The sequence below is a fragment of the Nitrosomonas marina genome (assembly GCF_900110145.1).
Taxonomy (GTDB): Bacteria; Pseudomonadota; Gammaproteobacteria; order Burkholderiales; family Nitrosomonadaceae; genus Nitrosomonas; species Nitrosomonas marina.
The window spans coordinates 172,346-230,016 of the sequence record NZ_FOCP01000001.1; the positions used below are offsets into that span (position 1 = coordinate 172,346).

At 49.3% G+C, this 57,671-nt stretch carries 40 protein-coding genes (1 of these 40 cut by a window edge); 14 read left to right on the top strand and 26 right to left on the bottom strand.

Annotation, left to right across the window (positions count from 1 at the left end; genetic code table 11):
• Positions 1-489 precede the first annotated feature (489 nt).
• Positions 490-1,698 (top strand): succinylglutamate desuccinylase/aspartoacylase family protein, encoded by a 1,209-nt coding sequence (locus tag BMX44_RS00835; protein ID WP_090627056.1) that lies wholly within the window; start codon positions 490-492, stop codon positions 1,696-1,698.
• A 139-nt stretch (positions 1,699-1,837) separates the two neighbouring features.
• On the opposite strand, the gene BMX44_RS00840 is transcribed toward BMX44_RS00835, so the two are convergent.
• The 8 genes from BMX44_RS00840 to BMX44_RS00875 form a co-directional block, all read right to left on the bottom strand.
• A complete protein-coding gene (locus tag BMX44_RS00840) occupies positions 1,838-2,518 on the bottom strand; it encodes a transglycosylase SLT domain-containing protein (RefSeq protein WP_218143890.1) in 681 nt (226 codons plus the stop codon).
• Positions 2,519-2,594: 76 nt separating this feature from the next.
• Positions 2,595-2,936 carry a DUF4156 domain-containing protein gene (locus BMX44_RS00845; protein WP_090627058.1) on the bottom strand — a complete coding sequence of 114 codons (342 nt, stop codon included), beginning with the start codon at positions 2,934-2,936 and terminating at the stop codon, positions 2,595-2,597.
• Positions 2,937-3,337: 401 nt separating this feature from the next.
• Entirely contained in the window at positions 3,338-4,930 is a 1,593-nt protein-coding gene (locus BMX44_RS00850; protein WP_177167625.1) for a hypothetical protein, read from the bottom strand.
• 391 nt (positions 4,931-5,321) lie between these two features.
• Complete coding sequence (locus BMX44_RS00855) at positions 5,322-8,591, bottom strand: efflux RND transporter permease subunit (RefSeq protein WP_218143891.1); 3,270 nt, start codon at positions 8,589-8,591, stop codon at positions 5,322-5,324.
• Positions 8,592-8,611: 20 nt separating this feature from the next.
• Complete coding sequence (locus tag BMX44_RS00860; RefSeq protein WP_090627062.1) at positions 8,612-9,700, bottom strand: efflux RND transporter periplasmic adaptor subunit; 1,089 nt, start codon at positions 9,698-9,700, stop codon at positions 8,612-8,614.
• Between the two features lie 10 nt (positions 9,701-9,710).
• Positions 9,711-11,105, bottom strand: coding sequence for a TolC family protein (locus BMX44_RS00865; protein ID WP_090627064.1), 1,395 nt, complete (start codon positions 11,103-11,105; stop codon positions 9,711-9,713).
• A 205-nt stretch (positions 11,106-11,310) separates the two neighbouring features.
• Positions 11,311-11,511 (bottom strand): YgaP family membrane protein, encoded by a 201-nt coding sequence (locus tag BMX44_RS00870; RefSeq protein ID WP_090627066.1) that lies wholly within the window; start codon positions 11,509-11,511, stop codon positions 11,311-11,313.
• A gap of 1 nt (position 11,512) precedes the next feature.
• On the bottom strand, positions 11,513-12,799 hold the full coding sequence (locus BMX44_RS00875; RefSeq protein WP_090627250.1) for an NAD(P)/FAD-dependent oxidoreductase: 1,287 nt from the start codon (positions 12,797-12,799) through the stop codon (positions 11,513-11,515).
• A 497-nt stretch (positions 12,800-13,296) separates the two neighbouring features.
• Here BMX44_RS00875 and BMX44_RS00880 point away from each other — a divergent pair, with 497 nt between their 5' ends.
• The 3 genes from BMX44_RS00880 (at position 13,297) to BMX44_RS00890 (ending at position 15,884) form a co-directional block, all read left to right on the top strand.
• Positions 13,297-14,631, top strand: a complete 1,335-nt coding sequence (locus tag BMX44_RS00880; RefSeq protein WP_090627067.1) for a hypothetical protein — start codon at positions 13,297-13,299, stop codon at positions 14,629-14,631.
• A gap of 51 nt (positions 14,632-14,682) precedes the next feature.
• On the top strand, positions 14,683-15,105 hold the full coding sequence (locus BMX44_RS00885; protein WP_090627069.1) for a ferritin-like domain-containing protein: 423 nt from the start codon (positions 14,683-14,685) through the stop codon (positions 15,103-15,105).
• 269 nt (positions 15,106-15,374) lie between these two features.
• Complete coding sequence (locus BMX44_RS00890) at positions 15,375-15,884, top strand: DUF1269 domain-containing protein (RefSeq protein ID WP_090627070.1); 510 nt, start codon at positions 15,375-15,377, stop codon at positions 15,882-15,884.
• 263 nt (positions 15,885-16,147) lie between these two features.
• On the opposite strand, the gene BMX44_RS00895 is transcribed toward BMX44_RS00890, so the two are convergent.
• Together BMX44_RS00895 and BMX44_RS00900 are read right to left on the bottom strand one after the other, a co-directional pair.
• Positions 16,148-16,711 (bottom strand): NADPH-dependent FMN reductase, encoded by a 564-nt coding sequence (locus tag BMX44_RS00895; protein WP_090627072.1) that lies wholly within the window; start codon positions 16,709-16,711, stop codon positions 16,148-16,150.
• A gap of 93 nt (positions 16,712-16,804) precedes the next feature.
• Positions 16,805-17,068 (bottom strand): hypothetical protein, encoded by a 264-nt coding sequence (locus tag BMX44_RS00900; protein WP_090627073.1) that lies wholly within the window; start codon positions 17,066-17,068, stop codon positions 16,805-16,807.
• A 433-nt stretch (positions 17,069-17,501) separates the two neighbouring features.
• On the opposite strand from BMX44_RS00900, the gene rlmD reads away from it, so the two are divergent.
• Positions 17,502-18,812: a 23S rRNA (uracil(1939)-C(5))-methyltransferase RlmD gene (rlmD, locus tag BMX44_RS00905; protein ID WP_090627075.1), complete on the top strand. Its 1,311-nt coding sequence runs from the start codon at positions 17,502-17,504 to the stop codon at positions 18,810-18,812.
• A gap of 225 nt (positions 18,813-19,037) precedes the next feature.
• Here rlmD and BMX44_RS00910 read toward each other — a convergent pair whose 3' ends face one another.
• Positions 19,038-19,403: a hypothetical protein gene (locus tag BMX44_RS00910; protein ID WP_090627076.1), complete on the bottom strand. Its 366-nt coding sequence runs from the start codon at positions 19,401-19,403 to the stop codon at positions 19,038-19,040.
• Positions 19,404-19,434: 31 nt separating this feature from the next.
• Complete coding sequence (locus tag BMX44_RS00915) at positions 19,435-21,294, bottom strand: sigma 54-interacting transcriptional regulator (protein ID WP_090627078.1); 1,860 nt, start codon at positions 21,292-21,294, stop codon at positions 19,435-19,437.
• A 225-nt stretch (positions 21,295-21,519) separates the two neighbouring features.
• On the opposite strand from BMX44_RS00915, the gene BMX44_RS00920 reads away from it, so the two are divergent.
• From BMX44_RS00920 to BMX44_RS00930, 3 genes are read left to right on the top strand one after another with little or no spacing between them, the layout of a single operon-like run.
• On the top strand, positions 21,520-23,148 hold the full coding sequence (locus BMX44_RS00920; protein ID WP_090627252.1) for an alginate export family protein: 1,629 nt from the start codon (positions 21,520-21,522) through the stop codon (positions 23,146-23,148).
• Positions 23,149-23,164: 16 nt separating this feature from the next.
• Complete coding sequence (locus BMX44_RS00925; protein WP_090627254.1) at positions 23,165-23,869, top strand: c-type cytochrome; 705 nt, start codon at positions 23,165-23,167, stop codon at positions 23,867-23,869.
• Positions 23,866-25,164 carry a cytochrome c gene (locus tag BMX44_RS00930; RefSeq protein ID WP_090627080.1) on the top strand — a complete coding sequence of 433 codons (1,299 nt, stop codon included), beginning with the start codon at positions 23,866-23,868 and terminating at the stop codon, positions 25,162-25,164. The genes BMX44_RS00925 and BMX44_RS00930 overlap by 4 nt, the downstream gene beginning before the upstream one ends.
• A gap of 121 nt (positions 25,165-25,285) precedes the next feature.
• Here BMX44_RS00930 and BMX44_RS00935 read toward each other — a convergent pair whose 3' ends face one another.
• Entirely contained in the window at positions 25,286-25,741 is a 456-nt protein-coding gene (locus BMX44_RS00935) for a metallophosphoesterase family protein (protein ID WP_090627081.1), read from the bottom strand.
• 358 nt (positions 25,742-26,099) lie between these two features.
• On the opposite strand from BMX44_RS00935, the gene BMX44_RS00940 reads away from it, so the two are divergent.
• Complete coding sequence (locus tag BMX44_RS00940) at positions 26,100-26,906, top strand: formate/nitrite transporter family protein (protein ID WP_090627083.1); 807 nt, start codon at positions 26,100-26,102, stop codon at positions 26,904-26,906.
• Between the two features lie 163 nt (positions 26,907-27,069).
• On the opposite strand, the gene BMX44_RS00945 is transcribed toward BMX44_RS00940, so the two are convergent.
• A complete protein-coding gene (locus tag BMX44_RS00945) occupies positions 27,070-27,867 on the bottom strand; it encodes a DODA-type extradiol aromatic ring-opening family dioxygenase (RefSeq protein WP_218143892.1) in 798 nt (265 codons plus the stop codon).
• A gap of 12 nt (positions 27,868-27,879) precedes the next feature.
• Positions 27,880-28,842 carry a transposase gene (locus BMX44_RS00950; protein ID WP_090627084.1) on the bottom strand — a complete coding sequence of 321 codons (963 nt, stop codon included), beginning with the start codon at positions 28,840-28,842 and terminating at the stop codon, positions 27,880-27,882.
• Between the two features lie 163 nt (positions 28,843-29,005).
• Between BMX44_RS00950 and BMX44_RS00955 the strand changes: the two genes are divergently transcribed.
• Complete coding sequence (locus BMX44_RS00955) at positions 29,006-29,392, top strand: SPW repeat domain-containing protein (protein ID WP_090627086.1); 387 nt, start codon at positions 29,006-29,008, stop codon at positions 29,390-29,392.
• 883 nt (positions 29,393-30,275) lie between these two features.
• On the opposite strand, the gene BMX44_RS00960 is transcribed toward BMX44_RS00955, so the two are convergent.
• From BMX44_RS00960 to BMX44_RS00975, 3 genes are all read right to left on the bottom strand, one after another.
• Complete coding sequence (locus BMX44_RS00960) at positions 30,276-31,730, bottom strand: eCIS core domain-containing protein (RefSeq protein ID WP_143056859.1); 1,455 nt, start codon at positions 31,728-31,730, stop codon at positions 30,276-30,278.
• A 250-nt stretch (positions 31,731-31,980) separates the two neighbouring features.
• A complete protein-coding gene (locus tag BMX44_RS00965) occupies positions 31,981-33,516 on the bottom strand; it encodes a SulP family inorganic anion transporter (RefSeq protein WP_090627090.1) in 1,536 nt (511 codons plus the stop codon).
• 511 nt (positions 33,517-34,027) lie between these two features.
• Positions 34,028-34,924: a hypothetical protein gene (locus BMX44_RS00975; RefSeq protein ID WP_090627093.1), complete on the bottom strand. Its 897-nt coding sequence runs from the start codon at positions 34,922-34,924 to the stop codon at positions 34,028-34,030.
• Positions 34,925-35,922: 998 nt separating this feature from the next.
• Between BMX44_RS00975 and BMX44_RS00980 the strand changes: the two genes are divergently transcribed.
• Complete coding sequence (locus tag BMX44_RS00980; RefSeq protein WP_090627095.1) at positions 35,923-38,631, top strand: cation-transporting P-type ATPase; 2,709 nt, start codon at positions 35,923-35,925, stop codon at positions 38,629-38,631.
• A 209-nt stretch (positions 38,632-38,840) separates the two neighbouring features.
• On the opposite strand, the gene BMX44_RS00985 is transcribed toward BMX44_RS00980, so the two are convergent.
• The 3 genes from BMX44_RS00985 to BMX44_RS00995 form a co-directional block, all read right to left on the bottom strand.
• Entirely contained in the window at positions 38,841-39,533 is a 693-nt protein-coding gene (locus BMX44_RS00985; RefSeq protein ID WP_090627096.1) for an NAD(P)-dependent oxidoreductase, read from the bottom strand.
• Positions 39,534-39,606: 73 nt separating this feature from the next.
• Positions 39,607-42,267, bottom strand: coding sequence for a calcium-translocating P-type ATPase, PMCA-type (locus tag BMX44_RS00990; protein ID WP_090627098.1), 2,661 nt, complete (start codon positions 42,265-42,267; stop codon positions 39,607-39,609).
• Positions 42,268-42,316: 49 nt separating this feature from the next.
• A complete protein-coding gene (locus tag BMX44_RS00995) occupies positions 42,317-43,414 on the bottom strand; it encodes a glutaredoxin family protein (RefSeq protein WP_245738775.1) in 1,098 nt (365 codons plus the stop codon).
• A gap of 201 nt (positions 43,415-43,615) precedes the next feature.
• On the opposite strand from BMX44_RS00995, the gene BMX44_RS01000 reads away from it, so the two are divergent.
• From BMX44_RS01000 to BMX44_RS01010, 3 genes are all read left to right on the top strand, one after another.
• A complete protein-coding gene (locus BMX44_RS01000; protein WP_177167627.1) occupies positions 43,616-44,272 on the top strand; it encodes a Spy/CpxP family protein refolding chaperone in 657 nt (218 codons plus the stop codon).
• A gap of 240 nt (positions 44,273-44,512) precedes the next feature.
• The gene (locus BMX44_RS01005; RefSeq protein WP_090627259.1) at positions 44,513-45,022 is read left to right on the top strand and encodes a protein tyrosine phosphatase family protein; all 510 of its coding nucleotides are present in this window, start codon (positions 44,513-44,515) and stop codon (positions 45,020-45,022) included.
• Positions 45,023-45,539: 517 nt separating this feature from the next.
• Complete coding sequence (locus BMX44_RS01010; RefSeq protein WP_090627101.1) at positions 45,540-46,952, top strand: sigma-54 interaction domain-containing protein; 1,413 nt, start codon at positions 45,540-45,542, stop codon at positions 46,950-46,952.
• A 61-nt stretch (positions 46,953-47,013) separates the two neighbouring features.
• Here the strand turns inward: BMX44_RS01010 and BMX44_RS01015 are convergent, their stop codons facing one another.
• From BMX44_RS01015 to BMX44_RS01035, 5 genes are all read right to left on the bottom strand, one after another.
• Entirely contained in the window at positions 47,014-48,288 is a 1,275-nt protein-coding gene (locus BMX44_RS01015; protein ID WP_143056860.1) for an eCIS core domain-containing protein, read from the bottom strand.
• 38 nt (positions 48,289-48,326) lie between these two features.
• The gene (locus tag BMX44_RS01020) at positions 48,327-52,025 is read right to left on the bottom strand and encodes an eCIS core domain-containing protein (RefSeq protein WP_177167628.1); all 3,699 of its coding nucleotides are present in this window, start codon (positions 52,023-52,025) and stop codon (positions 48,327-48,329) included.
• Between the two features lie 46 nt (positions 52,026-52,071).
• Positions 52,072-52,845: a hypothetical protein gene (locus tag BMX44_RS01025; RefSeq protein ID WP_090627106.1), complete on the bottom strand. Its 774-nt coding sequence runs from the start codon at positions 52,843-52,845 to the stop codon at positions 52,072-52,074.
• 444 nt (positions 52,846-53,289) lie between these two features.
• Positions 53,290-56,313 carry a DUF6519 domain-containing protein gene (locus BMX44_RS01030; protein ID WP_090627108.1) on the bottom strand — a complete coding sequence of 1,008 codons (3,024 nt, stop codon included), beginning with the start codon at positions 56,311-56,313 and terminating at the stop codon, positions 53,290-53,292.
• 69 nt (positions 56,314-56,382) lie between these two features.
• Positions 56,383-57,671 carry the 3' portion of a phage tail protein gene (locus BMX44_RS01035; RefSeq protein ID WP_090627109.1) on the bottom strand. Its footprint extends 283 nt past the window's final position, so the window shows 1,289 of its 1,572 coding nt (coding positions 284-1,572); the start codon falls outside the window, past its right edge; it ends in the stop codon at positions 56,383-56,385.

Below are 57,671 nucleotides of genomic sequence, written 5' to 3' on the forward strand. Positions count from 1 at the left end.
GCCGGTTCAAATATCGCAAGGATTTAAAATTGAAAACCCATGTAACACAATGCATATCTATTATCGTTACCCGCCCTGTTTTACTCAGAAATTTGCAGCAAATCCGGACGACATCCAGAAGCGGAGCACCCTGTTCTCAATGTGATATGTTCGCCACTCTCAAGTAAAAACAGTATAAAAACTGATATCTCGTATCCAGGTTACTTTCTTCTGAATTTCAAGCGACCAAACAGATTTTGCCTCTTCTCTGCTGATAGACTCATACGTGTCAGTTTTTTTCAATACTCACAAGAAAACAACACTTTCATGATGTTTTTTGGTATTCATGAGGTAAATTATCATTTATACCCGACAACCAATTGTAAAAGATAAATAAAAGTGCTATAAGCCAATCAAAAGGATCAGGGCTGCGGAATTATCGTTGAAATATATATAAACAATAATCACCGCCCGGGTCTTCGTGTAAACGTCTGTGTGGGTTGTACTGTTATGCAGAAAATAATAGCTGGATCAATATTGCTATTGACCGTATTGAACGGTTTTGCACATCAACCGCACACCGGTGACAGTCATCATGAACCGGCTGACCTGGACGGCACCGCGGCCATTGTTATGCAGCCGCATGAAAATAATTATGACGAAATTCCCGACACCGGAATCGCAAAACAACCGCAACAGTTCCTGAACATTCTTTCAACCGAAGTTCCTCCCGCACGCGCCATGCGTCTTTCCTGGCAACAGCAGCAATCCCTGGACGGATTGCACTTGCCCACACCCGTGCTTGTCGTCAACGGCGCCTATACAGGGCCAGCAGTATGTCTGACCGCGGCAATCCATGGCGATGAATTGAATGGCATCGAAATTGTTCGTCGCATCCTTCATGATCTGAACCCTGAAAACTTATCAGGAACGGTAATCGGCGTCCCAATCGTTAATATGCAGGGCTTTCACCGAACATCACGTTACCTGCCCGACCGCCGCGATCTGAATCGCTATTTTCCGGGCAACCCTGATGGCAGTTCGGCTGCACGCATTGCACATTCCTTTTTTCAGGAAATCATTCAGCACTGCCATTTTCTTGTCGATTTGCATACCGGCTCCGCCTATCGTACGAATATGCCGCAGATCAGGGGAAATCTGAATGTTCCCGAGGTTGCCGCTTTTGCACATCTGTTTGGCATACCTGTCATTCTGCATAGCGAGGGAACAGAGGGCATGCTGCGCCATGCCGCAGTCAAAGCAGGCATTCCCTCGGTCACGCTGGAAGCGGGAAAATCCCAGACGCTTCAGGAATCCGCAATTCGCTATGGCGTCAAAAGCATACTGACATTACTCAACAAACTGAATATGATTGATGTCGATAACGATCCGGTCATGCTTGAATCAGTTTTCTATCAGTCCGCCTGGATTCGCGTCAACCAGGGCGGCATTCTATTCAGTCATGTCCGGCTTGGCGAGCAGGTAATGAAAAACAGCGTGCTGGGTGTCGTGACCGACCCGATCACCAATGCGCGCAGCCAAATTGTTTCTCCTTATGACGGCCGAATCATTGGCATGGCGGTTGACCAGGTGGTGATGCCGGGTTTTGCGGGTTTTCATATTGGCATTCAGCAAGCGGAAGAAAAAATGTCAACAATAAGCAGAATACCCGATTTACCGTCTTTCCCGCTTTCAGGCCGCACCCCTGAATCGGAATAAGACATTCACACATTGGGTTGCTGCAAGCCTGTGCCTGCCATTATCATGTCAGAAACGGCTGTTATTGAATCGCCGTTTGCCCGATTCAGGCAGCGCATGCAAAACCGTTATCCGCATTATTAGTAGCCAGAACACTCCATTAACTGCAAAATGGCCAGAACTGGTACCAGCGCCTGCAGCGGAACTGTTCCTCGCAACGGCGCAGCTGGGCACCATATTCGCGTGCTGTATGATCGACGCGTTCGGCTGTCCGCAGCAGCCATTGTTTGTTGCGATAGGTGCCACGGCGGTAGCCGCCATGCCCTTCATGATATGCCAGATACAGGTTTTTCGGGTCCCACTTGGAAATACCAAGCTGTTGATTGCTTTTATGGTTATACCAGCCGACAAAATCCAGTGCATCCGCCATATCTGAACGGCTTTTGAACAAACCGCCGGTCGCCTCCTTGTAGTCCTTCCATGCCGGGTCCTGTACCTGGGCATAGCCACTGGCCGAAGAGGCCCTGCCCAGTGGAATAAACAGGAACCATTCGAACGGCGGTTTGGCATTGTGCCGATAACTGGATTCATGCCGCACAAAAGCCATCAGTATATGTGCCGGAACGCCCCATTTGTCCTCTGAAGCTCTCGCATAATCGTACCAGCCAGGTTGCTGTTCAAATACAGCACACAAATCATGCTGCTGTCGTGGCGGGCTGGCGGCGCAACCGGCCAGCCCGGCTAACAGCAGCAGGACAACAACCGGTTTGAAACCCGGTCCGGTTGAACGCATTGAATGAAACAGTCTGGAAAAAAAGACGCGCATTGCTTTGTGTAACATATTGAGTATTGATCGCTACCAGCGTATCGTCACAACATTCAGTTATTCCACATCCTGACTTCACTGCAAGGCAGGGTCAAGGAGCGGGTGCCCGGTCTGCACCGGATTTGAAGCACTGATAGACGCCGAACCTGCGCCTGCCGTCATGAATTTCGGTAATCGGCACAATAGTATCGCCACCTAACAGCGCGGCTTCGTTGCGTGCAAGATTGGCCAGTTCTGCGGCAACTTTCTCGGCGTCGCGATCAAAAACGACTTTGCTGACCACCTTGGCGTTGACATTTCCCAGTCTTTTGCACGACTGGACCGCCCTTGTCGATTGAACCAGCCGAACACCTTCACCCAACGGACTCACCTTGACCCACGCACAGGAAAACAACATCAGACAGCAGCAAACAACAACCGCAATATTTCTCATCGCGCACCTTGATTCAAAAAGCACTGATAAATTAATAACATGATGAATATACGAATCGAACACACGAACTACAGGACGTGTTTCAAACGCTTGACCGGATTCCGGAAATATTGAATAAACACGAAAAAGTAAAAGCGGTCATAATCGTAATCATGCACATCGCCTCAATTCTGTATGCCGTTACTATATTTTAGCATCGACAGTTCAAACCAGACATAACCTGTTTCGCCCTGGCAAAACTAACATTCACATGGGATTGATTTCAATCGTATTATAAAACAGCAACGTACCGACACCGGCGGTGCCGATACGTTACCGATTGCAGTGGTCAGGCAGTAAATTATCAAGCCGTTTTGACTGACACAGGGTCAATGACTCAATTATTTATCACAATTCGCAGACTACTTGCGCCACAGTCCCGCGTATCTGTGTTTTGAAGCAGCGCCGTCAAATGCAGTCAGCATCATGGTATTAAAACCGCTGTCCATGGCACTTTTCCATTCCTTCTGCAAAACGGATGCACTCATGCTGTGCCTGGCTTTTAGACTGCCGCCGCCGTTATGTGCAAAAATCGCAGAAAAATAAGTAGTGCCTTTGTGTTTATAGGCGTTGAGATACACGGGTGTTTTGCCTTTCTTCCTGAAGTCACGAAACACGTTTTGGTAATCGCTCTCTTTGATCCGGGATTTTATGTTCCAGCCACCATAGTTCCTGTTTCTGTAAAGTACCGTATATTTCAGCGTATTCCCGGCTGAAGCAACGGAAACGTTCACCGGTTCGAGGTTTCTTTTTTTGGCCGCTTCCATGACCTTCATGTGCTGGTCATAAGTCAATCCATGACGAGCCAAATAGTCCCCCGGAACTGCTTTCATAATTACGTTGTAACGAAGATTTCCCCCTATTGTGTAGCTGTCAACAAAAATGGGAGCCAGATGCTTGTTGGTGTTAAATCGCTTTTGATACGCTGTGCCGCTCAAACCGAAATATGCCTTCCATTTTTTTCCTGAAGCCGGTTTCCAGCTAAAATTGAGATACCCTTGATTTTTCACACTGTATCCATCGATCCACTCCAGTTCATAACCCGAATCAACCAGATGATCAAACAACCGCTGAAAATCGTCATCTTTATAACCAAACCGCGTGTACTCATTGAAAACTGTCCGCGGCGGCCAGATTAGAATCTTTCCATCAGGGATTTCTTTTTTGGCAAAACTTTTCCATCCGTTCAGATCAGCGTCGGTGCTGCTTTTGTATAAACCGCGCTCAAAAAACATTTTTGCTGCTTTTCCGTTCTGTACCATATGAAGATGCAAATGCGGCCCTGAAGAACTTCCTGAATTACCCGCTTTCCCCAAAAACTGGCCTTTTTTAATCGTTACCGTTTTATTGGCCGGTAACATCACATAATTTTTCTCAGGATTGGCATCGGATTTTGGCTTGGGAAACAGCTCTGCATTGTTAGCGCATAATTTACCGGGAATCGAGCCCGGAATCATATGAGCATACAGTGCTCTGGTTCCATCAGCATGATCCACCCAGAGCATGTTACCGCCACCCGGAATTTTATCTTTCTGGGCATGCCGCTTTCCGGGGCTCGGGTTTTCTGGTGCATTACGCCAGCAGCCGACTATCGTGCCATCCCCGATAGCATAGACCGGTTTGCCATATATCAGATAATCTGAATTTTTCTTGCCGTCAGCGCCCTTTTTGACAAAACTCCACTTTCTGTCGCCCAGATAACGCTTTACGTTAAAATCTTCCCCTTCGCCCTGTACCCCGCTGGCATGATCACCGGTGAAGATCCGCTCACCCGGTTTCAGATCTTCAGCTTTGAAAGGCAGTGCATAGTATGTCACTGATTTTGCATTGCTGTAAGCATCCTGCATATACCCGATAAACAAACCGATGCCAATGATCATCGTCCAACAGAACCTGAATGATCGTTTCCAAAATATATCGTGGATTCCATACGTAGTGGTTTTATAGCTGTTCATTGATCTATCCTCCAATCCAGTCATTAATGAGTCACTGTCACCGCAAACCGATTGATCCAGCACAACTGTTTATTACGAACCGAATTCAGACAGCGCTGAAAGCGTTCTAGGCAGGCTCATCAAATCCAGAGATAATCAAAAACAAAGAAAAAACGGACAGTTTTTTCTTGTCAGGAGTAAAACACTTTAACGGTGATACACAAGACAGGCAGTGGCAAATACCACATTTACATCACATATCGGACAATTTTTTGAATTAAATGCAAACGGCTTCGGCAAGTCAGAAATTTTCTTAAAAACCAAATGGCATTTAACCTGGCAGGATCATACTGTCCGGTTAAATCCTGCTCAACCATGTCAAAGACACATCATAGGTACTTTAACGCTGGTCTCAGTTTATTCTTGCCCGCGACTCCAGTCGGGACGACTTTTCATCATCCCTTCCATGAATCAGAAAATACACCACCGGAATCACCAGCAGGGAAAATAGTGTTGAGGCGAAAATGCCGAAAATGAAACTCCAGGCCAGCCCGGAGAATATCGGATCGAGAATGATCACGAAGGCACCGAGCATGGCAGCGCCGGCGGTCAGAAAAATGGGGCGCAGACGGATCGCACCGGCTTCGATCAGGGCTTCCGCCAGCGTCACATCGCCACGGGCACGGATACGCTCGATAAAATCGACCAGGATGATTGAATTGCGCACCACGATACCGGCCAGCGCAATCATGCCAATCATGGCGGTTGCTGTAAAATAGACTGGATTGGAATAACCCCCGATGGGCGAGGCTGCAACCAGATTGAGCAGCCAGAAGCCGGGCATGATACCGATTATCGTCAAAGGAATGGCGATCATCATGACCAGCGGCATGGTCAGCGAACCGGTTTGACCGACCAGCAGAATATAAATCATCACCAGCGCGGCCGCAAACGCCAGTCCCAGATCACGAAACACATCAACCGTGATTTTCCATTCTCCCTCACCAGCCAGCTCCACGGTGTACCCTTCCGGCAGTGGACGTTCGGCAAGTATGCCCTGCAGATCAAAAACCGCCTCAACAGGGCTGCGTCCCGCCATTTCAGCGATAACAAAATGCACCCGGCGCAGATTCTTGTGATAAACCGGCTGATCCGCATTCAACACGACAGCAGTCGCCAGCTCACTCAAAGCAATCAGGTCGCCTTGCGCATTTTTCACCCGCAACGCCAGTAAATCGGCAACCGATGAGCGCGACGCACGCGGCAGTTGCAGCAGGATTTCAAGCGGCTGACGCTCGTTACCGGCATGCACAATGCCGACAGTATGGCCTGCGGCAGCCATACGCAGCGTTTGTGCAACCTGCGTTGCATTGACGCCGGCCAGCGCGGCTTTTTCACGGTTCAACTGAAAATGAATCTTGTCATGCACCGCTTCGGAAAAATCATCGACATCCACCACGCCGTCTATCGTTTCGAGATCGGCGCGCACCCGTTTGGTGACAGTCACCAAATCACCAATACTGGCCTCGGGCGGACCGTAGATTTCCGCGACCAGGCTGGCAAGCACGGGCGGGCCGGGCGGGATTTCAACGATTTTCAGATTGGCACCGAATTGTTTTCCAATCCGCTCTATTTCAGGCCGGATTCGTAATGCGATTTCATGCGATTGATGCCTGCGCATGTCCTTGGGTAGCAGATTTATTCGAACATCACCCATATAACCGCCATTGCGCAGATAATACCGGCGTACCATGCCATTGAAATCCATCGGTGATGCCACGCCGGTATAGGTCTGATAATCGGTCACCTCATTGACGGTAGCAATATATTGTCCCAGGGCGCGTGCGACTTCGTCTGTCTGCTCCAGCGTTGAGCCGCGGGGCATGTCGATGACAATCTGCAATTCGTTTTTGTTATCGAAAGGCAGCAGTTTCAACGGAACTGCACGGGTAACCGCCAGCATCACGGAAACCAGAAAAGCGACCAGAATAATCAGCAAGAAAACCCATGCCCGTGCGGACGTTGCCAGCAACGGCTGCAGCGTGGCGCGATAAATGCGGTAAACCGGCGTGTGCTCGAGTTCGTCAGACGCTGCATGCCTCGGCTTGTGATAGTCATTTTGCAGCAGTTTATAACTTGCCCAGGGGGTAACGGTAAAGGCAACAATTAACGAGATGAGCATGGCTACAGGAACATTGAAAGCCATCGGCGCCATGTAAGGTCCCATCATCCCGGTAATAGAAAACATTGGCAGAAATGACACGACGACGGTAAACGTCGCCAGTATCGTCGGCGGCCTGACCTCGTCAACGGCTGTCAGCAGGGCGTCCAGCGGCGGTTCCTTGCGCAGCTGATAATGCCGGTGAATATTTTCGACATCAACGATCGGATCATCTACCAGCAACCCCAACGACAGAATCAACGCAAACAGCGTGACCCGGTTGATGGTATAGCCGGTAAGATAATCCAGCAACAGCGTCAGCGCCAGCGTCATCGGCACTGCAATCGAAACAATAAACGCTTCTTTTGGCCCCAGCGAGAATGCCAGCAGCGCCATGATTACCACAATCGCAAAGCACAGATGCTTGACCAGCTCGTTGACTTTGTGATTAGCGGTCTCCCCGTAATCCCGCGTCACGCTCAGCAAAATATCCTGTGGAATCAGCGTGCCATGCAGCTCCGCAGCCATCGCAAGGATGTCCTCGGCCACGGTGACCGCATTACTGCCCTTGCGCTTGGCGATGGCAACCGTCACCATCTGGCGTTCCTGTCCGGCTTGCGGCTGCTCACCCGCTGCCTGGCCGATCGTGACCATATTCTCAACCGCGGTCCCGAAACCGATGCGCGTATAATGTCCGACATCGGCAGGGCCATCGACAATGCGCGCTACATCACGCAGATAAACCGGTCGATTGTCCACACTTTTGACAACGACGCCTCCCACCTCAACTGCAGAACCGAAATGCGGTCCGGCTTCCAGCAGAATTTCACGATTACTGCGCTCAAAACTGCCGGCCTGCACATTGACATTGGTTTCCGTCAGCGCGCGCGCAACCTCAATCAAAGTCACACTGTGCGCTGCCAGTCGCGCAGGGTCGGCGTAAACCGACACGCGCCGCTGTTCGCCGCCTACCACCCAGCTTTTACCGACGTCGTCGATACTCCTGAGCACGGTAATCAATTCATCTGCGATACGGCGCAACGCCATGGAATCATAGCGATTGTGTTGCGATGACAACGCCAGTAATACGACAGGCACATCATCAATCTCGACCGGATTGACTCTCCAGCCGGTGACGCCCGGCGGAACCAGATGCTGATTGGACAGGAGCTTGTTCCAGGTTTTGATCAGACTGTCCTCATAACTCTGGCCGACATAATAACGGACGGTCACCACTGCAGCGCCTGGTCTGGAAACGGAATAGACATACTCCACTCCCTCAATCTGCTTCAGTAATACTTCCAGTGGCGTTGCGGCCAGCTTTTCCACCTCTTCACTCGACGCGCCGGGATACTCAAGCAGCACATCCATAACCGGCACGACGATCTGAGGGTCTTCTTCACGGGGTGTCAGTGTGAGCGCGACAGCGCCCGCCAGCAAAGAGATAATCAGAAACAATATCGACAGCTGCGAGGTTGTAAATACTTTGACGATTCTTGTCGTCAAACCATACTTTTTCACTTGTTTGTTTTCGCTGCCCATCACTGCGGTTGAATGGAACCGGTCATGACTATTTCACCTGCGCGCAAACCGGAAATCACTTCGATCCGGTCACCGATGGTTTTTCCTGTTCTGATGTGACGCATGGACTGACGCCCGTCCGACAATACCCGGACAATTTCCAGCTGCCCCAGATACTGCACGGCACTGACCGGTATCAATAGTGCCACGTGCTGACCGCAGGCCTGTTCCAGCCAGCCGAAATGGCCCGGCTTCAACCCTTCGATGGCCGGCAATCCAATTTTGATCAACTGCGAGTGCGTCTGCGCATCCATTTCGGGAATAATTTCATCAACTGGCGCACTGAAAGTCTGGTTCAGCGTATCAATCCGTACCGTGACTTTCTCACCGACACCGAATTCGCCGGCACAGGCAGCCGGAATTTCAATCTCTAGCCTGAGCCCGTGAGGTATCTGCAGCGTAACCACGGGCACGCCCGGCAATCCCATGTCCCCCGGTTGTTTGAGTCGCTTGACAACGATACCGTCAAAAGGCGCCCGCAACAGCGTGTCCGTCAGTCTCGTCCTGATTTCATGCAACGTGCCGGCAGCCTGGTCGGCCCGCGCGCGCGCTTCTTTTGCCTGCGCAACTGCGGCGTCATAACTTTCGCGGGTTGCCGCTTCTTTTTCAAACAGGCTGCTGATCCGCTGCTTGTCTGCGCTGGCACGGACAGCATGCGCATCGGCACCGGCCAGTGCAGCAAGCGCCGCTTTTTCCCGGGCCCTGAGATCACGTTCATCCAGACGCGCTATCACATCACCTTTCTTAACAGCGTCCCCCGCATTAACGTAGATCTCTGTAATCAGGGCTGTCAATCTGGGAGCAATACCTGCAACGGTTCTCGACTTGACGGTTCCGGGCCAGGCAAGCATATCGCCAACCAGTTCCTGTGCGACGACCGCCGTATGACTGGCTTGTGTTCTTGTTTCACCTGTCAATGAATTTGTCCCCGGGGCTACTTTGCTGACGAAGCCCCCCTGCATATAAACCAGCAAAAAAACCAGAGCCAGTGTCACTGCGACAATCGACGCATATTTTTTGATAGTGTTCTGTCCACTTGCCCAAGACATCAGTATTCCTTTATTTCCAGTCGCCAATTGCTTTTTTTAGTGAAATTTCAGCGCTGAGTGCATCGTAATGCGCTGCGATGGAATTGGACTGCGCATTATTCCGCGCGACTTCAGATTCAATATAGCGTGTAACGGTCGCCATGCCGGCGCGCCGCTCTTCGTGCACCAGTCTAAACGCCTCCTCCGCTGCGACAACCGAAACCTCTGAAACCTGCAACCGCGCCAGCGCCTCTTTCAACCTTAAAAAAGCCGTTTTAACCTCCTGCTCTATCGCCAGCCTGGTTTTCCGCTCCATCTCGCGCATTTCTTTCACTTTTCGTTGCGCGGCGCTGACACGCTGCCTGGTGCTGAATCCTGAAAACAGATTCATTTCAACGGCGACGCCGACAGAGACATTGTCCTGCTGACCGGAAAAACCGGGCGACTGGCTGTTTTGACCGTAACTGACAAACGCGTCCGCCTTAGGCAGATAAGCGCCCAACTCGACTTTCAATTCACGCTCGCTGATCTCAACCTGTCTGGCAGCGGCCATGATTTCCGGGCGTTCAGTCAGAGCCCGTTCAAGCAGTTCGTTAAACGATGCGCGTATACCGGGTCTGTTCAGTCTGGATGTTGTCGCGACAGCAAACGCTCCGGGGTTTTCCAGACCGAGTAAATTGGCAATACTGGTTTTGGACAGCTCTATACCGTTGGCCGCACGGATTTCCGCCTCCTTCGCCTCTGCCAGCTTGACGTCCAGCGACAGCACCTCGGACTTCAGCGTGGTTCCCGCTTCGTACCGCAGTTTTGTCTGATTGAGTTCGCTGGAAATGGCATAAATGGAATCTCGCGCCACCTTCACCGCTTCCCGCGCGGACAGATAGGCATAATAAGAAACCGTTACCGCCTCGACCAGCGCATTTCTTACCGACGAACGTTCGAATTCGGCTGCATCGACGCCGAGTTCAGCTGCCCTGCTTTTTTGATAATCCTGCCCTCCTCGAAACAACGATAATGAACCAATGATTTCTGGACGGAAGTTTTGCCGGTAACCGGGGCTGTTAATGTTCTGCATTGCACTGGCATCAAAATCACGCTGCGCCACTATCATTGCAAAAACCTGCGCCGGATTGTTGGAATGTTCGTAACTTGCCCTGGCTGAAATCTGTGGATAAAAAGCAGCCAACGCCACACCCAATCGGGCCTCGGCCTGTTTGATGCGTTCGATGGCGATTTGCAGATCGGGATTGTTTGACAGAGCATAGTCAATGGCCTGATCCAGCGTAAACATCTGGGCAGTAGATTCTCTGGCTGCCGCTTCACCGGCATCAGGTGCAAACACGGCACTTTCGTCTGCCGACAATTGTGACGATATGACAGTTAATATCAGAATTAATACCAGCTTGTTTTGAATTATTCTTGGCATATCTCCACGCATGAACAACGATTAGCGGTGACGTCCATGAAACCCGGACAAACTGTCGCTACACACGCTCGGCTGAGATTCAGGATTAATGTCATACCTCCTTTTACAGTCGTTCCATTCGCAGTCCTTACAAAACAGATCGATGATACATAAATCGAACGTTTACCGCTTGCCGACCAGCCATAGGTTCGACCTTGACAGGCCTTCAAAAGGCGCTGCCGGGTTTGATGCCCAGTTTTTTAAGAAACATGGCCATAGGGCAGAACCCGGTAAATGCCGATTGCAACAGGTTTGCACCGACAAAAGCGGTAAACCACAACCAGTTTACTGAATGAAAATGTGCCAGCAGCAGGCTGATTAAAATAAAGCTGCCGGCAACAGCCATTACCGCCCTGTCAATCGTCATTTCATTCACCTTTTTCCTTTAACCGGGTCAGCCCCATGAATTTAAGAACTAATTTTTCATAGTAAGGCTCGGTGATGCCTTTGCGTATTTTACGCATAAAGTATTTCTCGAAACCGATTTTGGCAAGATGCACCCATTTGCCTTCAGAAGACCATGTCGTATTGCGCGGAGGAATTTGCGGCTGCGCCAGAAAAGCCACGCCGGTATCGCCGAAATCGGCCAGGCATAATGCATTCCATGTCGCCTTGTGTGACGGTTCTTTGCCAGCCAATTCTTCGGCAATGTTATGCGCGACTGTCGTTACCATGGATTCAATCATGTAACCGGTTTTTGGCGCCCCAACCGGCAATGGTGTTTTTTCAATCGGTGGTATGGCGATGCAGACACCAACGGAATAAATATTTTTAAAAGCCGTGTTACGCTGAAATTCATCCACAAGCACAAAACCGCGCGGATTTACAAGACCTTCCGCCTTGACATGACGCACCGCATCGACACCTGTAAAGGCGGGCAGCATCATGGAATGCTTAAATGGCAGCTCGTGCTGCTTTTTGTCTTTTCCGTCGTCGTCGACTTCGGTCACAAAAACCATTCCAGGCTCGATCTTGTCGACCCGGGCATTTGTTATCCATTTAATCGTTTTGTCGCGCAGCGCGCTTTCCAGCAGCCCTTTGGTATCGCCCACGCCACCCAGACCAAGATGACCGATATAGGGTTCTGAAGTGACAAACGTCATCGGCACCTTGTGACGCATTTTGCGTTTACGCAGTTCCGTTTCAAGAATCATCAGGTATTCATAAGCGGGGCCAAAACAGGAAGCACCCTGCACTGCGCCCACAACAATCGGGCCGGGGTCTTCGATAAATCTGCGCCAGTCTTCCGCAGCGGTGGCAGCGTGATCGACGTGACAGACCGAAGACGTATAACCTTCCGGCCCCAGACCGGGAATTTCGTCAAAAGCCAGGCGCGGCCCCGTCGCTATGACCAGGTAATCATAAACCACAGTCGACTGATTATCGAGCAGCACCTGATTGTTGTCCGGGTCGATGGATGCCGCCGCTTTCTGAATAAACTCAATACCCTTTTTGTTCATGACCGGCGCAAGCTCGATCTTCAAGGCTTCTGCCGTCCGCCATCCGGACGGGACCCATACATTTGACGGTACAAAATGAAACGTCGGTGTGTCGGAAATCACGGTCACTTCATGATGCTTGCCAACGACCTCCTTCATTTCATAAGCCATCGGTACACCGCCAATACCCGCACCCAATATTACAATACGCGCCATGCCTGCCCCCATTGACTGATACCAAACACATACCCAGCCGTTCAGAAATCTGACCGGGATCCCGTCCCGCCCGAATCCCCGCAAATCATGTTTCAACCAAGCATAAAACAAAACACCCAAAAAAGGAACAGTATTCAAGCGGAACCAATTTTGCTGCTGCAATCAACGATATACGAATGCCAACCACAAAACGATTATCACATGACTGTCTACATCTGAAAATTATGTTCCGCTGATTACAAAATCCTTGTCGACAACACAGCCGCAGGGCGTTTTCAGGACTGAGAAAAGGTCAGAAACGGCTAAACCCCGTTTAGTATCCTGCTGTTATGTTTTACTTTTTTTGATAGCACCGCTGCTACAATTGATTGCCGGGCCAGCTTCGATAAAGAAAAATCTGCGACGGTTTAAAGTACCCGCCAAAGAAACAGTCGATAAACCGGTTGTAATTTGTGTACTATGCAAGCTGGCATTTACACAAACATCGTGCATATTCAATGAAACCAACCAAGCTGATATCCTTCCTGTTTATTATTTTCTTACTCAGCGGATGCTTATCGCCGCTCACGCTGAACAGAGCGGTCATAGTTTATGATGACGCGGTTACCAAGGCAGAATCCGAACAGCTATTGATCAATATTGCCCGGGCCCAGCATCATGAACCGATTCATTTCACCAGAGTGCCAAACATTGCGGCCACGTTCGATTTTCGCATGAATGCAGGTGGAACACCTGCGCTGACAGGTGACTCAGGCGGGTTACTCATGCCATTATTCGGCGGCAGCATCGCCGAGAATCCCACGTTTACCATTATTCCGATCGAAGGCGAGGAATTTACCAAGCGATTGCTGACGCCGTTTCACCAGAGTAAACTGACCCTGCTGCTGCGTCAGCACTTTGATGTCGATCTGCTGCTGCGCATGATGGCACAGGAAGTACATCTGCATCCTCATCATTCACATGACATGGAAAACAGCGCACCGGTCCATTTCGAGCGGCATTTTCGTTTCAAACGCAGGCATCGGAACGCCCTCGACAGGGCTACGATAGAACTGACGAAGGAGCAGGCAAGTCGGGTGCGCACGCGTAGCCAAAGACATCAGAAACGGGTCACTTATCACAACAATCCATCCGATAAGTCCGGATACGAAATTTTCCGCAAGGTGGCATTGCATCTTTCTGCCATTCAGGACCAAAAACAGCTTTACGTTGAGCCGCTGACCTTTGAACGAAGCTGGACCATTCCAGCCGCGTCTGTGTCAGCGGAGGGATTTCAGGCTCTGGAGAAGGAATTTACCGTGCGTTACAACGCGGAAGACAGCACCTATACACTCAGCAAACAGTCGCTGGGGCCAATTCTCATTACCAATTATGATCCCGATATCGTCTGCTGCGAGGAACGCGCGGAGCTGTTCGAAATGACCAGTCCGTGGATCACACATGATGTCGCCTTTGATATCCACCCCGATTATGCAGGGGGAGACTGGCCCATTCAAGGATCTTTCCGGCTCAGAAGTTTTCATTCAATACTTAATTTTCTGGGTCACGCACTCGGCGAAAACCCGGAATACGACATTGAAAAAGATGCACGGACACCACCCATCGCCCACGATGAAAACCCCAGAATGACACTGGACCTTAAGGTATCGGACACACCGCTGTCAGGCGCCGGACTGACCATCAAATCACACGACAAATACTATGCGATTAACACCGCGGAACCTGACGCGCACTGGAACCGGAACGCCTTTCAATTACTGTATATTCTTTTTCGCATGACAATTACGGACGCGCCGCTCTTTGGCGCGCCCAGTATTACCATTGCCAAATAGCTAGCCCCCGACTCAGGCGCTATTGGAATATTTCATTCAGGAGGCTTAGTTATGCACAATCTGACCGAGATTGAAATCAGCGCACTGAACGAGGCGCTGGATGATGAATACATGGCCTGGTCTGTCTATGATCAGGTAATCGCCGATTTTGGAACGATACAGCCTTTTAGCAATATTCGCGCAGCGGAAGAAAGGCATATCGCAGCGCTGCACACGCTGTTTACACAATACAATCTGCCAATTCCCGATAATTCGTGGCCCGGCAAAGTGGAGCGCTTCGCCAGCATACAAACCGCCTGCGAAGCCGCTGTGGCTGGCGAAATCGCCAATAGCAAAATGTATGACCGGTTAATGAAAGCAACAGAACGGCCGGACATCCTGGCAGTATTGCAGAACCTTCAGGAAGCATCACAGCAACGTCATTTGCCGGCCTTTCAGCGATGCCTTGAGCGCCACGTCCGGCAAAAGAAGTAATCCCAGCCGGAAAATATCCCATGATTTACAAAAAAGCAGCGAGCGATAAGCGGCCAGCGAGCTTCAAAACGTGTATCAAACCATATACGTATTAACACGTATATATTTGCCTAATCTGTTTTGATACACTGAAATACATAGTCTGGTGTTTATACCATTACAATAATGGATAATCAGCAAATGCTCTTACGAACGGCAAGGCAAAACGAGAAAAGTATCTTAATTGTTTTTTTGAGTTCCAGCTTGCCTAATTTCTAAGGAGAAACATCATGCGCAGAATTTATTTTCTTGTTCCGAATCTTTCCGTCACCAGAAAAATTGTCGAGGAATTGCTACTGGCCAAGGTCGAGGAAAAGCATATTCATGTCATCGCAAAACGCGGCACCCCGCTGGAAGATCTCCCCGAGGCCAACCTGCTACAAAAAAGCGACTTTGTTCCTGCCGTTGAGCAGGGTGCTGCTTTGGGCGGTGCGACCGGCCTGCTTGCAGGACTGGTTGCCGTGGCATTGCCACCCGCATCAACCGTTATTGCCGGCGGCGTTTTACTCGCCACTACGCTTGTGGGCGCTGGCGTTGGATCATGGGCGGGCGGCATGGTCGGCATGAGTGTCGGCAATCGCCGCATTAAGGAATTTGAAGATGCTATTGAAGCAGGAGAATTTCTGGTATTGGCGGATGTTGCATCTGAACGCGTTGATCAGATAGAAGCATTAATCAAGCAACATATACCGCAGGTCGAAGTCGAGCAGACCGAGCCGAGAATACCCGCGTTTCCATAAGTCATGCTGCTTTGACAGTGCCCGATAGACGGCAGGTCGTTCGCTCCCGCTACTCACTGCAATTGTGAAGCGAGGGCGAACAGTATACCATCAGCATGTTTTTTGATCTTTCTGACAGATGCCTAGACATCTGCCATCTTGTTGATCTTATTCGGTCAAAGGCTTGCGTACCTGCTGCCAGCTCTGGCCAGATTCTACGAATCAAGGTTGCATTTGCTACGTACGCGCTCAATTGCGGTCATTAGGAAGGCGGCACCGACGTTTTACCGTTGATTACCGGATTGAATAAAACTTACAAATCCATCAAGGAACGCTTCAAGCTGATCCCGTACAGTTTCATCGGTTAATTCACCGGCTTCATCGAAAACCTGCTGCGCTCTTGAGACCATTAGCTGCCCACCAAACCAGGGACGCGTGCCCAGTCTCTTGAGCACAGGAAGCCAGGCATTCTGTGAAAAAGCTGTACCGAAACCGCCCGGCGTTGCCCCAATAACAGCAACCGGACGCCCGCCGAATACTTTTGCAATTGTTTCTGGCGGCCGCGACAACCAGTCGATGGTATTTTTAAAAACACCCGGTATCGAATGATTGTACTCAGGTGTGGCCAGCAAAATACCATCGGATTTGGCGATTTTATCCTGCAACATGACAACAGCGCGCGGAACTCCTTTCTCAGCCTCGAGATCACCGTCATACAGCGGAATATTTGCGGGCGTGACAACTTCAAGCTCAACATCCGCTGGTGTCAGCTTTGCTGCTGCCCGCAGCAAGGCAGTATTCAGCGAACCTTTACGCAGACTACCCGAAATACCGACGATTCTGTTCACAAGTCCTCTCTGGTTAACCTACACCCGTTTTCAGCAAATTGCTGCTTGATCTGTAGCAATACTGTCTCAGTACTCCCGCATGTCCGGCCACAATCAACGCTGCATATCCCTATATCCCTTTATGGCGTTACGGTCACCTTCCCCCAGTCCAGTTGGCCAGACAAGATCGCTTGAAGCGGGCGCCACCAAGGCTACCGAGGCGGATTCCGGACCTTCATAAAATACCCGAAACACTCTGACTTCTGCCCGGTCGGCACCAAGATTCGGTGGCAACAGCACGCGCAGCGGCATACCATCTGTATTGAGTTGCTGAATCATATTTTGCTCGAGAAATACTGCGGCTTCAGTCGCAAGCACAGCTCTTATCTTGAACCTCTCAATTCAAGATGCAGAGGCAGAAAAAATAGCTATGAAATACAGCAGATTCCACAACATACTAAAGGAAAAATACGCTTGAGAACAGGCAATGTCAAGAAAATTGACAGCCTGTTCATTGGTGCAGAAACTCGAGAAAGCAGGATCTTCCACATTACAGAGACCGGCAGCAAACAACAACATTGGCCTTTTCGGACAAAGCAGATAAAATTTCAGGTATGTCGAATATATGTTCTACATCTCGTCCTTTTGCTTATAGCTTCTTTACCACCAACACGCCGTGTAACATCAGAATCAAACACAAAAAAACAGATATTCAGCATGCATTAGAACGCACGAATAAACCGCAGATACGTCAACGATAAGCGCAGCCGACTCACAGGCAATTCGGCAGATCAATATTTGGCACAATTCTATGAAGAAACAGAATGAAATCACCGTAGAGTCACTGGATCAGGAAGGTCGTGGCGTCGCACGACAAAACGGCAAGGTCATTTTCATCGAAGGCGCATTAACCGGCGAAACAGTGACATATCAAACGTTTAAGCGCAGGCAATCCTACGAAATGGCGCAGGTTGACCAGATAGGGCATGAATCACCGATGCGTGTTAAACCCAGATGCCGGAATTATGGTGTTTGCGGCGGTTGTTCCATGCAGCATATGGATGCAGTGACCCAGGTAGCCGTTAAACAGCGTATTCTGGAAGACACCCTCGCGCATATCGGCAAAGTCAAGCCGGATGTGATTCTGCCGCCAGTTTACGGCAGCAGCTGGGGCTACAGGCAACGCGCGCGTATTTCGGTACGTTATGTCCAGCGCAAGGACAGAACGCTGATCGGTTTCCATGAAAGACACAGCAGTTTTGTCACTGATATGCAGCACTGCGAGATTCTGACACCCAGAGTAGCCAGCCTGCTGCCCGACCTCGCAGCCGCCATTGATCAGCTGTCGATTCGCGACCGGCTGCCGCAGATCGAAGTCGCATCGGGTGATGATATTGACGTTCTGGTCCTGCGCATTATGCAACCGTTAGCCGATACCGACAAGCAACTGCTGCGCGATTTCGCGGATGAGCACCGGATTCAGTTCTGGCTGCAACCCAAAGGCCCGGACAGCATTTATCCGTTTCACCCGCTGGAAGCAGCACAGTTGTCATACAGCCTGCCGGAGTTCAATGTGATCATACCATTTGCACCCACCGAATTTACCCAGGTCAACGGCGCGATAAACCGGGTCATGGTCGGTCGCGCGGTACGTCTACTCGAACCGCAACCAGGCGAACACATTGGCGATTTTTTCTGTGGCCTCGGCAATTTTTCCCTACCGATCGCACGCAGCGGCGCAACAGTCACTGGTATCGAAGGCAATGACGCACTGGTAGAACGCGCACAGCAGAATGCGGCGATTAACGGCCTGTCCGCCAGCACCCGTTTTGTAGCAATGAATCTGTTTGAAATGACACCGGAGAGCTATACCAGCCTGGAATATTTCGATAAGCTGTTGATCGATCCGCCGCGCGATGGCGCAGTCGCGCTGGTCAAATCGCTGGCAGGCAATCATGCACCGCGACGTATCGTGTATGTATCGTGCAAGCCTTCCACGCTGGCGCGCGACGCGCAGATACTGGTCCATGATCAAGGTTACCAGCTCAGAGCAGCGGGCGTCATGAACATGTTTCCGCATACATCACATATAGAATCAATTGCGGTGTTTGAACGCCCATAAAACGATTTCTGCATTCATCTCGTTTACCGCAAACTTCGGCCATCGATCAGTATTGAAAACATGTGCGCGAATATGCCTCGCCCAAAACGTGTAAACCATTCATGCTTTGGCATGTCGCACGCCACCCGGCACGTACAGAACTGATTAAGATAGAATATTCTATTCCTGCCTTGCTCCATAACACCACGGCAACGCTGTACCTGGCAATATCATATTGATAGAGTACTAGAATGTATTTTCAGACAAATAATGAATCGCTTCGTTGTATCTCCCCAGCGATTTGAGATTATCGAATATTTTTTGCTCTTCCTGATCGAGAACCGATTTGAACATCAACGCAACCACGCGCATCGAGCGGTTAATGGCGAATACATAGTAAATGGTTAGTCCGGTTGTTTCCGAAGAAACGTGATACACGTCCACGTCAATCGTCCTGGCCCCGTCACATGCGCGATCATCGCGCACGATGCGCAACAACTCACCCGAGATTATCTGCACAGGCCTTAATTGCCGTTCCAACGCTATTTTTTCCAGTACATCATAAAGCGGTTCGAATGCGTCGGGTTCAGGCAGTTCGAATCTCGTTTTCATCCTGTTCTCCTCAGCTGTCTATCAGCAACACTCACGGATAATCGGCTTTATTGATACGATATATCTTCATTCTGTAGGCCAGCGTGGACGGCTTGACACCAAGCAGTTCTGCGGCGCCATCCGTACCGGAAATACGCCAGTTTGTACTTTTGAGTACGGCGATCATGTTCATTTTCTCCTGCTCACGAAAATCCGCATCGGTTAGAAGTTTTGTTTTTTCTCCCGGCCTGGCAGATAATTGGCCGATCGGCCTGTTCCGTCGAATATGATCAGGCATTGCAAGATCCAGCCTGAGCCTTTGATTCTTTGTAAGAATAACTGCCCGTTCAATAATATTTTTAAGTTCCCGGATATTGCCCGGCCAGTCGTAGCTGTTTAGCTGGTCAAGCTGCTGGCGAGTCAGTTTGAGCGGCTCGCGGCCGAATTCCTGACAGATATTTTTCAGAAACTGCATGGCCAGCGGTCCGATATCATCGATTCGTTCGCGCAATGGCGGCACTTCGACAGGAAAAATACTCAACCGGTAATATAAATCCATACGAAAGCGCCCGGCTTCGACTTCCGCTTTCAAATCACGATTTGTCGCCGCAACAATGCGAACATCCACTTTAATCGTTTTGTCGTCGCCCACACGTTCGAACTCCTGTTCCTGTAAAGCCCGCAGCAGCTTTCCCTGCAGATCCACCGGAATCTCGCCCACCTCGTCCAGAAACAGCGTTCCACCATCAGCCAGATGCAACCGGCCTACCCGGTCACGATGCGCACCTGTGAACGAACCGCGCACATGTCCGAAAAATTCGCTTTCAAAAAGCTCTTTGGGAACAGAAGCGCAGTTAACCTTAACAAGCGGTTTATCGGCCCGGGAACTGTTGGCATGGATCGCGCGTGCAATCATTTCCTTGCCGACACCCGATTCGCCCAATATCAGAACGCTGGTCGAGGTTTTGGCAACGGCCTCTATCTGGGCCAGCGTGCGCATCAAAGCCTGGCTTTTACCGATAATCTCACCAAAATTAGCCGTGATATTGATTTCATCGCGCAAGTAATCACGTTCCCGTTCCAGCAGTTCCTTCAGTTTTTTTATCTCCAGATAGGCTGCTTCACGCTGCTGCTCGTTTTTTCTTCGCTCTGTAATGTCCCGATAGACAACAACCGCCCCTTTCAGTTCACCATTCTCGCGAATAGGTGTGCTGGTATATTCAACGGGAACCGGCGTACCGTCTGTGCGCCAGAAAAATTCGTCATCTCCGCGGTGTATTTCGCCATCTGTAAATGCGCGATAAATCGGGCATTCGCTGCTTGGGTACGGCCTGCCGTCCGGATAGGAATGATGGTGAATATCGTGCAGCGACTTTCCGATAACATCTTCGGCACGCCATCCCAGAATCTGGGTCGCCGCCTCATTGACAAAGGTTGTATTACCCCGCGCATCGACACCGTAAATCCCTTCCCCTACCGCGTTGAGAATCAGCTCATGCGTTTTTTGCAACTGCTTGAGCTTGGCGACCGCACGACTGTATTCTGATGTCTCGGCAAACACCAGCAACGCGTAATATCGCTCGCCGCCGGCCTGTTCTACGCGCCAGGCCGACAGCATACCCTGAAGCCCCGTAGTAGCGGCATCACACTGTTCCCTTTGCTGCCGGCAAAGTGATACCGGCCTGCCGTTTATTGCAGCGCCGTTCTGTATAACATGCATAATCTGCCGGGCAAGCACGGTATCGTTCTGCCGGTTGAATAATGCCTCGAATGGGTATGATACGACATCATCGGTAGCCGGCAACCCCAGATATTCTCGCCAGACTGTATTGATATCGCAACAAACGCATGTTTCATCGACAATCGCTGCAAACAACGGTGAATGCCGGAAGCACAAATCAAAATTAACCATCACCAAATCACAAATTTTTGCGAATCTTATCACAAAAATTTGTGATTCATAACTTTTTGATACTGTTATTTTAATTAAACTTATTATTAATCAATGAATTAATAGTTGGCACGATTATTGATAGATCTATTGCATGAAAAAAATTTTCACCCTTTGCAGTTTTTTATCAAACACGCGATCACCAATGGCTTCTATTGTCATCATCATTCAAAGGAAATATTTTTTATGCAAACAACTGAAGGACGCATTACACGATCGACCGGCGCTGCATTCGCGCATTATTCACTGCTATGTTGGCTGACCGGTATCGCAATCCTGGCCTCGCAACCGAATTTCGCGAACACCGCACCAGGTACTGAAACAGAACAGAATAAAACTAACACCGACTGGAGCAATGTTCCTCCCGTCACTTCACCGCCCAAACCGGGTATGTTTTCGCGCCCGGCGACGCCCCAGGCAGGATATTATTCAATTCTTGATTTGCTGACCGGAAACAAACAGTCACAACCGCCAGTGTCTCCCTACCCTCGATTTGGTTTAATGACAACGCCCCAGTTCGATATCGATTTCCGTTATCTCGAGAAACCGGGGCACGAAACAGATATCTTCGATCCAGTCAAGCGGATCCCGATCGCGGACGACTGGCTTTTGTCATTTGGCGGCAGCTTCTGGTATCGGTATATGCATGAAACCGATTCCCGTCTGAACGAAAACGGACTGAATAATGATTACCACCTGATCAGGACGCGCCTTCATGCCGATTTGTGGTATCGGGACCGCGTGCGCCTGTTCGCCGAATTTATCGATGCGCGATCATTTGATCCCGAACTCGCACCATCGGGAATTGACAGAAATCATACAGACATGCTGAATCTGTTTGCAGACATCAAGGTAGCCGATGTCAATGGGCCGGTTTATGTACGGGTTGGCCGCCAGGAACTGCTCTACGGTTCCCAGCGTTTGATTTCCACGCTGGACTGGGCAAATACGCGGCGCACATTCCAGGGTGTCAAGACTTTCTGGCGCAGTGACACGATTGATCTGGATGCATTCTGGGTCCGTCCCATGCGCACCGAAAAGGGGGACTTCGATAACTGGGATACAAAACAGAATTTCTGGGGCCTCTGGGGGACCATCAAACCACGACCGGATCATTTGATCGATTTGTATTATTTAGGACTGGATAACAGGCATACCGTGTCCGACGCAAATATAGCAGCGGGTAACATCACGCGGGGCGATACAATTGTCCATACGCTGGGTGGAAGGCTGGCGGGAAATTTCGATCGCATTCTGTATGAGCTGGAGGGCATGTATCAATTTGGCGAGCGGTCCGGGCTGGACGTGTCGGCATTTGCCGTGGCGACAGGCGTTGGCTATCAGCTGCCACTCCCGATGAACCCGAATATCTGGATTCGTTACGACTTCGCATCCGGAGACAGTAACCCGCAGGATGGCAGAAGCAACACATTCAACCATTTGTTCCCATTCGGCCACTACTATCTCGGCTATATCGATCTGGTCGGCAGGCAGAATGTCCACGATATCAATGCGCAGGTCACCTTAAAACCGCAGCCCTGGTTTACATTCATCGGACAATATCATCGCTATTACCTGGCAAACGAACGCGATTTCCTGTACAACGCAGGCGGCGTTCCGCTGCTGCGAGACCCGACGGGGCAGTCCGGCAGTCATATCGGCGACGGCATCGATTTTCTGGCTAATTTTCATATTGCACGCCATCATGACGTCATTGTCGGCTACTCGAAACTGTTTTCCGGAGATTTCATCAAAAACCAGAGACCCGGCATCAATTCCGATCTGTTTTATGTGCAGTATAATTTCAGATTCTGACAAGGATTCTTTTGACATGATACAGTTTATTTTGACAGTTTTTTTTCTTATCGCAACCACAGCAAATGCTGCAAGCAACTCGCCTGACGACATGTCAGAGCGCGTTAAATCCTGCACGATATGCCATGGTGAATCAGACCGTGCCGAGCAGCATGTTTACTATCCGCGCATAGGCGGCAAACCCGTGGGCTATCTGTACAACCAGTTACGCAACTTCAGGGACGGTCGGCGCCATTATCAACCAATGGCCATACTGCTGGAGAATATGCCCGACGACTACCTGATGGATATCGCGCGTTATTTTTCAGCGCAGTCGCTGCCGGCGTATCAGCCGGAACGGCACAACTTGCAGCCTGATGAACGTGAAATGGCCGAAATGATGATTTTTTCAGGTGATTCTGACAGGGATATTCCGGCATGCAGCGACTGCCACGGCCGCGCATTGATGGGAAAAGCGCCTTTTATTCCAGGGCTGCTGGGTTTGCCGCGTGCGTATCTGTCCGCTCAGTTTGGCAGTTGGCGCAACGGTGGACTGGTTCGTGGCCAGGTATCCGACTGTATGTCGAAGATAGCGGAAAAGCTGACAGACCGCGAAATCATCGCGATTGCAAAGTGGTTGTCAATTCAGGAAGCATCCGACAGCCCGGAACCGGCGGGAAGCCTGTCCCCCGAACTGGCGCATCGTTGCAGCAGTATTGTTGAAGCGGAGATTTCATCATGAACGATTTCACAACCTTGACCGACAGACTTGAAAAGCTGGCTGCGCATTTGGTAACGGGCACTGTATTGCTGTTTCTTGCAACAGGCACCGCTGCATATGGTGATTTTGACGATCCGTTCGATCGTGCCGGACTTGATTCGCAGCAGCAGCGCGGCGCATATCTGACACGCGCCGGTAACTGCATGGGATGCCATACCGCTCGCGGCGGACAACCGTTTGCAGGCGGACGCCGCCTGACCACCGCATTTGGCGTTTTCGTCACACCTAATATCACACCCGATGAAGAGACGGGAATCGGTAACTGGACCGAAGCGGATTTCTGGCAGGCTTTGCATGAAGGCAAATCGCCCGATGGCCAGTTGCTTTATCCTGCATTTCCCTACACCGAATACACCAAAGTGACCCGGCAGGACGCCAACGCGATATTTGCCTATTTGCAGTCGCTGCCCGTAATCAGGCAAACCAACCCGCCACATGCCATTCGTTTTCCGTATAATTTCAGGCCACTGCTGCATATCTGGCGCGCGCTGTACTTCACCCCTGGCGAGTATGTACCCGACTCATCGAAAACAACACAGTGGAACCGCGGCGCTTATCTGGTACAGGGGCTGGGACACTGTAATGCCTGCCATACCAACCGCAGCCTGCTCGGGGGTGCGGACAATGAACTGGCCGGCGGACAGATTATGGGCATGAACTGGTACGCGCCCTCGTTGACATCGCATCTCGAGGCCGGCAGCAGTGACTGGACCATTGATGAAATTGTGGCGCTGCTGTCCATCGGCATTACAGACCGCGCGGTGGCTTCAGGGCCGATGGCTACGATTATCCGGCAAAGCCTGCAGCATCTTTCAAAGGAGGACCTGCGCGCCATGGCTGAGTACCTGCAATCCATATCGGACAGCAAATCGGATTATGCGGCGGCTTCGGCCGCACCTGCGCCGATCAGCGCATACAGCAGCCTGATGCATGGAGAGCAACTGTATCAAACCCACTGCCAGGACTGCCACGGCGTCTCGGGAGAAGGCGTGCCAGGTATTTACCCGCCGCTGGCAGGAAACCGCGGCGTAGTCATGACATCACCGCTCAATACCATTCGCAGCATTCTGGAAGGCGGTTACCCTGCCACGACCAAAGGGAACCCGCGTCCTTACGGTATGCCGCCTTTTCAGCAGATTCTGCACGACTACGAGATCGCGAATCTGGTGTCATATATCAGAAACGCCTGGGGTAACAGCGCGGACAGAGTCACAGTGTATGACGTGGAACAGAGCAGGCGTATCGGAGTTGAGTGATGTTTGAAACATCACGGACGGGCGCTGGATCTTCGGAAACCAGTGTGAATCGCAGGTGTTTCAGGATTTGAAGCACCATATTTTCATATGGTTTTTAGCCAAATACACTGAAATTCAGCCTTTATGCTATTAGCTGCGTTTCATGGGCTATTCCCGATTTGCTGATATAGAGCTTTCCAAGCGCTACAGGCAACCTGAACCGACGGGGACCAGCGCTGCCCGGGTTGAAATACAACACTCCCTCCCTGATTTCGGAGCTGGGCATATGTGAGTGCCCGAAGACAACAGCATCAAATCCTGCTGCGACCGGGTCGAGATCGATTTCATCAATATTGTGAATCATGTAAATCAATTTTTCATCCGCTTCCACCAATTCAGTCTTTGGGAACTGATCTCCGAACGTTCCCCTGTCAATATTCCCACGAATGGCAACGACAGGGCAGACACTCCGCAAATCCCGAATGACATCGCCCGACCCGATGTCGCCCGCGTGTACGATGATATCTGAACCGGAAAGATATTCCAAAGCTTCCGGACGAACAAGACCATGGGTATCCGAGATGACGCCGATTATCATTTTTTAGGGTCAAGTCTATTTATTAATTATATTCTCTACTTCAGACATTAGCTGGATCAGATCTTTGATCCAAATCCGGATTTTATCAATCTTTCAATCAATAATGGACATGGTATAAAAGTAAACATATCATATTTTTATTATTAATCAACAGATTTGATATCACTTGATAAGCATATCGATTTACCAGTCACTACTGTTTTTCAACATCTAAAAGGAGCCATACTACGCAGACTGACTGGACCACGTATGCATCACGCTGACGCGCATGGACAGTTTCTTGTATATCACTAGCAGCACAATTTTTACTCGACATCCAAAAACAAAAAAAATCAACCGACTAAAAGGAGAAAAAATCGTGGCCTATGTCAAGCCGGAAGAAATCGTTGAAAACATGCTGCAGACTGGCGCCAGTAAAACCGGCTTATCGGTCAAGAATCTGTTATTGCGTGGTTTTCTTGCCGGCGCTTTTCTCGGTTATGCTACAACACTGGCCATTCTGGCGGCAACACAAACCGGTCTCGGTATTGTCGGCGCCCTGATTTTTCCGGTTGGTTTTGTCATGATTGTATTGCTTGGCCTTGAACTGGCAACAGGTAATATTGCACTTATACCGATCGCTGTCAAAGATAGGCGAACACATATCGGCGCTTTACTCTATAACTGGTACTGGGTATTAATCGGCAACCTGGTCGGCGGAGTCAGCTATGCCTTTCTTTATACGATCGTCACAACGAAAATGGGACAAATTGATCCGACAACGATTGCCGCTGCACAACGTCTGATCGATATCGCTGAGAACAAAACACTGGGTTACGCACAATACGGTTTTGTTGGCACTATCACAGCCTTTACCAGTGCACTGTTATGCAACTGGATGGTTACACTGGGCGCTGTCATGGCCCTCACATCAACCACTACAACTGGAAAAATCGCGGCCATGTGGCTACCCATCATGACTTTCTTTGCCCTGGGCTACGAACACGCCATTGTCAATATGTTTTTAATTCCAGCCGGCATCATGCTGGGCGGAAATATCACAATTGCCGACTGGTGGTTATGGAATGGTTTACCGGTCATTGCCGGTAATATTGTCGGTGGCATGCTCTTTACCGGTTTTATGCTGTATTGGGCTTATAATACCCGCAAAAAGAAATCTTATTAATGACGCTATACAACCCATACCCAGCCTGTAATCTTTAAAACTCAAAATGTATCAGTAGCAATACTTGGCAGAAAAATTAACCGCACATGAAATATTTAATAAAAACAAGGATTTGCTATCATTAACAAACGAGTTTGTTTTTTTGCCGTTGAAAGCACACAGCTCACCATGCATACATGCTCGATTTTTTGTTCATGATAGTCAGCCCATATCTCTCTGTACAAGGTGTCTTTGCCACGCCGTAGCACACATGCAATGGCAAAAGGTGCTCTTCTCTCGGATGGCAATAACGCGCACCGGGCGCCTCTTCCCATAGAACCAGCAATTCACTTCTCTGCTCCTCTGAGTACCCCCTATCAACACAAACGGTCTGCAGCCAATTCTCAAATTTTTCGTTAAGCTGGTCTGGTTCCACGGTATCAGGCGCAAAAAAAGTTTTCAAATTATGAAAAGAGAAACCGGAACCCATGACCAGCACATTCTGTTTATGCAGATCCCTCAACGCGGATCCGATCTTAATATGCCGGGAGGGGTTCAGTGTGTTAACCAAAGAAACCTGGACACACGGCATGTCAGCATCGGGATACATGATCTTGAGAGGGACAAAGACGCCATGATCGAATCCCCGGATTTCGTCCAGGCGCGCATCGATTTCCTCGTTTGCAAACAAACGGAATATTTCCCCAGCCAATGCAGGCTCACCTGGACACGGATATTGAATTTGATATGACCCAGGTGGAAACCCGTAGTAGTCGTAAATTAATGGTGGATTTCTTGCCGCGGTAATTGTAGGGACCTGTTCTTCCCAATGCGCGCTGAACACCACTATCGCCTCCGGCCTGGGCATGGTTTCAGCAATACGCTGCAGGTATGCCACCATTTCATCGTGCCGCAGATCTCCCAGCAATGGCAACGGCCCTCCGCCATGGGATATATACAGGGATTTGGGCAATGTCATCATGCTAAAACAAATCTATTCATTAATTTTCTTCTCTACCTCGTGCACCAATTCTGTCAACCCTGCATCTTCACAAATCTGCCGCTCAAATCTGGCGACCGAACCTGACACACTGCCATAGTGACTGAAGCCAAAGGCTGTTGCTATCTCATTCAGTGACAAGCCTGCAAATTTACGGCAGCAATAAATTCCTGCAGACCGCGCGTGATTCTTCATTCCACGCCCCCGTACCGCCTGCAATATTTCTTTTTCAGGAGAGGCAAATACAAGTGAAACAGCCTGGATAATGGCTGAGATTGAGGGAACTGGTCTGAGTTTCTTTATTTCCGGTATTTCCGCATTGACTGGCAACCTGGAACAAATTGATTCTCTGAAACTGTCACTGCCCATTACAGCGGGTAATTTATTTTTGCTATAAAACAGCTGCGTTTCTTCATCAACGCCCTTTTCAACAAATAACCGGTAAGATCTCCGCCGTTGCTGCCGCCCTAGCATATTCAGTAAAAAATTTGTATGCAGCCACTTCGGCATTGCTGTAGTACTTATATAAAACCGGTAGCTGGACCATTGGTACATTTTGGCTGAAGAAGTCATACCGGCTACAACAGGATTCAAATGAATATACCGGCTTACATTTAACAAATAAGCATCCGGTTCGATAAGGATTGCCTTGTAGCGCCCGCGAAATAATGGACCGTCGGTAGCTTCCAAACGGTTATGGCGTTGCGTGTAAACACCATTCAGATGCCGCATCGCCCGTTGCAGGTTACCTTCAGGCGTATGGACCAATAAGTGATAATGGTTATCCATTAAGCAAAATCCGTGAATTTCTACACGAAACATCTTGCTTATCTGAAACAGCAATTCCAAAAAAAACATACGGTGCGTATCGCTGCTGAAAATATTGCGATAACCTGCTCCCCGGTTCATTACATGATACCAGGCGTTTGGGTATTCAATTCTTAGCGGACGGGACATAAACGAAAAAATACCATAAAATTTATTATAAATAAACAGACTTGACCCTAATTCCTTTAGAGGAGTTAGTGTTTTGTAGCTAACAGACGCCGATGGCAGAACTGTATTAACGTACCAAATGTGGCAACTTTGAGTGACCACGAATTAATACAGGAGAATTCACATGAAAGTAATTTCACCACGTACACACGGTTATCTTGATTTTTTGACTGTTGTTATATTTTTACTCGCCCCAATAGTATTAGGATTAAGTGAGTTACCAGCAATTCTTGCTTATAGCCTGGCCGTCGTTCATTTGATTGTTACATTGACTTCTGATTTTCCCTTTGGGATAGTCAAGTTGATTCCATTTACCATTCATGGCTGGATTGAGCGCCTGGTCGGACCCTCACTAATTGCCTTACCTTTCATTTTTGGCTTTGCCACTGACGAAATCGCGAGAAATTTTTATATCGGCATGGGTATTGTGATTATCGCTGTTGGTATTCTCACAGACTATCAGGGCCAGCCCAGACAAAGAGGCGGTATTGAAAAAGTAAAAACACAATAAGACAATTCGACCATGGTTTTACCCGGGTCAGTGCTTTTCCGGGTAAAGCCACATAACTAAAACTAAAAACCAATACTAATGAGCAAGTCTAATAATTAATGGTCAAGTCTATGTATTAATTCATTCCCAAATTTTTGCATCAATTCCGCCATGCGCCAATCGGGCATCTTGTTTATGACATCGATCAAAAGCAGGTGGGCACAAACCAGAAAACTTCATAGATCTATTATTTAAAAACAGATTTAACACTTATTTTTACAATTGAGAATAGTTATCATAATTATTTGCAATTGCAAATAATTGTAGTTATACTGCTCCTGCATTCATTAAGCGTGTTCCTTTTACTGCAAAAAAGACCGCACCAACCAGCGCAACGTGACTGCGTAGCCGGATGGTTGGAACAGATAAAGTTATGCTGCAGACCTCCTCGGCACATCACTTGTTATACATCCTTTCATCGTTCCCCCATTTCTTGCATGGGCCACAAGTGATGTGCCTTTATTCCGTATAAAGCGGAAACTACCCTTTGACCGATTCCATAGTTCAAGATACTGCGGTTTAATTCCAAAATTCGATGGCGTTTTTTACAATCCTGTTCTGACACGCAAACCCGGCATTAACGGGCTTGTAGCATATACAACAATGCACAAAAATGTCTGGATCGCATTTAATTCACAAAAGCCAATCAACAGTAGATAGCATGCAGACAAATGCATATCATATTTATATTATTAACAAATAGACTTGACCCTAATCCTCTAATCGCCTTGTTGCACTGACACCAAGGAAAACTACACTCATGGGAGCCTTAGTTTGTTGAAGAGGAAGTCCAACCGAGAGTTTAGCGAACGGGTGTCCGGCAAGCTAGAAGCTGATCTGGCTATTACTTATTGTCCAAAGCAATCCACAACGACATAAATTTCCTCGCCATGTCGGCAATCTCAGCTTTCATCCGTTCATGTTTTTCATTGTCATTCTCATCGCCAATGGCTACTTGACGATCTTGCAAATAGAATTGCAGCCATCGTGTCGCCAGACTCAGGTACACTTTCATTAATGCACTTGGCTGTAGGTTGGAAGCTGGCTCGACACCTTTGCGGACGGTTTCATCCTTTATGAATTTTTCTTCAATCACACCATTGATGATGTGCTCTGCGACTGGTTCCGCTACGCGTCGACTTTTTACTGATGAATGTGCGTTGATGTAGGTAATTAACTGTTTCTTTAATTCCTTATACACATTCTCGTTACGAACAAAACTGAAATATCCGTGTAGGTCCTTAAGCAATTGAGACTGTCTATTGGAGGGTAATTGACGGTCCACGAATAAATGCATATGCAACCCTTCGTGGAAGAGCGTACGTGAAAGATAGGTCGTATCGCCTTTGGCCAAATGTGGCGTGATGACAATCTCCATAGCATATATTTTCTGGTTATTTGCGCCTGTTTTCGCATTGGTATTGGCAGTAAACTCCGCTTTGCTATGACCGCCTTTGGCGGTACCGACTTTAACTTCCAGCATAAATTCATAAACCGTAGTCGCGTTGCCATCCGTGTGCGTCTCTGTATGAACTTTATGACTTTTTCCATCTACTGGTGCTTTTGAAAGCATTTCTTGCACCAATTTAGGATCCCGCCCCTTGAGCAAGTCAACCGCTTTCCTGATATTCTTTACCGGATCAACCTGTTTATCTTTGTTGGGCTGACGTTGGACCCGATGGGCAGATGGATTATTGGTTCTGCCACCTCTGGTCTGCTGGATAACGTGAGTCAGTTCATGCGCCAACAAGTGTTGGCCTGATTGAGTCTCGGGGGAATATTGACCATCGCCAAAAAAAATATCCTGACCTACCGTGTAAGCCTTGGCATTAATTGCTTCAGAAGAGTCATTTGCAGATTGGTCATTATGAATACAGACATTGCCAAGGCTTTGTCGAAAACGCGATTCCATCAAAATGCGAGTTTTTTTATCCAGGGGTTGGCCGGGTTGCTGCAGGGCTTGCTCAACGACCTGTGACACAGCATCTGACTCGATTATGTTTGAAGAAGGATTTACAGGAATAGTGGCATTTTCCATCCGCTGAAGAATTCTTGTCGCCGAGTTAGGGTTATTGCCGGTCACAATATCTGCAACCTGATCAGCTTCTTGCTCAAGTTTATTCGAATGAGTTTCTGAGGCATGTTTTGCTTGATGCGTGGAGGTATCCAGGAAACCGCCGTCGGTCAGTTGATGGCGCACGTCCTGCTGCTTTGGCCTGGTATAGGACGGAGAGCATTTAACTACCGGGCGTCGACTGAAGAGCGATTTGGAGCGACGCTTCCATGCAAAATCAGGCATAAGTTTGTTTCTCCAGCGCGGCAGTTTGTGAAGTTTCAAATAACCGCCACGTCTATGGGATATACGAAAAATAAACGCCTTTTTCAAGTCTTGAAATTATCAGACACCCAAAATCCTGTCAAACTGTACAAATAAGTTTAGCGTCTTATCTGCTACCCTTAGGTGATGTGGGGGACACAAACAAGAAAATAACCTAGCTTCATTCCGATTGAACAAACTTGATCTTTTTTTGTAGCTGCGCAATCTCCCGTCATTTTTTTTCAGGCAAGTGGTATCGCCCTTTTTCCGACCTGTCGTATGTGAAGCGCAGTCGGGAAGCATCCATCTCGAGCTCTCCCGTTGCGCCTTCCCTTTTTAGCCGCTCAGTCTCCAGAAAATCCATACAAGCGTGATCTATGTAGAACAAGCGACTGAAGTGGACGATCACATGATACTCTTTTGGCAGGCTTTCCAACGTGGACGCAAGCTTCGGTAGCGTAACTACGGTAGCGGCTCCAGACAAATGGACATCGATTTGTTTTTCTTCTTCATCGACCTTTGTCTCAATACTTAGCGCCGAAAAGGTGAATATCAGGCGAATCAATGATGCACCCACGCCTAGCAGCACGCCGGTCAGAAGATCTGTCGCGACTATTCCGGTTAAGGTTACAAAATAGATGATGAGCGCAGGCCTGCCATATCTGGCAAGGTTTTTGATGATTACCGGGTTGATCAGTTTGTATCCGGTAAATACCAGTATGGCCGCCAGTGATGCCATCGGAATGAATCGAAGCAGGTGAGGAAAAAGCAGCACAAAAACCAACAACCAGGCTCCATGACAAATTGCTGCTACACGGGTTTGGCCACCAGCCTTTATGTTTGCAGAACTTCTTACTATCACACCCGTCAAGGGAAGCGTACCAAGCCAGCCGCACACTGTGTTTCCCACACCTTGCGCAAATAATTCCTTGTCATAGTCAACCTTGGCGTCCAAACGCATCTTGGTCAATGCAGATGCGCAGAGCAAAGTTTCGGCACTTGCAATCAGTGCAAGCCCAAAAACAAATGGCAGAATATCGGGTTGAAAAACCTGTAGCATCCTGTCCATCGAAGGCCATGTGATTAGAGTCGCAAACGAATCGGGAATGGAAACTTTTTTTACCGGCAGATCGAAAATCAGAGTAACCAAGGTGCTCCCGAAACCAGCAATAAGCGGTGCGGGGATCATGCTTAGTGGATTACGCTTAAAAAACTCCCAGCACCACATAAAGATAAATGTTCCCAAACCCAAAACGCCAGCCAGGATAGCTTCCGACCCTTGTCCATCCGGAGTAAATGTTTTCAAAAGCGAATGAGGGATGTAAATCAAATTCTGAACACCATTTCCATAGGGGTCTCTGTCCAGCATCACATGAAACTGGCTCGCGAAAATCAGTACTCCGATCCCTCCTAACATTCCATGAATTACTGCTGGACTGACCGCCCTGAACCATTGTCCGAGTTTAAAAAAACCAGCAATTACCTGAAAAAAACCGGCCAGCAATACCACTGGCCCTAGCATTTCTATACCGTGGCTTTGGACAAGTTCATACACGAGTACGGTAAGACCGGCTGCTGGACCGCTGACCTGTAGCGGAGCACCTGCAAAAAAACCCACGACCAGACCGCCGATGATGCCAGTGATGATTCCCAGCATCGGAGGAACACCGGAAGCGATAGCGATCCCCATACAAAGCGGCAACGCAACAAAAAAGACTACGATCGAGGACAAAAGGTCCTTGTGAAAGGTCTGTTTGAAATACTCCATAACCAAAGGGTCAAGCCTGTTTATTAATTTATTCTCTTTCTAATGCACCAGCTCTGCCAAGTGTCTATCGGGTATCCTGTCTATGACAACGATCAGAACAGGTGGGACACAAACAAGAAAATATCATTCTACGGACCTCAACTTGATCGTTGATATCAGCGGGCCGGAACATCCACGCAGTCCAACCATTCATTTTCAGAAACAGAAGAAACCGCTTGAAATGGACATCTTGCTCATCTTTCGCAATATACCATTCGCATGAAACGAAAGGTTAAACCTATTCACTAATATTTTCTCTACTCTACTACCAATTCCACCAAATGTGAAATGGATCCACTGGATAAAATACCCGTCAAAGGTAGACGGGGCATCAATGAGAAAATATCAGTACCCTGTTTTATCAATAAACAGATTTGACCCTTATTTTTGACCCTTATTTATTTCTCCTATTTGTCTCTATTTGACTCCGGTTGAACGCCAACCAAACCAAAGAAAGAAATCAATACAGTACTTACTTTACTATTGCCAATTCTGCGATACGCCTGCCCGTTTGTAGTGATTTGGCCTGAAACGCTTCAATCAGTGTATCGACCGTTTCAGTAATAAAAAGCTTTCCCTCGGCTGTCTGATAAAATTGAATATATTCATTCAGTTCCATATTGGTTAGCTCCTGGTATGAGTACGCCATGATGAAAATCACGCCTTGATAGGTTGTATCTCGAATTTCTATTTTTTGTGCGCTGATATTTGAATCAAAAGCACTCATCGCTTCGGTATCTCCGTTTACCTTCCCCATCAACAAAGCGCGTCTTGTGCAGATTGAAAGCTCAGTCACAAATTCTGTGGTCCGCGTGACAGCTTCAAGATCCTGCAATAATCGCAAACGGTTTGTTGACAATGGTGTACGGACCAGGTTTTCGATAAATACTTCCAACGCACCGAGATCGAGCTCACGACTTTCGATTTGAGTGATCTTCTGCATCAAAGGTGTGCTGTACATTTGGACTAATGTTTCCAATTGCGCGTACTTAAAATTCTGTTTTAGCGAATTTCGAAGCTGACTTAGAAAAAATTCAGGTCTATAGATTTCCGTAACAATTTTTTCGATTTCCTCAACAAGGATTGGATCATCGGGTTTCTTAGACGACTGATGGATATCTTCTAATAATTTTTCGCCGACATGATCAATCTGTTTCCGTAAACCGGAGACTACGATGATTTTGTCGATCAATACGTCTTGTGACGCGCCTGAAATGATTGTCGGTGATGGATTAATCGCCGCGTTGGCTAACGGTATGGATAGTGCGAGCTGTTCATTCATCCGGGTTTTTCCGGTAAACAGGCCGGCAAGTGTCACGAAACCAATTACACTTACAATTATAAAAATCTGTTTTATATGTAGCTTCATAAGGTCTTCCTCATTAAAAAGGGTGATTATTTTATAAAACTTAAACTAGCCACACGCTGAACAAAGCGCCGAACATGACTGAATAACTATTCATTGATTAACGGCCACTGAGCTGCAGGGCTGGAGTTTCTTTTTTTGTTTAAAACCAGCCAGCATTTAGACGTGAGATATAAAGCTTTCATCACCAGAAATATTCAATAGGCAGCACATATGGTCAGGTCTGTTTATTAATTTATACCTAGTTAAATACATCTTCTGTCAAGAGTAAATCCGGCATCTCATATATGAAACACGGTTCAAAAGCAGGTGAGAAACAATCAAGAACACATATTAGGTCTACTATTAAAAAACAGACTTGACACTTATTCTGAAAAAGAAAAGGCGGATCTTGTAGCCTTCCCGGCATCGCTGTAGCGTGGTATATAGTCAAAAAGCTACATCACTTAATAATGCGGTAGAGCGAATAGGATTTAGATCGCGCGCGGAACGCGTTGCGATCTAATCATTTATTGGACGAAATCGGTTGTTGCATTTGTTATGGATATTTCTCCGGGCAGTTTTCCCGGACTGTGATATCTCGCATGATCTGGAGAGCAGATCGTTAGGTGGTAACATTACATTGCCGTTTTTTGGGAGAATATGAAAAAATGGTCAAGTCTATTTTTTAATTGAGTCATGACCTTATGCATCAATTCTTCCAAGTGTCAATCGGGCATCTTGTATATGACACCGATCAAAAGCAGGTGGGAAACAAACAAGAAAACATCAAAAATTTATTATTGGCAAACAGATTTGATGCTAATTTATCCTTCTCTATCACTTCATAGTTCTTCGGCGAAATACCGGTAGTTTATTATTTCAGAGCAGACATTTTTCAACACTCCGCTCCACTCAACCCTAGATAGTTTTGCACGCTGATTGACAGATTACTATAAAATATAAGTGGGCAGGTAAGGCTTTTAGCTTTCTTGAAAAATGAATAATGATCGATATTTGTCATGCCGGATGATCAAACAGAAAAAATAAAATTAGCCTGGCATAACCAACCCTCCGAGAAAACGCTTGGCGCACTGGAAACAGTAGTCACGGGACTAAGCCAGGATGAAGCAGAAAAGCGACTGAATAGCTACGGCCCTAATCACCTTCCAGAAGCGGCTCGCCCAAATATCCTTACGCGCTTCTTGTTTCAGTTTCATAATATTCTGATTTATGTTCTTCTCGGTTCCGCTGTTATCACGGCAGTATTGGATCATTGGCTGGACACAATTGTTATTCTGGCGGTTGTAATTGCAAATGCTGTTATTGGCTTTATTCAGGAAGGCAAAGCTGAAAAAGCCATGGAGGCTATCCGCCACATGTTGGCTCCGAGTGCCAGTGTGTTACGTGATGGTCAGCGAAGAAGCATAGATGGGGAAAAGCTCGTGCCTGGCGATATTGTACTATTGGATGCCGGAGATAAGGTACCAGCTGATTTACGCCTGTTGATCGCACACGGTTTGTCGGTACAGGAGTCAATTTTAACAGGAGAGTCCATTCCTGTAGAAAAACACATCAAACCAGTTGCAGAAAACGTCCCGCTGGGTGACCGTTCCTGTATGGCCTTTTCCGGCACACTTGTAACATCTGGTCAGGGAAAAGGTGTAGTAGTCTCCACAGGCGCTGCCACTGAAGTCGGACGCATCAGTGGACTGCTTTCCGAAGTAAAGATGCTCACCACGCCATTAGTGCAGCAGATGGAAGTTTTTGCAAAATGGCTGACGATCCTGATTCTGTTAATTGCCGCCCTGCTGCTGGCCTATGGTTATTTTGTCGGCCACCATGATTTCGCGGAAATGTTTATGTCCGTTGTAGGATTGTCTGTAGCAGCGATTCCGGAAGGACTTCCTGCTGTGCTGACGATTACATTGTCGGTTGGTGTGCAGGCTATGGCGCAGCGTAATGCTATTGTACGCCGCTTACCAGCGATCGAAACATTAGGCTCCGTATCCGTCATCTGCACGGATAAAACCGGTACCCTTACTCGCAACGAAATGATGGTGGTATCGGTTCTTAGCGGTCCTCACCTGTTTACTCTGGAAGGCGATGGTTACACGCCAAATGGCGCACTCAAGTTGGAAAATACACAAATCTCGCCTTCCGATCATGCCGTACTTGAAGAACTTGCTCGTGCCGCCGCGTTATGCAACGACGCTCATTTACATGAACATGAAGGGGTATGGAAGATAGAGGGCGACCCAATGGAAGGTGCGCTGCTAACCTTCGCCGGGAAAATCGACGTGAATACCCGCAGAGAGCAGGCGGTATGGTCACGAACCGATATCATTCCCTTTGATACCAAGCATCGCTTTATGGCAACGCTCAATCATGACCATGAGCATCACGCTTTCGTGTTTGTCAAAGGAGCACCTGAGCAAATACTTGCGATGTGCTGCGACCAACGGAGCATGGACGGAAAAACGGAACCGCTTCATGCTGATTACTGGAGCAAACGGGTGGAAACACAAGCGGCCCTCGGACAGCGTGTATTAGCCTTTGCTGTAAAATCAGTTAGGCCCGGGCATACTGTGCTGGAACATGAAGATTTGAATCAATCGCTTACGCTGCTTGGCATGGTGGGGATGATCGATCCACCACGCACGGAAGCAATTACTGCGGTAAGAGAATGTCATGACGCAGGCATTCGGGTGAAGATGATTACCGGCGATCACGCAAAGACTGCAATGGCCATCGGCAAACAGATTGGCTTGCGAAACCCGGACCAAGTATTGACTGGAGCCGATCTTGATGGCATGAATAATGCCGAATTGCGTGAAGAGGTGCAGAACTGCGACATTTTTGCCCGTACGAGCCCGGAACATAAACTGCGACTTGTTATGGCGCTGCAATCGCAAGGTATGACGGTAGCCATGACCGGTGACGGAGTTAATGATGCCCCTGCTTTAAAACGCGCAGATGCTGGCATCGCAATGGGAAAAAAAGGCAGCGAGGCCGCCAAGGAAGCGGCGGAATTAGTTCTAGCGGATGATAATTTTGCTTCTATTGCCGCCGCCGTACGGGAAGGCCGCACCGTCTATGACAATATCAAGAAAGTCATCAGCTGGACACTACCCACCAGCACAGGCGAAGCAATGGCGATTATCGTGGCGTTGCTTGCGGGACTTACCTTACCTATTACGCCAATTCAGATTTTATGGATTAACCTCATTACCGCCGCAACGCTGGGCATTGCACTTGCTTTTGAGCCAACGGAAGAAAATACCATGCGCCGCCCCCCGCGCCCACGTCATGAACCGTTGCTAAACGGTGAGTTAATATGGCATATCGTGCTAGTTACAATACTTTTTCTTTTTGGTGTCTACGGTGTTTACTATTACGCCATTGATCGCGGTTATTCTGTCGAGCTTGCACGCACCATCGTGCTTAATACGATAGTGGTGATGGAAATTTTCCACCTGTTCTTTATACGTAACATCTACGGTACGTCATTGACATGGACAGCAGTTCGCGGCACAAAAGTCGTGTGGATAGTGGTGATTGTGATTTCTATCGCGCAATTTGGCATTACCTATCAGCCGATACTGCAATCCATTTTTGCCACTCGCCCCATTCCCTTCTGGGACGGTATGCTTATCATCGGCATAGGTGCGGCGCTCTTTGCCATTATTGAAACAGAAAAGCAGATTCGTCTGGCAGTAACACGATGGTAAGTAATTTAGGACTGGCATAAAAAACAGATCTAGCGGTGAACGATCAGGTCAATTGATTAATTTACCCAAAACCTTATGTATTAATTCTACCAAATATCAATCGGGCCTCTGGTATATGACACCAATCAAAAGCGGGTGGGGAAACAAACAAGAAAAAATTATAGATTTATTGTTAATAAAACAAACTTGATGCTAATTTCATCTTTCCTTCAGGCTCCACTTTGCGAAGAATACACCGAGGCAGAACGTGATTGACAACTGACAATCGCTGGAGCCTCATGTATCAGCGTATCGTCAGTCAGAGCGTGAACCATGAACTGTGCAAAATCTCTTCGACGTGTGTGGTTGCTTCTCAGTACAAAATCCCCAACATGTTTGCTCCATACCGGGAGGCCTTCGCTCTCTCCTTCTTCCAAATCACTACCTCGAACCACTGTCCAGTTTCTTTCGCTAGAAAATATCATTCGACAGGCTTCGACTTGATCGTTGATATCAAAGAGCCGGAGCATCCGCGCAGCCCTGCCACCAACTTTTAAAAGCAGAAGAAACCACCTGGAGTAGGCGTCTTGTCCATCTTTTGAAATATGCCATCCGCATGAAAAGACAAGACGAGTTGCAGGATCTGTCAAATCCAGTACTGCCTTAGCGGTCCCCGAAGAATAGTTGTCGACACCCCAAGGAACAAGAACCGTGAGAACACCATCGCAACCTTCAACAGCCTTTTTTATCACCTCTCGATCATTCGTAAACCCTGGAATGATTTTGATTCTTCCCTTATATGCAGCGAGCTTTTCAACACTCTGATGTCTACATACTCCAACAACATCATAGCCTCGTTCCAAACAATATTGGAGCATGTATTGTCCCAATTTACCGGAAATTCCAACGATACAGATCTTCATTTCACTTCCTGCATTGTTAAGGCGTCGGCAAAAGGTTACAAAAGACAAACACAATGCCCAAGTCATTTGTTTCCTACACCCGATTATCATACAACCACCCGCCTCGCACCATCCATTTCTCAATCTCCACCACTGCAAATACAACCGATGCAAGCAGCACGCATAGCATCAGATCATCAAGCGGCAGTGGCGCGGTTTTGAAGATGTCGTTCAGGAATGGCGTGTAAATAACAGCCAGCTGCAGCACTACGGTCAACACGACTGCGCCGATCAGTTGCGGATTGCTGAACAGGCCGATGCTGAACAATGAATCGCGCTCCGACCGGATCGCCATGACATGGAACAACTGGGCAAATGTCAGCGTGGTAAAGACGATCGTTTGCCAGTGTTCGATTTGCCGGTCGATGGCCCAGATCTGCGCACCGATGGATAGTACGCCAATCAGGATACCGATGAAGACGATATGCTGCCACATGCCGTGCGCGAAAATATTTTCCTGCGGCGAACGCGGGTCCCGCTGCATCACCTTACGTTCCGCGGGTTCCGATGCCAGTGCCAGGCCGGGCAGACCGTCGGTAACGAGATTGATCCAAAGGATATGAATCGGCAACAGCGGCAACGGCAAACCCAGCAGCATTGCCAGCACCAGTGTCCAGATCTCACCGGAGTTGCTGGTCATGGTGTATTTGATGAATTTGCGGATATCATCGAAAATCCGCCGCCCTTCCCTGATTGCCGAAACGATGGTAGCGAAGTTGTCGTCGAGCAGCACCATATCGGCCGCTTCGCGGGCAACATCGGTGCCTTTTTTGCCCATGGCCACACCGATACCGGCGCGTTTCAACGCGGGCGCATCGTTGACGCCGTCGCCGGTCATCGCGACGAACTCGCCCTGCTCCTGCAGTGCTTTGACAATACGGATTTTTTGCTTGGGATTCACGCGCGCATAGATACGCAGGTCGCGCGCCTGTTCGTCAAATTCTTCGTCTGACAGTTTCTTCAGTTCCCGCCCGGTCATGACGCGATCGTGCTCGTCCGCGATACCGAGCCGGCGCGCGATACTGCGGGCCGTTGCCGGATGATCACCCGTGATCATCACCGGCACAATTCCTGCAGCCAAACAATCCGCAACAGCCTGCGCCGCTTCCTCGCGCGGCGGGTCCATCATCGCCACCAGTCCCAGAAAAGTCAGTCCGGTTTCTATCGTATCGGGCGAGCGGTCCTCGGGCAACTCGGAAAATTCTCGGCAGGCTACAGCCAGCACACGGAAACCTTCCGCTGCTAACGCTTCCGCCTGTTCCTGCACCCGGTTCTGATCCAGATCACGATTGCCTGCGCCACCGAGTACATCGCTGCACATATCGAGTACGGCTTCGGGTGCACCCTTGGTGAACGCCACGATACCGGCATCACTCTGATGCAGGGTTGTCATGCATTTACGGTCTTCATCAAAAGCCAGCTCTGCCACCTGCGGCAGCTGCTTTAGCAACGCAGCCTTGTCAAAACCGGCCTGCTGCGCAGCCTGGTACAGCGCCACTTCGGTCGGATCGCCGGTCACCGATGCCTCGCCGGATTCTCCCGTATTTTCAGGATCGCCGGTCACGGTGTTATTGAGCGCCAGCGTCTGCCCAAGCCGTTGCCAGAGTCTGCTGCCGTCATTCGCGTCAGGCAGCTTTTCTACTCGTCGATCATCGGCGAACAGCGCTTCCACACGCATGCGGTTTTGCGTCAGCGTACCGGTTTTGTCCGAGCAGATGTACGTGACCGAACCTAGGGTTTCCACGGCCGGAAGCCGGCGCACCAGCGCATTCCGGCGGCTTAATTTGCGTGCACCAAGCGCCAGCGATATTGTCACGACCGCAGGCAAGGCTTCGGGTATCGCAGCGACTGCAAGGCTGACAGCGGTGAGAAACATCAGCAGCACAGGCTGGTCCTGCAACAGTCCGGCGGCAAAAATAAAGATACAGACAATCAGTATAGCCACCGCCAGATGCCTGCCGAAACGGGCCAGACGAATCTGAAGCGGCGTTCTGGCGCTCTCTTCTTTTTTAAGCATTGCCGCGATATGGCCCATTTCACTGTCCATGCCGGTGGCGACCACAATCCCCTTACCATGACCACGCGTCACCATGGTGCCGTTAAACGCCATATTCCACCTGTCTCCCAACGTCAGGTCAGGCTCTTCAAGCACATCGGGCTGTTTTGATACCGCATGCGATTCGCCGGTCAGCGCGGATTCATCGACCTGCAACTGGCTGGCGTCAGATAAACGCAGATCGGCCGGCACCACGTTGCCGGCTTCCAGCAACACCAGATCGCCAGGAACCAGCCGGTCTGCAGAAATGGTTTCAGTTTTTCCACCACGAATAACAGTCGCCTCCGGCGCGGCCATTTTCTGCAGCGCGGCAATCGCCCGTTGCGCACGATACTCCTGCACGGTGCCTATAATGGCATTCAGAATGACGATGACAACAATGGCTATTGAATCGCGCAGTTCACCAACCACACCTGATACGATCGCAGCAACCACCAATACCAGAATCATGAAATCTGCAAACTGAGCCGCAAAAATATACAGTGGGGTTCGTTTTGCGCCGCGCTGGATGCGGTTTGGCCCATGTATTTTCAGGCGTTCGGCTGCATTGTCGGCAGTTACGCCGCCGGTCAGATCGGTTTCAAGCGATTGCGCCGCCTTCTCGGCCGACAGGCAATGCCAGGGACTGTTTTGATTCATCGCAGGCTATTAAAATATCAGTGAAATCAAAAGATCGTATAGATACAGGCTACATCAGCAAATCGGGTTTCGCAATCAAGACGCAACCCAGCCCCAGCATAACGACGCCGCTGATCAGTTTCAACCGGCGACCAGCCTGTTCTGTCAATTTGCGGTTGCTCAGGGCGATAACCGCTACCGTGACCATAAGCGCATCATCCGCCAGATAGGCCAGGATATAAAGTCCCAGATACGCGTAATAGCCGGTTGTGTCCAGCCCCTGTTGCGCCAGTATGGCGGTATACACGGCCGGAAAGCCCGCGGTACATAGCAATTCGATGAAATTAACCAGCACAGCCAGCGCCGCAACGCCCGTCATGGAAAGCACCAGCCTGTCTGCTGCGAGCACCGCTCTCATGCGTGTGTACAACCCCGGTTTTGCGGCGTCCGGTATCGACAAGGAAAAACCCTGTCGCCAGACAAAAGAATCTTTAACATTGAACCCGCCGATAGCAAGTGCAATACCGCCCAGTGTCCATCGCAAGGCGGCCGAAAAGCCGACCAGGAGAAAAATATTCAGCCAGGTCGCCATGAATGCATAGTAAACGGCGCCGCTGGCAAGTACAAAAGTACCCGCGATCAGCGCCATTTTTTTGCGGTCCTGCAGATGAACCAGCAGCGAAAGCAAAAATAAAAGCACCCACATGGCACAGGGATTAAATCCGTCAAGCAGACCAATTGCCACCGTGAATAACGGCAGGCCCAGGCGATCTACATGTAGCGTTCCCAGTAGAGTCTTATCCACATGGTCCTGCTCGATTGCCGTCTGATCAATGACGGCCGTCAGCAAGACGCCTGCATTTTCAGGATTATCGAAACCTACCGTCAGTTGACCGTTAAACTGGAATGTTGGCACTCCCGGCGGCCAGGCACCGGCCATTTGCGAATAACGCAACAGTCTGTCGAGCGCTTCGGAATCGCGGTCCACCCAGTAGTAAACAATTTTCAGCCAGGGACGGTCTGCTTGAAGTTTTTCAAGGAATGCTTTCGCTTTCGAGCAGTGGGGACAGCCTTCTCGCACGAATACCTCAAGCACATTATCGTTAATGGTCAGCTGTGCCTGCTGCTGTTCGTTTGCGGCATACAGCGGTTGAACAGATAGCAGCACCGACAGGCAATAGCACAGCATGAATATTGTAAACAGCCGGCACAGTTTCAAAAGATTATTGATGATGTTGCTCCCTTGTATGAATCCATGCAAAACCATTGAAAATATATTCAACAAACGTTTATTATGAATGACAGCAATAATTTATATAAATTGCTGGCACCCGAATATATTTATCCCGATTTAGAGGAGAACCATACGATGCTCTACAGAAATCCGCTTGTAATCACGCTGTCCTGCTTCGCATTTTTCATTTTGTCCGGCCCGGCTTCACTTGTATCCGCCAGCCAAGATGCTGCTTTACTTCAGGAAAACCATAACCGTTTTCTGCTTGCGGAAGCAAACCATCACGGTCATGACAAGGAGACGAAACACGCCAGTAACAAAAAGGATGTCGAAGGCCACGGCAAAGACAGTCACGACAATGATCATAACAGCAAAAAAGACGACAAGCATGGCGGCAAAAAAGGCGGCATGAAAAAACATATGCACGATTACGCGCACCTGATTATTCCACATGCCGACAAGCTGAAACTGACCGATGAACAGCTCGGTAAAATAACCCGCCTGCATCTGAAACATAAAAAATTGCACAAAAAAGTCAAAGATGCATTGCAGGACAGTATGAAAGCATTCAAGAAAGCAAGCCTGAAGCCCGGCACGAGCGATGCCGAACTGCGCGATCTTGGCAAAGCGGTAACAAAAGCTTTTAACGATATGATTGAACATCACATCAAGGAGCGCAACGCAGTACATACCGTATTGACCGAGACGCAGTTAAAACAGCTCAACTCGATCAAGATCAAACATGATCATGAATCACATGACGATGAAAATGGTGGCCACGGCGGTCATTGATACCGGATAAATCGGACACTGACACCTGTCAGCGTAGTACGGCGGCAGAGCATATCGATGTACTGCAGATCAATTGCCCCTGTGGCCGCGCAGTCAGAATTCTGGCATAACATATGCTTAACGGCATTTGCCTGTGCACCAGGAGGCTCGGGTTATAATACTACAAAGGTGGCAGGAATTGACTTATCATCCATTTTTCAACGATGCACACGATTCAATTACAATAAAACGAGGCTTATTATGAAACATGCTTTTATAATCATTTTGTCAATGATTACACTGCTTTCCGTTACAGCATACGCCGGGCGGATTCCTTTTGGCCATCAGGTCGAAACTGTCCAAAACTACAATCGTGCAGCACCACAAGTCGCCACATCCGGACTAATCGGCGATGGCGGCGCACCCGTACTGGCGGCACATGGTTTCAAAACCGTGATTGACATGCGCACTGCCACTGAAGGTACTCGCGAAGAAAAAGCGCTGGTCGAGGGTGCTGCCATGGTTTATGTCAACATACCCATGACGGTCGCAAATATCAGTAAAGAGCACATAGCAACATTTACGGAAGCCATGAAGAAATCACCCAAACCGGTACTGGTACACTGCGGGTCCGGTAACCGTGCGGGAGCTATCTGGGCAAGCTATCTCATCAGTCAGGGCACCGACATGGAAGAAGCAATTGAAGCCGGCCGTAAAGCTGGCATGAGACCCCCATTGGAAGAAAAAGTCAGAGCACTTTTTGCAGAGTAATGTAGCGAACCGTTGAAAAGCGATCAGCCGGCATGTCCGGCAGATCTGCTCAATAATGCGTGTCCCTTTTGTTTGGTCCCGTCCGATCTTCCCATTAATCCTCCCAACGTTTTCATTGGACAGCGGTAAGCGCGTCGGTGAATACCGTCACTATCATTGATGCATTTGATTCCAGCCGATTTCTTTCGTAATTACAAGAATCGCCGTCGCCCGCATGATCGTCGGAAAAATTTTTTATGTATACCGCGTCAAATCTTATCCATGATGACGCTCGCCGCACATCTTGCAATATTGACAGTATTGCAGATACTCGATATGGTTGAGTAAGGTTTGGGAAGCAGGATTTTGTTTCGAAGCTGATTGAATCAGCAGACTGGCATTCTCATTCAAGAGTGTCTTGGTATCGAACATTCACAGATATGCCTGAACCTGTTGCGATAGCACAAATGAATCGTAATCGATGTAAGTTGATATTGCCCGTAACCAATTATAATTGTGCTGGGCTAAAAGGATCTTTATGGATAATTTGAATATCATCTCATTTGAAAAAAAAAGTCCTCTCCAAAGCTCCTTTTTTTCAGTTTTATCGCAGACCGATTACAACGTTATCAAACTCAAGGACAGCCGCCTCATTCAGAGGTTGACCTCTGATCAGACCGATGTCAATGTGTTTGTATTCGACGACCCAAGCACATGCAGCCAGCATATCCGTCAGATTGCCACCGAAATCATCAAGCGCAATTGTCTGTCAACCAATCTGTGTCTTTCGTACACTTTGCCAGTAACAAACTGCGATACATTTTTTTCACATTTTGATGACCTGTTGTTCTGGCCATTTGAACAACAGGAGTTAGACCTGCGAATAAAACGATACCGTTCACGTCATAAACAATATAACTCGATTTTTGAGAGAAAAGTGTTCGATGATTTCGCATCATTAAATCTGATCGGACGTTCTCCGGTTTTTACACGAATGCTTGCGTTGATCAGGCGTATCGCACAATACGACGCGCCGGTGCTCATTGAAGGCGAAACCGGAACGGGCAAAGAGAATGTCGCCCGGTCGATACATCATCTCAGCGACCGTCGTAATCACAACTTTGTACCGCTGAACTGTGGCGCCATTCAGGACAACCTGTTTGAATCCGAATTATTCGGGCATGAAAAAGGCGCTTTTACCGATGCAAAAACCCGTCAGGAAGGATTAGTCAGTATTGCAAACAACGGTACGCTGTTTCTGGACGAGGTAGACTGCCTGTCTCCAAAAGCACAGGTGGCATTACTGCGTTTTCTGCAGACAAAAGAATACAGGCCTGTCGGATGCAGCCGAACTTGCACATCCAACCTGAGGATAGTGGCAGCCACAAACGCCGACTTGCTGAACAATATCAGTCATCATCTGTTTCGCGAAGACTTATACTTTAGACTGAATGTACTGAATATCAATCTGCCTGCATTACGCGAAAGAACAATAGACATCCCCATCATTGCAAAAAAACTGCTATCGGACTACTCCAGGCAATATGGACTGTCACCCAGGAAACTTTCGAAAGAATCGATCAATACCCTGATGAAACAGCCCTGGCCCGGCAATATCCGCGAACTGGAGAATGTGATATTGCGCGCATGCCTGTTATCGGACGATCCGGTCATAAACATTGCCCTTGATCAGCAGCACATGCAGGAGTTTGAAGATTTAAGTAAACTGGCACATCAAGAAGGTACTGCCGAACTCAAGTTTCAGGAAGCAAAATCTATCGTGATACAAAACTTTGAGCAGGATTATCTTTCAAAAATTCTCAACATTACCGATGGAAACATTACGAAAGCGGCAGTTATCGCCGGCAAGGAGCGCAGGGCCATCGGAAAATTGATCAAGAAATATAACATGGACACACGCTGTTTTACGTCAAAACCAAGCGAAATCTGACGTTGTTTCAGCTTCGATTTCATCGACACTCTTCTAACTCAGGCCTTGATTGCCGGCTGAGTCAAACGAGACCGCGCACTGCATTACAGTAAGTTTCTGAAACATTATTATTGGTACAGGCAGTAAGACCGCCTTCAGCAGCAACGTGACGCAACGCACCGGCGATATGCCATATTTCATGCGCGATATGGTTACAGTTGCCATTGGGGTTAGGCTGATTGACCGCGATAAAGAACATCGAGGGCCCCGTATATTCAACATCATAGTCGTTGCCGCGATCATCCTGTCCACCAAGAATCGTTGTTCCACCGCCAGTTCCTTCGACTTCGTCGACGACCAGTAACGGAATTCCTCTGGCACCGGCAATGAGATCGCTTTCACCGATTGTTTCCTGCGGTTCCGGCACATCACGTAAACCAAGGGCGCTACCGGCCGGCCGCGGATGCCTGCTGGCCGTTTCAATAGTCGAAGCATTGGGAATCAGCGTCCAGTTGAAGTCAAATTTGAGGTTGATGCAGCAGTTGCGCAAAATGTTTTTTGCGCCATCGATAGCGGTGCGCAAATGCTGCATGGTTGCCCGGTTTGCGCGGCGCGCAAAAAACACTGTCACCCATAAATCATGAATTCCACCGGCGCAATCCTCGCAGTTACCATCAAAACAGCTGCGCTGCACCGGTTCGCCTGGCAATTTTCTTTGCTGGATAACGTGTGTCAACTCATGTGCGAGTAATTTATCACCATCTCGTGTACCCGGTCTGTACTGTCCTTCGTTGAACACAATATTCGGTCCCAGGGTATACGCACGTGCGTTGACAGCACTTGCCAGTCTGACAGCGCTTTTGCCGGTGTGAACACGTACATCGTCGAAACGATGACCCATGCGCGATTCAAAAAAATTACGCCGTTCAGCGGACAGTTGTTTACCCGTTCCCGATTCAGGCAGCATATTGCCACTCAATCTTGCTGCTGTGTCGCCAGTTGTTCCCGTGTCCGGTTTAAGCTGCATTTCCTCCTCACATTCCTCGCACATGCGCTGTATGCTGCGCGCACCGTTTTGGAGACGACGCACATTCTGGCAATTCATACCCGCTGCGCCGCTTGAAACGACCTGTTCAGCCACCCGGTCCGCTTCCCGCTCTGATTGGTCCTCCGGTCTGGTCATACCAATCTTGGGTTGAATTCTCCGGTCATGAAGAAACGACTGCACAATAGTCGACTGCCCTCTATGCACGCACTGAACCGATTGTCTACCCGGTGTCTTTCCGAATATTGCCGTCGGCACGGATTTCTTTCGCATCATCATTTCCATATGCGCCACTCCAAATGTCTGTTCCAATGACAGGCATGCAGTTAATGAGCAAACTTCGTATTTGTCTACCCTAAACGGCCGCCTGCGATATTTGCTTCGTCAACATCGCCTGCCGGTTCAACATCCTCACCGGGGTTCTGAGCAGGCCTTTGAAAGACAGGAAAAATAATTCCCTGCCCCGTATCTATCATGCCCTCCCTGCAGTTATCCGGCAACAACAGGACCGGTTCCCCGCGGGCATTGAAACTGCAGGGTTTTTTCAGGACATTGATATGGAACACATATGCGCCTGAGGGCAAACGCTCGCCGCGTAAAATTTCCATATCGATAAAAGTTACTACCGGTTCGTTGGCAATGGTTTTACCAACAAAAACTGCATTTGGAACCGTATCGCCGATTTGCAAGAACAATGTACGGTATTCAGGATAACGCAGTGTCGGTCCGGACGAGATTGTATCCAGCACATCGTTGTAATCACCGCTCCTGAGTTTTTCCACATGGAAATCCACTATCACAGCATTGTCGGCCTTGAAGCGGTTGCACCGGTCGACGTCAGTGGGGTCGGGCACGGTAATATGCGGTGGCGCAGGTATATTGCCGCATTCGACCGGGCTGATTGGTATCAACATACCGTTGATGGAACCACCTTCGCATTCAGCCGCATACGTGCCTGGCAGATTGAACTGAGTCAATGGCAGATCAATAATCGACAACAGGCCGCCCGTGTCGACAGTAGCCGTCCCGGCAAAATCCGACAGCGAAAACCGGTCATTAGCATCGCCATGCGCCAGTTGCCGCTCCAGCGTATAGCTTCGGTCCTCGGAACCTCGCACCACAGTAAACGCACAATTGGTATTGAGCCCGACGAAAGCAAACTTGCGGAAAACCGTTGTATCATCTTCATCTTCCGACCGTGTGCCGACATTGATAAAAGCCATTGTAGCGCCACAACCGCCCATGGTATCGGCAATTCGCTGTGCCATGCCCGGCAGTGCGGAATACGATGCCCTGCCAACTTTAATCGTAAAGTCTTCAAAACCGGACAAACGCAAATTTTCCGAGCATTCATCTTCACACTCACGCTCCGGTGGCGGCGGCAATGCTTCAAGTGCCAAACAGCGGGCGTTAGCCACGGAAAACAGCCTGCCGCGTGCCGTTCTGGTAGCTCCGCCATCACAAGGAAGCCCCCACATCGGTACTGTTTTGCTGAATCCGTCACCATTGATTGTCAATTCTTCGCGGTTGGTGCCGCCTATAATCGTAATACTGGCCCAACCGGAAAAATCGGAGCCATTCAATAACAGACCTGCCTCGTCAGTTTCCAGCTGTTTCGGGATTTCCAGTGTAAAGGGACGGCTGACCAGCAGATTACCACCTATGGGTGCTTCCGCCGCGCCGCCGATTCCACCGCCAAGAAAAAGAAAGGGGCGCAGTATGGGCTGGTCCAGGTCCTGGCTGCCAATTACGATTGCGCCCCCCCCCAGCAACGCTTCGATACCAAAAAAATCCAGCACCCATTCGAGAACCGCTGCAAATTTGGCAATACGTTTGATTTGCTTGATCGCTTCGACAGGATCGCCGGATATGCGCACCATGGTGGCGACATATTCCCGTGCGGCGGCCTGACGCACCTCATCGGGACAATCTTCCTCGGTGTCCGAAGGGTAACAGTTTTCACTCACGGGTGGCGCCGGAACCACGCCGCATTTTACCGGTCCGATCGGGCGCATGACGCCAGGCACTGCTTCATGGTCCGGCAGGCAACCGGCGTTGCTCCAGTCACCGCGCAGACCTATCAGATAAGCAGGCAACGCCGTTGTGCTGGCTTTGCGCAAAGCATTGCCACCACTGTCCGACATTAGCAGCACAACACCCTGAAAATCTGAATGGCTACCCGTTGCCGTCGGGTTTGTTGCAGCCAGTTGAATCTCTTCGGGCGTTCGTACCGGTATGAATTCATCCGGCAGATTATCCAGACGAAAGAAACAGCCATCCAGTGTAGGCAGTTGCTGTTGCCAGATAAATTCCCGAAATACAGGCTGTCCCGGATTGCCGAAATTGCCAATATTCACTCGCATGGCCATACTGCCCGCGCACGCAATTTTGGCGCGGTACGCTGTGGAGGCGAGCGTTTTATCGGCATCGCCGCAATCCTCATCGCCATTCTCGTCAGCGCTCAAGTCGAGAATCACTGTTACCTTGCGCGCCTTGCGATCTTCCACATTGTCGACCGGCAAACCAGCTGCAGCACGGCGCAGCTGCGCGATTCGCTCACCCAGCGCGGAGGCGGAATGATCAAGAATATCTTCAGCGCGAATTCCTTCATCAATTAGTGTTTCGCGTACGCAATGCGTTCGTCTTGCGGACAATCCCAGATTATAAGTGTCGCTGGCAGTTGTGCTGGCCTCTCCAACCAGACGGATATGCATGCCAGCAGCATCGGGAAAATCCGCCTCAGCATCGCGTACTGCAGGAAGAATCGTATCGCGGATAAACCGCCGGTGCTCGGTTTTAACAAATGACGCGTCAATGTCGAAATTCTGCAATTCCCAGGATTTGAACGCCGGAAAAAAAGGAAATAATGGCAACACCTCGGTTGCTGGTACTGCTCTGGCTTCTCCCGGACCTTCTTCGGCTTCACCATAACACTGTCCGACTTCTTCGGGATCGGCTGCCGGATTGACCGAATCCAGTTGCAAAATCACATCCATCGCGCTGAGTGTGGCCGGTCCGACATCACCATCGACCACCAGTGGCTCACCATTGGCATCGGTATGACTACGCTGAAACTGCTCAACAGCGGCATCTGTGTAGCGACCGAAAGTCTGTGTAGTCATCTCGCCGCGCACATTTGCACGATCGAAGCCTGAGCAGTTGGCGTTCAACAGCAACCGCTGAATCAGTTCAACAGCGGCGCCGCTGTCTCCGCGTTCTACGATCTGCAAGCGTCCCGGCCCGTCAAAAACCGACTGGCGCACATTCTCAAGTGTGGGATCAAGTAAGAAATCTTCGGGATCAGGGCAGTCTGGCGTATCGGGGTCGGCAGCGGCACACCCCGCATCACCACAAGCCCGCTGAATCAACAGTCTGCTACCTTGCTGCTGCAAAGTATGGACCAATTCATGGACAATCAACAGTTTCCCGGGACGCGAATAGGGCTGATATTCCCCATCGGCAAAATAAATGTTGGAACCAAGCGTAAACGCCCGGGCACCAAGTTTTGCGGCCATGTGATCGGCCCGTCTGTCCGTATGGACACGGACTCGGCCGAAACCGCTGCCTAAGCCCGCTTCAAAAAAACCGCGGTTTTCTAGCGGCCTTCCCCCGAATGAACCTTCGGATAACAATTCCGACGCCCATGCCAGTTCCAGATTCGCCTCATCACGCATTTCCTGATCTTCTTCATCCGGTTTTCGCTGCAGTTCTTCCTCACATTGACTGCATGCACGCTGTACCTGTGATTTACCTGCCGATATATCGTTTTCAATAACAGGCGCAACTGCCTGAACGGAGCTTTCATCTGCCGTAACAGCGTGGTTGACAAACTGATCGGCGATACGATCAGCCTCTTTCTCGAACTGATCGTTTGGCTGTCCGATTCGAAGTTTGGTTTGTATGCAGCGGGATGTGCGCAGAATATCGGCCACCGCACGCTGTTGCTGCGCCTGTGTTCGCTGACGGTTTGTCGCAGTTTTAGTCTTTTCTCTGGCAGTTGCTGGCTTAGCTGCGTTTTTTACCGCTGTCTCCACATCTAACCTCTTCAAATGGAATTACCATTCTTGAGCCCCGACATCGCGGGCTCACGACGGATTAAAAATGACCCGAAAGACCGACACCTGCACTCACTTGCCTGACATCGGTCAAATTGTCGGGATCGGCAGTCAGATCAAGCTGAAAATCCAGATTCAGTCCATTACCCAAAGAAACGGGAATATCGAGTTCGAGCACACCATTCTGAAAAAAATTGTAGGCCTTTAATCCACCACCGGTTCCATAGGACAAAACACTGGACAATGTTTCGTTGGTACCGAAAAATCCGAAACCGGTCTGCAGCAGATTCACACCCAGGCCATATCTCAGGAACGTGTCCCACATTAAATCGTCATCTCCGGGATACAGTGATGCTACACGATAAAACCGATGTGCATTTACCCGGAGATTATCATCGACATCCAGTTTCAACGCAGAAACAAGGCAGGGAAAATCGGGAAACTCCGGGCTGGCATGACACCGACTGGTATAGGTCGAACCGTTGCGCGGCGCTGGAACCGAAGCTGAAGGAGCATTGTTTTCCGATTTAGTCGGACCCGATTGGTGCTGCCGTTGAATAATTGTTCCTATTATTGATGACACCACAGCAGAATTTTGTTCCTGTTGTACGGCTTGCGCTGCAGTATGGTCTGCTCCCTGATCGTATCGATCATTGGGTTGGCCGATCCGGATTTTAGACTGGGTTCTCTGTTTTCTGAGGAGAGACTGCAAGGATTCAGAGTGGCGGAGTCTTGACTGCGGGCCCGATCGTCTCACCGGTACCGAAGCCGAAGCGGGTTTGATCTGTTTTCGTTGGTTATACGCCTGCATCATCAAGTCACCTCTCAAGTTGATGATGATTGATAACGTTACGACTCCGACATACCGGCATGGTCAATATGCCAGGGGCTGGGAAAGTCACCTGCAACCCTGTCTGATATCAAGAAAGATTAAGACGCTGCATGCATATGGGGGGAGAATGAAAAAGCGAACCATTAGCTGCCTCGCTTTTTGCAATCCGATCTCTCAAATCACACTTAAGGGTATTGAACCCCACATCAAGTCCGTTAAATGCCTGTAAGCTTCAGAACCAAAGCCTCCTCTGTGTACTAACTCTCACAAAACCCGTTCTCAATCTGCCTATACCAATAGGACTGGCGCGTGTTATATCATACTACTCAATCATTTAAAAAAGTCAAGCTTTTTGTTGCTTTAATCATTTCACTTCAATTTCCCAGCCTGTTTCCCGACAGGAGTGGTCGCAATTCGTAACAAAATTTATTTTAAATTATTAGTTTTCATAACCGAAGACGGCGCCACCACGGCCAGACTGGCCTGTGGCATCATGTTATCTGCAACCATCCACTGATTATTGATATCCGGATTGGAACCGATCGGATGTACTCTGACACCAATGGTACAGTTGCTCATATAGTTTTGCCGAACAATAAACATACGCCCCATTGTGCCAAAAATCCGAATACCCTCAATCTCGGTCTGACGACTAAATGAAAAACGCTGAATAGTCATATGATTATCAATAATCGATAAATGATTGCAGTTGCCGCAAAAAATTCCACCTCTGCGATGGACCGTCACTGGCGGCAGCAATACGTGGATGGTATTGCCTTCTATTGTGACTCGACCCGCTTGATAGCGCTGATTTCCGCTCTGTTTGCGGTCGCTGACACCGATGTGTATGCCTTCCTGGACGCCATCCAGAGAATTATTCAAAATACGCACATCCTTTGCAGTACGTCCACCACAGACAATACCTTTATAAGCGACAGACGGATTCTGACTGCCTAATGCGGTAAACCAGTTTTCAAATGGAAGAATACCGGCACGATAAACCGGATCGGTCAGTACTCTGGCAGCAATTGTTCTAGCGGCATTTAACAATACCTGATTACTGGCAACTGTGTTGGCGCCCAGTTCCCGGGTCAGGCTCGTTTTCCAGACATTACCGGCCACAGGTGATTCAATCATGATGCGGCGATTGCTGTTGGCTGCATCCATTTGAATATTCTTCTTCCCGGCAGCGCGTGTACTCTCAAAATTTCTGACTTCGCCACTGTTGATCAGCAGACGCCGCGCTCTTGCGGCAAAAAGCCTGTCGCTTAACTGGGTCTGTAGTGTCCAGCTACGCGGTTTGGGACGTGTTTTTATATGATTGTCCCGAACCGTCAACCGCTCCATATTCAAAAACAGCATACCAATCTGCTGGTGCCCCACATCGCAATAACATCCCTGGATTTGCGCCGTGCCTGTTTGCGAATCGGTATGCCGTACTGTTAAACATGTTGCTCCAGGCCGAGTACCGGCCGCATTACGCAACGTCACCTGATTCAGGTGTACTTGCGCACAGTTTTGAAACGTCAATGCGCCATTAAGTGTTTTTAATTCTCCGGAGTTGCCGGCCGAGCGGGCCTCAACATACATGTCACGTATCGTAACGCTTGCGCATGACTCGAACCATAACGCCGTTTCACCTGTGCTGGTGACAATGCGCGTACCGGCGCCTGCCCCGGATATTTTCAGATGGCCCTTGCCCTGTACCTGCTTTTCCGTCGATAGCTGATACTCTCCTTCGCGAAAACACAACGAAGCATCCTGATTGTCAACGATCTGGTCAAACACGGATTCCCAGCCTGGACGCGGAAAAACAGTATATGTCGCACATCCGTCAATTTCGCGTTGACATAACAGGTTCAATGCATCCTGAACACTGCGGATTTCAGGCGCCTGCAATGACTGGCAAAGCGTTTCATCCTTAATAACCGGCAACGTCGTCGCCGCATGATGACATAACAGAGCGTCGATAATCTGTCTTAAATTGGCCCGCGCATTCGAACCGTCTGGAAAATCAGTCCCCAACAATTGTGCAAGCAGGCTGGCAATTGTAGGCTGGGCGTTGTCTCCACAGTCAGGTACGCGATAACATACATCCCCGGCCTGCAAATCCGTCAATGGTGGAAATCCAAAACGCTGGCAAATCAGACTCTCTTCCGGCGCAAATATACCGCCGCTTATCGTACCCAGCAACATGTAATGATGATGAATGCCAGCAGGTTCGGCAGTCGACAACAATATTTCACCCGCCACATTGACCGCCTGCCGCACCACCGCGTACCAGAAATCCCCGGCCAGCATCTGCCAATCGGCAAGTTCTATGGTCAATGTCATGACGTCATGATTGATTGCTACCGTACTGCCTTCAATCACATGACCGTGGGCATCGGCGCTTGAGCTGGTAGACAGCGTTACGCCACGGTCGGCTCCTCCAAGCAGCACCCATTCAGTACCGGATTTTTCGAGCTCACAATATCCGTCCCACCGGCGCACTGCGGTGAAACCCGAAGGTGCCGAACCTGGATATCCATTGACCAGTTCGCCACGGACCGGTGTAAAGGCCGTTACCAGATGTTTGCCTAAATGCTTTTCGCTGTCATAGGTCTCGGGCGTCAATGCATCAGGATCGGAGTAACCGTCAAAAAACTCGTACACCCAGTTACTGGAACTGAAACCGGGCGGCTCGTCGTCAATTATGTGCTGTTCCGCACCATTTTCCGAAGACCATTTGAGTACCACACGCTGCGGCTGTCCGCTAGTGCCATCGAACTGAACATGGTGTACTTCTACTCGAAACAGGTAATTTCCAAGCTTGTCCTGCAACACGATCTCATCAGCACAAGGGTCGCATGGGTCAGGTTCGGTGCTGCCCTGGCGCACCGTCAATGTCAGTTTTGCATTACCCACAGACGGGTTTTGCACATTGTCCTCAGGATCTACACCGGTTTCGCACCACTTGACCTGCGCCATCGTTTGCGTCCGCGTACACGTATCTGCACCCTGCAAGCCCGGATCGCGCAGATCAGTATCTTCCAATGCAATAACGGTGCGTTCCCAGATGTCGACATACAATCGATAATCTCCGCCTGGCAGCGCCGGAGCACCGGGAAAATCTGCCTGGTGCTCATATTCGAAAACAGTTCCACTGGCATCCGACAACGTTGCTGCAGGATCCGGACGCACCTGCGCAATCAAACCGTCAACATAACAATAACCCCACTGCAGTGCATAACTTCTGCTGCCATCCGGGTTTTCGGTAATACCGACCAACCCTCGTTCTCGAGGCGTGCCACTGCCGATCACATCGATCAGGGCATCGGTCACTCTGCTTTTATCAATATCTGCCAGCTCATTCCAGTCAGCATCGGTCAGCATTCTCCCCATTTGCTGGTAAATACCGGAATATCGCTTTTTGGCATCAAAACTGTTTCGTGATATATGTGTTTTCATAGTCAGAATTCCGTTAGTAGCAGAATAAAACGCCAGGATCGATTTCTACAAACAGCAGTTTCCCTCCGTTCATTCAGGAATAGCCAGCAAACGCGAATCGGGAATTACAAGCGCCTGCTTATCCAATGGCAGATAATCACGTAATTTTTCAACCACGGCATCCGCAAGAAAACTCAAATACTCGCTGTGATACGCACCCATTTCAGTACCGTCCTCCGCACCGCGTGTGATTGTCCTCGGCGTAGCTGGATGCAACACCCCGCTGCTGCGGTCGCCAAAACGTTTTGACAGCATGACCGGTAAATCCCGCGTGGTATGAATCAGCCGCATATTGCCCGCATCCTGATTCCGCGCTATGCGCGAATATCGTAAGCAGTGCTGCTCCGGCGGCGACAAATCGGGCAAATGATGCCGGTGTATCAACCCCAGAAAAATACAGTCGCTGGCAAGAAGGTATTCGCTGAGCGTGGATTCCAGAACCGTGCAGTATGCCAGTTTGACCCGCCCGCGTGCCGCCTGTATCTGTCTGAACAAACAATCCTGCGCAGTAATCACGGCAGACACTTTATCGATACTGTGCACTTCCACCTTGCGCGCGGCACATTTCACCAGTTCCACGCGACCCGAATCCAGTTCCAGTGTATTCAGCAAATTGACGCCCTCAAAGCGCCAGGTATGAAAATCAGGATCGCCCACGCCATCTTCGACCTGACCAAGCTGAATCGTACGGCGGATATTGACCGGAACAAAGTTGTCTTTACCGAATGTTTTGTTCCGATAGACCGTCGTATTGTTTTCGGTAATTACATTGATAAGCCTCAAAAACGCTTCACTCGGTTCTTGAGACCAGTTCACCGTTTGTATCCGGTCCGGAAAAAAACCGGCTGGCGGCACTGTGTAAAGCAGAATCCTGTCTGGATGGAAATGGCCAGAACGCCAGTCACCGCTGCGAAAATCGACTGTACGGCGAGACACATCCTCAAAGCTGTTCGGGTAACATGGTGCGCCATGAAAACTCACTTGGCGCCAGGTTCGTGTATCGCCATCGATACTGCTTTGTTGCGCGGCAGGATTGCTGGTGTTTGATTTTACCGCTCCTGAAGGACATCTGAAGTCAGGCGTCACCGCCGGCAAGCCAGGATGGCGGGCGGCAACTGAAGGTGGCGCCAAAGGCACTGCTCCTGACAAACCATAATGAATCTCAGGCATTAGCGGCACATTCAGCCGGGGCGTTACAGCAACACGCTTCCAGCCTTCCTGAAGCATCACTTCCAGCTGCGCAACCGATTCGGCAATTTCTTCTACAACACGCAGTGTACCCTTTCCCTGACGCCAGCGTATCGCTCTGGCGATTTCAT

Coding starts and splice junctions, on each gene's coding strand:
- BMX44_RS00835 (WP_090627056.1), top strand. CDS start 490: ATGCAGAAAATAATAGCTGGATCAATATTGCTATTGACCGTATTGAAC.
- BMX44_RS00840 (WP_218143890.1), bottom strand. CDS start 2,518: ATGTTACACAAAGCAATGCGCGTCTTTTTTTCCAGACTGTTTCATTCA.
- BMX44_RS00845 (WP_090627058.1), bottom strand. CDS start 2,936: ATGAGAAATATTGCGGTTGTTGTTTGCTGCTGTCTGATGTTGTTTTCC.
- BMX44_RS00850 (WP_177167625.1), bottom strand. CDS start 4,930: ATGAACAGCTATAAAACCACTACGTATGGAATCCACGATATATTTTGG.
- BMX44_RS00860 (WP_090627062.1), bottom strand. CDS start 9,700: ATGTCTTGGGCAAGTGGACAGAACACTATCAAAAAATATGCGTCGATT.
- BMX44_RS00865 (WP_090627064.1), bottom strand. CDS start 11,105: ATGCCAAGAATAATTCAAAACAAGCTGGTATTAATTCTGATATTAACT.
- BMX44_RS00870 (WP_090627066.1), bottom strand. CDS start 11,511: ATGACGATTGACAGGGCGGTAATGGCTGTTGCCGGCAGCTTTATTTTA.
- BMX44_RS00875 (WP_090627250.1), bottom strand. CDS start 12,799: ATGGCGCGTATTGTAATATTGGGTGCGGGTATTGGCGGTGTACCGATG.
- BMX44_RS00880 (WP_090627067.1), top strand. CDS start 13,297: ATGAAACCAACCAAGCTGATATCCTTCCTGTTTATTATTTTCTTACTC.
- BMX44_RS00885 (WP_090627069.1), top strand. CDS start 14,683: ATGCACAATCTGACCGAGATTGAAATCAGCGCACTGAACGAGGCGCTG.
- BMX44_RS00890 (WP_090627070.1), top strand. CDS start 15,375: ATGCGCAGAATTTATTTTCTTGTTCCGAATCTTTCCGTCACCAGAAAA.
- rlmD (WP_090627075.1), top strand. CDS start 17,502: ATGAAGAAACAGAATGAAATCACCGTAGAGTCACTGGATCAGGAAGGT.
- BMX44_RS00910 (WP_090627076.1), bottom strand. CDS start 19,403: ATGAAAACGAGATTCGAACTGCCTGAACCCGACGCATTCGAACCGCTT.
- BMX44_RS00915 (WP_090627078.1), bottom strand. CDS start 21,294: ATGGTTAATTTTGATTTGTGCTTCCGGCATTCACCGTTGTTTGCAGCG.
- BMX44_RS00920 (WP_090627252.1), top strand. CDS start 21,520: ATGCAAACAACTGAAGGACGCATTACACGATCGACCGGCGCTGCATTC.
- BMX44_RS00925 (WP_090627254.1), top strand. CDS start 23,165: ATGATACAGTTTATTTTGACAGTTTTTTTTCTTATCGCAACCACAGCA.
- BMX44_RS00930 (WP_090627080.1), top strand. CDS start 23,866: ATGAACGATTTCACAACCTTGACCGACAGACTTGAAAAGCTGGCTGCG.
- BMX44_RS00935 (WP_090627081.1), bottom strand. CDS start 25,741: ATGATAATCGGCGTCATCTCGGATACCCATGGTCTTGTTCGTCCGGAA.
- BMX44_RS00945 (WP_218143892.1), bottom strand. CDS start 27,867: ATGATGACATTGCCCAAATCCCTGTATATATCCCATGGCGGAGGGCCG.
- BMX44_RS00950 (WP_090627084.1), bottom strand. CDS start 28,842: ATGTCCCGTCCGCTAAGAATTGAATACCCAAACGCCTGGTATCATGTA.
- BMX44_RS00955 (WP_090627086.1), top strand. CDS start 29,006: ATGAAAGTAATTTCACCACGTACACACGGTTATCTTGATTTTTTGACT.
- BMX44_RS00960 (WP_143056859.1), bottom strand. CDS start 31,730: ATGCCTGATTTTGCATGGAAGCGTCGCTCCAAATCGCTCTTCAGTCGA.
- BMX44_RS00965 (WP_090627090.1), bottom strand. CDS start 33,516: ATGGAGTATTTCAAACAGACCTTTCACAAGGACCTTTTGTCCTCGATC.
- BMX44_RS00975 (WP_090627093.1), bottom strand. CDS start 34,924: ATGAAGCTACATATAAAACAGATTTTTATAATTGTAAGTGTAATTGGT.
- BMX44_RS00980 (WP_090627095.1), top strand. CDS start 35,923: ATGCCGGATGATCAAACAGAAAAAATAAAATTAGCCTGGCATAACCAA.
- BMX44_RS00985 (WP_090627096.1), bottom strand. CDS start 39,533: ATGAAGATCTGTATCGTTGGAATTTCCGGTAAATTGGGACAATACATG.
- BMX44_RS00990 (WP_090627098.1), bottom strand. CDS start 42,267: ATGAATCAAAACAGTCCCTGGCATTGCCTGTCGGCCGAGAAGGCGGCG.
- BMX44_RS01000 (WP_177167627.1), top strand. CDS start 43,616: ATGCTCTACAGAAATCCGCTTGTAATCACGCTGTCCTGCTTCGCATTT.
- BMX44_RS01005 (WP_090627259.1), top strand. CDS start 44,513: ATGAAACATGCTTTTATAATCATTTTGTCAATGATTACACTGCTTTCC.
- BMX44_RS01010 (WP_090627101.1), top strand. CDS start 45,540: ATGGATAATTTGAATATCATCTCATTTGAAAAAAAAAGTCCTCTCCAA.
- BMX44_RS01025 (WP_090627106.1), bottom strand. CDS start 52,845: ATGATGCAGGCGTATAACCAACGAAAACAGATCAAACCCGCTTCGGCT.
- BMX44_RS01030 (WP_090627108.1), bottom strand. CDS start 56,313: ATGAAAACACATATATCACGAAACAGTTTTGATGCCAAAAAGCGATAT.